Source organism: Amycolatopsis sp. NPDC028719 (assembly GCF_055565395.1).
In genome coordinates this window covers 108,270-163,684 of record NZ_JBVHUL010000010.1, presented here as the reverse complement: position 1 = coordinate 163,684, position 55,415 = coordinate 108,270, and the positions used below count along the sequence as shown (strand labels likewise).

Here is a 55,415-nt window from a genome sequence, read left to right as displayed (position 1 = left end):
ATCGGCCTCGACCTGGGTGTCCCGATCTCGGGCATCGCCGAAGCCGTCTTCGCGCGTTCGCTGTCCGGCTCGACTTCGCTGCGCTCGGCCGCTCGCGGGCTGGGCGGCCCGGCGCGGTCGCCGCTGACGGGTTCGTCGCTGGAGCGCTTCGCGGACGACGTCGAGCAGGCGCTGTACGCGTCGAAGGTCGTCGCGTACGCGCAGGGCTTCAACCAGATCCAGGCCGGCGCGACGGAGTACGGCTGGGACATCGACCTCGGCAAGGTCGCCTCGATCTGGCGCGGCGGCTGCATCATCCGCGCGAAGTTCCTCAACGACATCACCTCGGCCTACGCCGACGAGCCTTCGCTGCCGACGTTGCTCACGTCCGGTGGCTTCCGCAAGGCCGTGGAGGACGCGCAGGACTCGTGGCGGTCGGTGATCTCGACGGCGGTCAAGCTGGGCATCCCGACGCCGGGCTTCTCGACGGCGCTGGCGTACTACGACGGCCTCCGCGCGGACCGGCTGCCGGCGGCGCTGGTCCAGGGTCAGCGTGACTTCTTCGGGGCGCACACGTACCGCCGCGTCGACCGCGACGGCTCGTTCCACACGGCCTGGGCCGCCGATGGCCGCCCGGAGTCCGACGCCTGAGTGCAAGTCCGTGAATGTCGCATTGAGGGACTTGAAGTCCCTCAATGCGACATTCACGGCTTTCGGCCTGCCTGACCGGGAAGACCCCCTGGTCCTGCCCGGTCAGAGCAGCGTCACCAAGGCCAGCGCCAGGAGCGCGGCCAGCCAAAGCGGTCTCATCCCCGCGCGGCGAGGATCTCTTCCAGCACCGCCAGGATCTTCCTTTCGGCCTCCTCCTTGGTGATCCCGAGGCCGTCGAGCACCTCGAAGCCGGCACCTTCACGCTGCTCCAGCAGCGCCAAGAGGATGTGCTCGGTACCGATGTAGTTGTGCCCCAGCCGCAGGCCCTCGCGCAGGGTCAGCTCGAGGGTCTTCTTGGCGGCCCCGGAGAACGGCGTCGGGCTCGGCACGGGCACGACCGCCTCGGGCAGCCGCGCCTCGGCCGCTTCACGGACGTCGCCCAGTTGCACACCTTGCGCGACGATCGCCCCGGCCGCGAGGGCCGCGGGCTCGGTGAGCAGGCCCAGCAGGATGTGCACGGTGTCGATGTGCGGGCTGCCGTGTTCGATGGCGGCCTTCTGGGCCTCGACGATGACGTGCCGCGCCCGGTCGGTGTAGCGGCCGTAAACCCGTTCGATCGCCCCGGAGGTGTCACCGCCCGGGTCGACCTTGGGCACGAACCGCTTCTGCGCGGCCTGCTTGGTGACGCCCATGCTCTGGCCGATCTCGGTCCAGGAGGCGCCCGAACGGCGGGCCTGGTCGACGAAGTGGCCGATCAGGTGGTCGGCGAGCTCGCCCAGGTGCTCACCCATGTAGACGGCGTCGGACAGCTGGGCCAGTGCGTCCTTGTCGTTGTTGCTCTTGATGGCGGAGATGAGGTCGTCGAGCTTGATGGGGTATTCAGGAGGGGTCATGCCGTCAACTGTAGGTTGACGACCTCGGGTCGTCAACCGCGCGTTGACGCGACCTTCAGGTGCTCCTTGAGGTTGAACTCGCTCGCCGCCAGGTCCGCGTAGCGCGGGTGCGGGTCGGCCGTGAACAGGCGGCGCGCGGCGATGTGGTCCGCCGGCCGGTTCACCGACTCGACCGCGATGAGGACGTCGTCGCGGAAGGACAGCACCGAGAACTTGCCCGCCTCGCGGTCGCCCGCCACCACCGTCCGGTCCGTGTCGGCCAGGATCCCGGCGATCTGCAGCTTCGCGCCCGACTGGTCGGTCCAGAACCACGGCAAGCTCGCGTACGGCTCTTCCGTGCCGGTCAGCGCCGCGGCCACGCACCGGGCCTGGTCGACGGCGTTCTGCACCGACTCCAGCCGGGTCGCCGCGCCCGCCTGCACGCACGGGAAGTTCGCGCAGTCGCCGATGGCGAAGATCCGCGGGTCGGACGTGCGCAGGTGCTCGTCGACGACGACGCCGTTCGCGACGTCCAGCCCGGCGGCCTCGGCGAGCGTCGTCTCCGGCACGACGCCGACGGCGATCACGACCAGGTCGGCGGGCAGCCGCCGGCCGTCGGACAGCTCGACTTCGCGCACCCGCGAGTCACCGTGCAACGCCGAAACTCCTTGACCGAGCAGCACCGTGTGCCCGGCTTCGCGGTGCAGCGCGGCGAAGTAGCCGGAGATCTCCGGCGTCGCGACGCGGTTGAGGAGCCGGTCCTGCGCCTCGACGATCGTCACGGGGCGGCCGGCGTGCGAGGCGAACTCCAGCCCGATGAAGCCACCGCCGACCACGACGACGTTCTCGGCGTCTTCGAGGGACGCACGCAGCCGGTCGGCGTCGTCGCGGGTGCGCAGGGTCAGCACGCCCGGCAGGTCCGCGCCGGGGACGGGCAGCGTCCGGTTGCGCGCGCCGGTGGCCAGGACCAGGTGGTCGTACGCCAGTCCGGTGCCGTCTTCGAGGCGTACTTCCGACGCGGACCGGTCGACCGAAGCGACCCGGCCGGCGACCAGCTCGATGTTCTTCTCGGCGAAGAAGTCCGCACCGCGCAGGTGCAGCTGCTCGAGCCCGGCTGTCCCGGCCAGGTAGGCCTTCGACAGCGGCGGCCGCTGGTACGGCACGCCCGGCTCGTCCCCGATCAGCACGACCCGGCCGGCGAAGCCGCGGTCCCGCAGCGACGCCACGGCCTGGAACCCGCTCTGCCCGGCCCCGACGACGAGAACGGTGCTCACTCCCTGCTCACCCATGTTTTCATCTGAGCACACCCCGCCCGGCTCGTCGAGGAACGAAGTCGATCAGTGGGGTTCCCCGCTGGTCCGCAACGCCCGCGGCGCCCTCAGCACCCGCGAAATCCCGCGCGCGGCCGCCCGCACCGCCGGGACCAGCGTCCGCGGATCCGTCCCCTCGGCCGGGACGACCACCGAGATCGCCGCGACCACCTCGTCCGTCGAGTCGTAGACCGGGGCCGCGACCGACAGGGAGATCAGCTCGATCTGGCCGTCGCTGATCGCGTAGCCGTCACGGCGGACGTCGGCCAGCACCCGCCGCAGCCGCGAAGACGAGCTGATCGTCTTCGCGGTGAACGTCTTCAGCGGCGCGGACAGGACTTCCTCCTGGGCCTCGGCCGGGGCGTGCGCGAGCAGCACCTGGCCGACGCCGGTCGCGTGCGCGGGCAGCCGGCCGCCGACGCGCGTCAGGACGTTGACCGCGCCGCGGCCCGAGATGCGCTCGACGTAGACGACTTCCGCGCCGTCGAGCACGGCGAGCTGCACGTTCTGGTGGGTGGCCTCGTAAAGGTCCTCCAGGAACGGCATCGCGCTCTCGCGGAGTTCGGCCCCGTGCGGAGCGAGCGAAGCGACTTCCCACAGCCAGAGCCCGACGCGGTACACGCCCGCTTCGTCACGGACGAGCGCGCCGCGCCGGGTCAGCTCGCCGGCCAGCCGGTGCGTGGTCGACAGCGGAAGCCCGACGCGGCGGCTGAGTTCGGACAGCGTGAGCTGAGGCCGCTCGGCCGTGAAGGCGCCCAGCAGATCCAGGACGCGATCGACGACCGACGGCGGCCGCCGCGCGCTGTGTCGCATGGGGATCAGTCTTCGCATCGACGGGAGGACCCGCAACCGCGGCTAAACCGCCCGAGGCCGCGGAGCGTGTGGGCGGTGCGTCTCACCCGAGGCATGAAACGAGGGAAACCCGATGAAGCTCTGGGCAAAACTGGGTGTCACCGCGGCGGCGGCGCTGAGCGCGACCGCGATCGCCGCGCCGGTGGCTTCGGCCGCGGCCAACCCGTACTCCCCCGAAGGGGCCTGCGCCCACGACTTCGGCGGCACGTGGTCCCGGGCGAGCGACGGCCACCGCGACGTGACGTTCGGCTCGGCCAAGTGGGGCGACGTCTGGCTGATGTACAACTCCTCGCACGACAACTGCGTCACGACCATCAAGTCGGTCGACGTCGGCGCGAGAACCTTCGTCAACGCCGGAATTCTGGTGAAGGGCGGGTTCTGGCAGGACGACCACGGCGATTTCCAGTACTACGCGGCCGTCAAGGTCTCGTCGAACAACCAGTGCGTCCAGTACGACGGCTACGTCGGGCGCGCCGCGGGCATCGGCTCCGGCAGCCGCTACACCTGGGGAAACTGCACCTGACCGCACGCGCCGCCCCGGGACACACCCGGGGCGGCGCGCGCTGTGCCGCACGTCAGAGGTCGTCGTCCGGCAGGAGCGGGCGCATGAACGACCGCCGGTACCGCACCACGCACCCGCTTTCCTCGCGGATCTTGTCGGCCTCAATGAAGTCCGGGTCGACGCCGAACAACGTCCGGTACCGCTCGTACGCGGCGAAGCTCTCGAAGCTGAACAACGCCCGGGCTTCGTCGCTCGCCCCCTCCGACGGCAGGAAGTAGCCGTGGTGGACGCCGCCTTCGCGCTGCACCAGCCGCATCCACGCGGCGGCGAAGCGTTCGAAGTCGGCGAGCTTGGCGGGGTCGATGACGTAGTCGACGACGCACGTGATCATCAGTGACTGCCCCACACGCGGTCGGCCGTCGCCACGATCAGCTCCAGCTTCCGCAGCTGGTCGTCCGTGGTGAGGTCGTTGCCCTCCTCGGTCGAGGAGAACCCGCACTGCGGCGAAAGGCAGAGCTGGTCGATGTCGACGTACCGCGAAGCTTCCTCGATCCGCCGCACCAGGACGTCGGCGTCCTCCAGCTCCGGCCGTTTCGTCGTGACCAGGCCGAGGACGACCTTCTTGTCCTTCGGCACGAACCGCAGCGGCTCGAAACCGCCGGAACGTTCGTCGTCGAACTCCAGGAAGAACCCGTCGACGGCCAGCTCGCCGAACAGCGCCTCGGCGACGAACTCGTAGCTGCCCGAAGCGACCCAGGACGACCGGAAGTTGCCGCGGCAGAGGTGGGTCGTCACCCTGAGATCGTCAGGCCGGCCGGCCAGCGCCGCGTTCATGGTCGCGATGTTGCGCACGTGCTGCGTGTCGGGGTCGCCGCCCATCCGCGCGACGAGCTCCCGCTGCGCCGGGTCGTTGAGGTAGGCCAGGCTCGTGTCGTCCAGCTGCAGGTACCGGCAGCCGAGCTCGTGCACGGCGGCGACCTGAGCCGCGTAGGCCGCGCTCAGGTCGGCGAAGAACTCCTCGAGGTCCGGGTAAACGCTTTCGCTCACCGCCGCCCGGCCGCCGCGGTAGTAGACCATGCTCGGCGACGGGATGGTCAGCTTCGGCGTCACGCCGGGGTCCACATGGGACTTCAAGAACCGGAAGTGGTCGGCGAAGATCGGCTCCTCGAGCCGCACCTTGCCGTCGACCTGCAGGCCCGGCGGGCTGAACTCGAGGTCGCCCGCCAGGTTGTGGAACTTGACGTGCAGCCGTTCGTCGCTCTTGGAGATCCCGCCGAGCGCGTAGATGAAGTCCATGTGCCACGAAGCACGCCGGAACTCGCCGTCGGTGGCCGAGCTCAGCCCGGCCGCCTTCTGCATCTTGATGACGTCGCGGATCGCGTCGTCCTCGACCGCGCGGAGCTGCTCCACGCCGATCTCACCGCTTTCGCGCCGCCGTCGCGCGTCCCGCAGCACCGGGGGCCGCAGGAGGCTCCCGACGTGATCGGCGCGAAACGGCGGGCCCACCTGGGAAATACCACCCGAAGTCATGCACCGATGGTCACACATCCGCGGCCGTCGCGCCGCCCCCCGAAACAAGATCATGACGTCCGGGTCTTGCCACGGTCACGCGCGCGGCGTTGGCTGTGGGCCGGGAAAGGGGCTTGATCATGACGAAACCCGCGGTGCACCCCGTCGACCAGGGCCTGCCCGCCGGCCGGCTGGCGCTGCTCGGCCTGCAGCACATGTCGATCATGTACGCCGGCGCGGTCGCCGTGCCGCTGATCGTCGGCAGCGCGCTGAAGCTGGACCCGGCGACGATCGGGCTGCTGGTCAACGCCGATCTCCTCGTCGCGGGCGTCGCGACGATGATCCAGGCGATCGGCATCGGGAAGATCCTCGGCATCCGGCTGCCGGTGGTCGCGGGCGCGACGTTCAGCGTCGTCAACCCGATGATCCTGATCGCGTCGCAGTACGGCCTGCCCGCGGTCTACGGCGCGATGCTGGCATCCGGCGTTTTCGGGTTGCTCATCGCGAAGCCGTTCGCAAAGCTGATCCGGTTCTTCCCGCCGCTGGTCACCGGGACGCTGCTGCTCGTCATCGGCGTCTCGCTGCTGGGCCCGGGCGCAGGGCTGATCGCGGGCAACGACCCCAGCGCGCCGGACTACGCGGCCCTGTCGCACATCCTGCTCGCGTTCGGCGTGCTCGCGCTGCTGGTGCTGTTCACGCGGATGCTGCGCGGGTTCGCCAACCAGATCGGCCCGCTGCTGGCCTTGGCGATCGGGCTGGTGGTCGCGATCCCGATGGGGCTCGTGCACTGGGACGGGCTCGGCGCGGCGAGCTGGTTCGGGCTCGCGTCGCCGTTCCACTTCGGCGCGCCAACGTTCCCGGTCGCCGCGATCCTGTCCATGTGCGTGGTCATGCTGGTGACGTTCACCGAGTCCACCGCCGACATGATCGCCGTCGGCGAGATCACCGGACGGCCGCCGACCGACTCCGACCTCGCGCGCGGCCTGGCCACCGACGGCTTCTCGGCCGTGCTCGGCGGCGTCATGAACTCCTTCCCGGACACGGCTTTCGCGCAGAACGTGGGCCTGGTGCGGATGACCGGCGTGCGCAGCCGCTGGGTGGTCGCGGTCACCGGCGGGATCCTGGTGCTGATGGGCCTGGTGCCGAAGATCGGCGCGTTCATCGCGGCGATCCCGCAGCCGGTGGTCGGCGGGGTGGCCGTGGTGATGTTCGCGATGGTCGCCGCGGTCGGTGCGCAGAACCTCAAGAAGGTGGAGTTTTCCGGCAACCACAACACGTTCATCGTCGCGGTGGCCCTCGGCGTCGGCCTGCTGCCGGCGTTCGCGCCGAAGATCTTCCAGCACTTCCCCGCGTGGCTGCAGACCATCTGCGGCAGCTCGATCACGGTGGCGGCGGTGCTGGCGTTCACGCTGAACCTGCTGTTCAACCACCTCGGCCGGCGCTCGGAGCCGGACCTGCTGGAAGCGCCGTGAGCAACCGTCCGACGAGCCGGGCCGCGGTGCCCGGCTCGACCGGACGCCGGAACAGCACCCGCAGGTAGAGCGGGGCGAGGACGAAGTCCAGCACCTCGTCGACCGTCGGCACCCGCTCGCCGCGCGCCGCGGCCTTGTCGAGCGCGGCCTGCAGGTCCTCCCCGCGGGCCTTGAGGTACCCCACCGGCTCCGCGTCCGGCGCCATGGTCGCGACGAGCGCGCGGAGCATGATCTGGCCGCGACGGTCGCGCATCGCGCGTTCGACGCCTTCGGCCCAGCCGAGCAAGTCGCCCCGTAGCGAGCCCGTGTCCGGGATCGGCGACGTCGTGCGCAGGCGTGTCACGGCGGCGTCCAGCAGCAGGTGGTCGCGGCTGCCCCAGCGCCGGTAGATGCTCGTCGGGTTCACGCCCGCGCGTTCGGCGATCTTCGGGATCGTGGCGTCGATCTCCCCGGCGGCGAGCAGTTCGACGACGGCTTCGTGCACGGCGTCGCGAACGCGCGCACTGCGGCCACCGGGTCGGGTCATGACCGCAGCCTAAAGCAAACGTGCTTGCTTTTGTCATCGAGGTGTGGCTAGCTTTAAAGCAAATGAGATGGCTTTAGGGAGACTTCGATGGCCCGCAAGATGTCCCGCGAAGAGCGTGAGCAGTTCCTCGCCCAGCCGCAGGTCGGCGTGCTCAGCGTCGCCGCGGAGCGCGGCCGGGCTCCACTCACCACGCCGATCTGGTACCGCTACGAGCCGGGCGGCGACGTCGTCGTGATGACCTCGCCCGGCTCGCGCAAGACGCGGCTGATCGAGGCGGCCGGCCGGTTCGCGCTGTGCGTCCAGCAGCAGGACGGCGTCTACAAGTACGTTTCGGTCGAGGGTCCGGTGGTGGAGTCGTGGCCGATGACGAAGGCGCAGCGGCACGAGATGGCCGCCCGCTACTTGCCCTCGGGCATCAGCGAGGCCTACACGGACGCGACCGACGACGCCCACGGGAACAACATCGCGATCGTGATGCGCCCGGAGCGCTGGAACACCTCGGACTTCAGCGACCTCGCGGAGAAACTGGCCTGATCACCAGCAGATGACCAGCACGCACGTCGTCCTCCTGGTCGTCGTCGGCGTGGGTGCCGGCGGCTGCCCCTGGGGCGGAGTCGAGGTCGGGGTCGTGGTCAGCGAGCTGGTCGGGTCGCCGCCGCTGCTGGACGTGGTGGTCGGCGTGGCGGAACCGGTGCTGCTCTCGGTGGTCGGATCGGTGCCCGGGACCTCGGTGACGGTCTCGCGGGGCACGCCGGCGCCGGGGACGACGTCGCCGCCGCCGGTGCCGCCCTCCGGGGGCGAGTCCGTCGCCTGGTCAGCACCACCGAGCCCGGTGGTGCGCCCCGGGAACGGGATCACCTGGATCTGGTCGACCGGGGACGCGTTCTCGGTGCCCTTGCCGCTGAGCCCGACCAGCACCGCGGCGGCTCCGCAGCCGATGACGACGGCGAGCATCACCGCGAGCACGCGCCAGCGCGACTGCCCCGGTCCCGAACGGTCGCCCCAGCCCTCGCGCACGAGCAGCTCGGCGACCGATACCTCGTCGTTCACCCCGACAGACCTTCCCGAGAGGGCCTTCCGGCCGACGTCGTGATCGTATTTTTACCGCACAAAGCACCCGAACGGGTGAGGTGTTGGCAAAAATTCGTCACGTAACGTTCGTTTTGACGGTGAGTGACATTCCACAGCGGATTCACAGCTGCGGTTCGGGAGACTCCCAGCATGACCGTCGAAGCTCGAACCATGCTGCTGAAAGCCGATCGGCCGGTGCCCCGCATCGCCGTTCCGCGTCGCGGCTTGCGGGTGTTCGCCCGGGTCGTCCCGAATCCGAGGGAGACCCCCTTCACGTTCGGTTACCTGGTTCTCCTGCTCGGCACGACGCTGCTGCTCAAGTTCGCCGACCCGGAGCTGACCGCCCGGCTGCTCCAGCTGTCCAGCACCGACGCCCACAACCTCTGGCGACGGCCGCTGACCTCGCTGCTGACCAGCGCGATCTGGCTGTCCGACGAAGGCTGGCTCGCCTACGTCGTGATCTTCACGATCGCCGTCGCACCACTGGAACGCCGGTTCGGCGCCCGCCGCGCGGCGACCGTGTTCTTCTCCGGCCACGTGCTGGCCACGCTCGTCACCGAGCTGCCGGTGATGGCGCTGATCAGCGCCCACGTCCTGCCGAACTCGGCCGGGCACTGGCTCGACATCGGCGTCAGCTACGGCTTCTTCACCACCGCCGGCGCCCTCGTCTTCCTGTTGCGCGGCCGCGCGCGGCTCGCCGCGCTGGCCGCCGTGGAGGCGTTCATCGCGGTGATCTGGCTCGGCGACGACCCGGCGAGCCTCGACTCGGTCGTCACGCTGCTCGGCCACGCGGTCGCCGCGCACTTCGGGCTGCTGTTCTGGGGACCGCGGCTGCGCGGCCCAGCCGCAGGCCGGACCGGGATTCCGGCGGGTAGGCAGGAACCGGAGTCGGTGGTGTAATCGACCGAGCCACACGCCGACTGCCAGGGGGACGACGCTCATGGAGGCAGGCTCCCTCGCCGAACTGGTCGAGCTGAGTCCCGACGCGATCTGCGTCCACGAGCACGGCGTCCTGATCTACGCCAACCGCGCGGCCCTCGAGACGTTCGCGGCGCGGTCCGCGGCCGAGGTCGTCGGCCGCCGGTTCACCGACTTCGTCGCCGAGGACTCGCGCGCCGCCCTGGTGGAGAAGCTCGCGCTGCTGACCGAGCCGGGGCAGGCGAGCGAGCCGGTCGAAGCGCTGATGTCCCGGCTGGACGGGAGCAAGTTCGCCGTCGAGACGGTGTCGGTGCGCCTCGGCGGCCGGCTCGCCTACCAGGTCGTCATGCGCGACATCACCGCGAAAAAGGCGGCCGCGGACGCCCTGCGCTACCAGGCCGCGCTCGTGTCGCACGTCAGCGACGCGCTGATCGCAACCACCGGCGAAGGCGTCGTGACCAGCTGGAACCCAGCGGCCGAAGCGGTGTACGGCTGGACCGCGGCCGAAGCCGTCGGACGGCGGGCGAGCGAGCTGGTCGGCGCGCCGCTCGACCTGCGCGGCGGCGGGGTCACCGAAGCGGTGCATCGGCGGCGGGACGGCGCTCCCTTGGCGGTCCGCGTTTCGGCAGCTGAGATGAACGACGGGTACGTGCTCGTCTGCGCCGACGAAACCGCGCGCCGCCGGGCCGAGCAGAACTACCGCACGGTCGTCGCGTCCCTCGACGAAGGCGTGCTGGTGATGGGCCCGGGCGGGCTCATCGAAGCGGCGAACCCGGCGGCCTGCCGGATCATCGGCGTCACCGAAGCCGAGCTGATCGGCGTCCCGTGCCACACGCTCGTGCTGTTCACCGAGTCCGGGCAGTGGATCCCGCCGGACGAGACGCCGTCGGTGCGGACGCGCCGCACCGGCGTCACGCACAACGGCCTCGTCGTACGCCTGCGCCGGCCCGACGGCCGCGACGTCTGGGTGTCGCTGACCTCGCGGCTGCTCAACCCCGACGACCCGGCGGCGCTGGCCGTGGTCACGTCGTTCACCGACATCACCGAGACCCGCGCGATCAGCGCGCGGCTCGCGCACGACGCCACCCACGACCCGCTCACCCGCCTGGCCAACCGGACCCTGGTGCTCGGCAGGCTCGACGTCCGCGAACGCGGCGCGGTCACCGTGCTGTTCCTCGACCTGGACAAGTTCAAGGTCATCAACGACTCGCTCGGGCACTCGGTCGGCGACCAGGTGCTGCGGATCGTCGGCGAGCGCCTGCGCCGCTGCTCCGGCCGCGACGACCTGGTCGGGCGGCTCGGCGGCGACGAGTTCGTCGTCGTCACCGGCGAGGTCACCGAACCCGGCGAGGTCCGGGCACTGGCCGAGCACCTGCGGGCCGCGCTGGCCGAGCCGATCGGCGTGCTCGGCAGGCAGCTGCACCTCGACGCCAGCATCGGCGTCGTGCTCGTCGGCAGCGCCGACCGCCGCAGCGCCGAGGACCTGCTGCGCGACGCCGACGTCGCGATGTACCAGGCCAAGACGCTCGGCCGGGGCCGGCACCACTTCTTCGACGTCGGCCTGCGCGAGCGGATGCAGCGGCGGCTGCGGATGGAGCAGGACCTGCGCGACGCGGTGCACGACGGCCAGCTCTGGCCGGCCTACCAGCCGGTCGTCGACCTGCGGACCGGCGAGATGGTCGCGGTCGAGGCGCTGCTGCGCTGGACGCACCCCCGGCACGGCGCGATCTCGCCCGTGGAGTTCATCCCGCTCGCCGAGGAAAGCGACCTGATCAACGTGATCGGCAAGGAGATGCTCCGCGCGACGACGCGCGAGCTCGCCACGCGACGCCGTGACCAGGGTCTGGACCTCACGCTGAAGGTCAACCTCTCCACCCGCCAGCTCGACGACCCGCACCTGGTGCCCGCGGTGCAGGACGCGCTGGCCAACACCGGACTGCCGGCCGGCGCGCTCTGCCTGGAGGTCACCGAAAGCGCGTTGATGCGCGACCAGGAAGCGGCCGGCGAAGTGCTGGCGTCCCTGCGTTCCCTGGGCGTGCTGCTGGCGATCGACGACTTCGGCACCGGGTATTCGTCGCTCGCGCAGCTGCGCCGGCTGACGCTGGACACGCTCAAGATCGACCGCTCGTTCATCACCGGCATCGCCGAATCCCGCGACGCGGCGGCGATCGTCACGAGCATCATCGCGATGGCCCACGCCGTCGACCTGACGGTGATCGCCGAGGGCGTCGAGTCCGCGGAGCAGCTGGACCTGCTGCGTTCGCTGGGGTGCGACCAGGCCCAGGGCTACCACCTGGGCCGCCCGGTACCGGCGGCCGAGCTGTTCGGTCAGTAGATCTCTTTGAGCCTTCTCAGTTCGTCCGGCGTCAGTTCGATGCCGAAGTCCTTGAGAGTGGCATCGAGTTCTTCCGGCGCGACGGTGGTGGTTTCGCTGCTGCCACCGGGCTTTTCGACGGTCAGCTCACGGCCCAGCAGCTTCCGGCTGACGCCCGGTTCGAGCGTCATGATCACCAGCCGTCCGGTGAACGGCGACTTCGGGTGGGTCGACGTGTAGTGGTGGTAGACCTCGTAGTCGATGGGGTGCATGCCGTCGAGCCGGAAGTCGAGCAGGTCCTCGTCGCCCTTCTTCAGCGTCCACCAGCCGTCCTTTTCGGTCAGCCGGTGCGGCCAGCCGGCCTGGTCGGTTTCCTGGCCGTCGACGAGCGGCATCGGGGCGAGGATCCCGGCACCGAACCCGACGTCGGCGTGGAAGCGTTTTCCGTCGGCCTCCGCGACCAGCGTCATGTGGGTGTACGGCCCCGGCCGCCGCGGCTGGACGCGCGCGGCGAGCCGGTGGACGGGGTAGCCGAGCTGCTCGAGGACGGCGGCGAAGAGGCCACTCTGTTCGTAGCAGTAGCCGCCCCGCCGCCGTCCGACGAGTTTCGCGCTCACGACGTCGAGCGAAATCCCTTGGTGCTGCCGGAGAACGACGTCGACGTTCTCGAACGGAATGGCCTGGACGTGAGCGCGCATGAGGTCCGCGAGCGCGCTCTCGGACGGCGGCCGCGGTTTTTGCCCGATCCTCGCCAGGTAGGCGTCCAGGTCGACGGCGTCGATTCCCCACTCGCTGGTCATGGGATCCAGGGTGCACCCTCGACCTGACTGGAGGTCAACCTTCGTGGACGATCTTCCGCACCTCGACGGCGGTGTACTGCGCATCGGGAATCATCGCGGCGAGTTCGACGGCGCGTTCTTCGCTTGCGACATCGACGACGTAGTAGCCGCAGAGGAAGGCGTCCGACTCGACGAAGGCGCCTTTCTGGACCCGGGTCGCGCTGTTCCGGACGCGGACGGTCTTGGTTCCGGCGGGCTCGGCGAGCGCCTTGGTCTCGACCATCTCGCCGGTGTCGGTGACGGTCTTGATGAAGGCGCCGTGGCCTTCGTAGACGCCGTTCTTCTGGTCGTCGGTGAGGGTGTCCCAGAGGGTCGGGTTCATGTGGAGGGCAAGGAGGTATCGCACGTCGGCTCCCCGGTGTGGGTGGCGGCCCGGGGTGGGCTGCCTTTCGCCGGGTGGTCGGAGCCGGCGGGGTGGACCGGACACGGGCGTTTGCGGTTCACTCGTTCGGCCTAGTTCTCGCCGAATCCGCTAGGACTTCTCCATGGCGTACGTCCGATTCCAGAGCACCGAGCCCAACGACGAAGGCCGGCACCCCGGCTTCTTCGGCCTGATCAACAACCTCAGCCGGTCCGGCAGGCTGACTCCCGAGCAGGAGGAGTTCCGCCGGACCAACCACGCGTGGTACGAGGCGCACTACACGAATCCCGCCACGGTCGATCCGGCCGTCTACGACCACGCCGTCAACCCGGGCGCGACCGCCTGGTTCAAGGAGTCCGCCGAGGCGCTCGTCGCCCGGGCCGCCGGGTACCTGGAAATCCTCGGCGCCCACGGCATCCGCTGCGACAGGCTGGTGGCGCCCGAACCCCCGGGGCGAGTCATCTACGAGGACGAGGACCAGATCGTCGTGGTCCCGCACCCGAACTGAACCCGCACACGAAAAAACCGCCCCGAACATTCGGGGCGGTTTTCGGAGCGGTGGCCAGGGCCGGGGTCGAACCGGCGACCTTCCGCTTTTCAGGCGGACGCTCGTACCAACTGAGCTACCTGGCCGGGAACGCCGGCCTGGAGCCGAACGATCTTGCGACCCTGACGGGACTCGAACCCGCGACCTTCGCCGTGACAGGGCGACGCGCTAACCAACTGCGCCACAGGGCCTTGCGTACTGCGATCTTGCTTCTACTACTGTACTGCGTACTCCCAACGGGATTCGAACCCGCGTTGCCGCCTTGAAAGGGCGGAGTCCTAGGCCGCTGGACGATGGGAGCCCGGCCGGTTTCGGGTGACCGACCGACCGCGCTCTCAGGTCCCCCCGGGAGCGATTACAAGCATAGGGCACGCCGCCACCGCTTTGCAGGGGGGTTCCCTTAAGCCCCCGGGGAAGCCGCGACCTGCGCAAACAGCTCGGTCAGCCGACTTTCGAGGTCAGCCTGCTCCGGCGACGTCAGCGCCGATGCCAGGAGCTCGTCGATCCGATCGTCCGTCAAGGACTCCGCGCGCTGCCAGCGGGCGCACAGATCCGGCTTCCGCGAAGCCGCCGCCACCAGTTCGTCGGCCGCCTCCGCCGGCCACGCCGTGCGCAGCAGCCGCTCACGGCCGCCCTCCGGGTCCGCGATCACCGCCTCGGGCACCGTCAGCCCCATCGCCCGCAGGGCCGCGAAGTGCAGGCCGCCGCGCAGCTCGCGGAAGACCATCAGCGCGAACCCGAGCCGTTCGACGTCCCCGGACGGGCGCGCCGCGTTCTTCCAGCCCGCGAACAGCGCCAGCCCGCTCGCGTCCGCGGCGTCGACGACGCGGAACAGCAGATCCACCAGACGGCCGGGCTCCGATACGGCCGAAAGGTTGACGCGCGACCACCGAGCCGATGACTCCGTGTAGGCGCGGACGGCCGCGGGTGCGTCCAGGGCCGACGTCGCCGGCGGCAGGACGAAGTCGAACAGCCAGTGCGGAAAGATCCCGAACAGCTCCGCGGCCACCTTCGGCGGGACGTCCCCGAGCACCGCCGAGCGCCCCCGCACGTACAGCGACCGCGGTGGCAATCCCACCTCCGCCTCGACCGCCGCCAGTTCCGGCGAGGTCATGAACCTGCCGCCCAGCACCTGCACCACCGGCCGGATCCGGTTCGCCGTCATGGTCGTCCCCTTTCGACCCGGCAAACGTAACAGTGTTACGAAACCTGCGTCAAGAAACCCGGACAACCTTGAGAATCATTCACCGAAAACGGCGACAACCAGCAGGAACATCACCGGACGGGCCCGGCGGCACCCACACCGCCCACCGGACCCACCGGCCCACCACTCAACGCTGAACCGGCGCCTGCCCGTCCTCATCCAGATTCAGACCCAGCATCTCCAGCAACTGCACGCAGTCTTCGACCCCCAGCGCACCGTTCGCCACCGCCAGCCGAGCCCGCCGAACCTGATCATCCGACACCCGCTGCGCATCCGCGGCCCCACTCCGCTGCGCCGGCAACCCCCCGGCGAACGGAGCACTCCCCCCATCGGCACCTTCGTACCGAAGGAGGAACTGCCGCACTTCAACAGACCCGCTCATAGCCCCTCCAAACGGCTCACAACAGCTTGGCCGCGAGGCTAACCAGCACCGGCCGCCACACACAGCCCCCCGGAGAGTGAACCTGAGGCCACGCTCCGCTCAACGCAGCGCAATCAGCACGGAGAGAGAACGGGACCACCCGAACGACGGTCACCTGCCTCGGAAGTGACAGAGGGCGCGGAAATTTCCCGCGCCCACTCGCCGAAGCGAGGAACTCGTGCAACAATCGAAGTGCTGACACACCCCCGGTCAGCGCCTGTGGAGATCCCCTCCGACCCCCGCGTTCCTCCCCCTGGCGCGGGGGTCCTCCATTTCTTCGGGTTGCTCGGGCTTCGCCCTTCGCCACCCGCTTCATTTCGGCGTATTACCCGGGGGGCCGAGCCCCCCGGACCCCCCACGGTGCCTCTGGTGCGGCTTCCAGCGTGGCCGGGTTTTCGCCTCGGGCGCTGGGCGCCCTGGCGGCTTTCCCCGGGCTTGGGCGCTGGCGCGCCCTCCCCTCAGTTGTGTGGATGTCCGCCCGCTGGCGCGTGCTCGCTTCGCCTCCTCCGCGGTCCCGTTGCCGCCCGCCCGCTAGCGCGTGCTCGCTTCGCCTTCCTCCTCAGTCCTGCTGAATCGCTCATCCTTCATCCGTCCTGCCGGCCGCCGGTCGCTCGCTGGCGCGCGCTCGCTCCGCTGTGCCCCCTGCAGTCCTGCTGACCGCCCGGCCTTCCTCCACTTCTCAGCCGACCGCCGGTCCCTGGTGCTCCCTGCGGCTGGTTGCTGGGCGCTGGCGGACCCTTCTCTGCCCCGTGCTGCCTTCTCTTCCCGTTTCCTTCGCGGCCGATTCCACCCTTCGCGCGCCTCTTCCTCTCGCCGCGAGCTCACACCCCTTGCCCCTTGCTCTGCCGCCAACGGCCGGGCCGCCTCCTTCATCCGTTTCTGCGGCCAGGCGCCACCCCCTAGTCGCACCTCCCCGTGCAGCCCTTTCTCGACGGCAAATCGCCCCACACCTGGCGCGTTCTCCCTCGCCTGCCGCCGGCTGACGCCCTGTCCTCCGCTCTGCCTCCAGCGGCCGGGCCCTTGCCTTGCCCATCCGTTCTGCAGCCAGCCGCCACCCCTAGCCGCGCCTTTCCGTGCAGCCCCTCTTTTCTGCGGCCGATCGCTCCGCCACTGGCGCCCACCTCTGTGATCGACTCGTTGCGTTAGAGGGTGATTGCGCTGGGTTTGCGGCCGGTTGGGCTGAATGGGTGGCGGTTGGGCTGAATGGGGAATGCGGTTGGCGTGTCGTGGCTCACAGTGTTTTGCGGGGTGAGACCTAACCGTTATCGTGACTGGCGTGCCTCTCCCCTCCCTTGGCCGCTTGAGCAGCCGGACGAACCTCAAAGCCGCGTCCTCCGGACGCCATCGTGGTGCCGCGAAGCCTGCGGACGATGGCGTTGTCGAGGACAAGGAACTCACCTCCTACCTCGCCGCCCTGGCGCCCGATGCCGACAACGAGAGCACCGGGACCGGTAAGCGGTTCGGGGAAGCTCAGGTCATCCAGCTGCGGATGAGCCTCATCGCCAACCAGCAGCTGAAGGACATCGCCGCCGATCGGGACATCTCGCCCCAGGCGCTCGCCCAGGAATGGATCCTCGAGCGGCTCAACTGGGAAGGTCAGGCCGCCTCGCTGCAGGACCAGCGGCAGCACACCGGCGACCTCACCGACCTCACCGACGAGTTCCACTTCCCCGCCGACGCCTTCGACGCGCCGGCCGTCGGGCACCGCTGAACTCGAACACGCATGAGAAAGGGCCCCCGGCAGCAACCGGGGGCCCTTCGCTCAGGCCTTAAGACAACGCTAAAGGGCCTGTCTCTCAGATCGCGCGGACCTTCTGGGCCTGCGGGCCCTTCTGGCCCTGGCCGACCTCGAACTCCACTCGCTGGTTCTCCTCGAGGGTGCGGAAACCGCGACCCTCGATCTCCGAGTAGTGAACGAACACGTCGCCTTCGCCGCCGTCCTGCGCGATGAAGCCGAAGCCCTTCTCCGCGTTGAACCACTTCACAGTGCCTTGCGCCACCGCTGTTCTCCTCGTTACACAGATCCGCTTCGAATGCCACCGAAGCGGCACCCCGGCCGTCCCGGGCGGTTCCAACGAGTCGAGTCAAGAGCGTGTCGGCTCCATGGCTCGCGTCAGAAGTTCCGCGAGTGTGAAGCCACGAACACGCAAAACGACGGCCTGCAAGCAGACTACCGGGATCTGGCCAAAGTTGAACCCCGTGATCGAGGCGAAAAACGCCGGTCCGGGCCAAGGTCACCGGAACGTCGTAGGGCACCGGCCCCGTTCTGTCGGACCCACCGGTTAGTCTTGCGCAGCACAGCGACACCGTGATCACCGGATACGGCTCGCAGTCGCTCGTGCCCCCTCCGTGAAGCAGCGTCAGCAAGCGGTTGTGACCTTCGTCACGCCGATCTCGCTCAACGTCGCAGGTCCACGAGACGTCTCGTTGAGGGGTAGTACCAAAGGGGCAAAGGGGAATGGGTTGACGGTGAGAACATCCACGCGGCGCCGGGGCGCTGCTGTGGCATTGGGCTTGGTAGCCGTGCTCACGCTGGGGGCGTGCAGCAGTGAACCGACGGTGTCGGCGAGCGGGACGTCGGGCGGGGGCCCGACTTCCGCACCCGCGCCCACGGCGCAGCCGGCGAAACTGACGGTGACGCCGGCCGGCGGCGCGCAGGACGTGCCGCCCGGCGAACCCGTCGAGGTCAAGGTCGACAGCGGCACGATCGTCTCGGTCACGCTGACCAACCCGGAGGGCAAGCAGGTCCAGGGTCAGACGTCGGCGGACAAGAAGAGCTGGAACACCACCGAGCAGCTCGGCTACGGCAAGACCTACACGTGGTCCGGCCAGGCGCAGGGCGCCGACGGCAAGAACGTGCCGATCGGCGGCGCGTTCACCACGGTGAAGCCGAAGCGCCAGATGTCGGCCAGCCTGAACGTCGGCGACGGGCAGACGTACGGCATCGCGATGCCGATCGCGCTGACCTTCCCGAGCCGCGTCACCGACAAGGCTTCCGTCGAGAAGGCGCTTTCGGTCGAGACCACGCCGAAGACCGAAGGCTCGTGGGGCTGGATGAACGGCGACACCTCGGTGCACTGGCGGCCCAAGGAGTACTACAAGCCGGGCACCACGGTGAAGGTCAACGCCAAGATCTACGGCGTCAAGATCGGCGAAGGCGTGTACGGCAAGCAGGACGTGTCGGCCAGCTTCGCCATCGGCCGCTCGCAGATCGTCAAGGGCAACACCACGCAGCACACGATGCAGGTGATCCGCGACGGTCAGCAGATCGCCGACTACCCGGTGAGCTACGGCCTCGACTCCGACCCGGGCCGCGTCACCCACAGCGGCGTGCACGTGGTGATGGGCAAGCAGTCGACGTACGCGATGAGCAACCCGAAGTACCACTACGAGAACGTCGTGGTGCCGTGGGCGGTCCGGATCTCCAACAACGGCGAGTTCATCCACGGCCTGGCGGCCTCGGTGTGGGCGCAGGGCAAGAAGAACGTCTCGCACGGCTGCCTGAACCTCTCGCCGGCGCGGGCCAAGGAGTACTACGACGGCGTGCTCACGGGCGACCCCGTCGAGATCACCGGAAGCACGCAGACGCTGACCGCCAAGGACGGCGACTACAGCGACTGGACGTACGACTGGGCGAGCTGGCAGAAGCTGTCGGCGCTGGCCGGCTGAGACCTTTCACGAACACCGGGCGGCCGGGAAGTCCTCGCGGACTTCCCGGCCGTTCGCGGTTTCTGGGGTTCACCCCACGCCGACCGGCTCGTCGCGTGGCCCCCAGGAACGCAGTGAATGACTCATTCCTGGCGTCCGGCGCCAGGAATGAGTCATTCACTGCACCGGAGGCGGCCCCATCGCGGGCCACCGAACTCGCCGCCGAACGTCTTGAAGATCAGCGCAAACTCGATGCAACCCTGGTGATCACCCGGCGCATGACTAAGGGCAGAGGCGCGGCGATCGACGGCCGCGCCCGCGAGAAGAGGAGCTGTCTTGCGTATCCGTATCGCCCTTTCCCTCGGCGCTCTCGTGCTCGCCGGTGGCGCCCTGACCGGTGGCATCGCGCTGGCTTCGGAGGCGCAGCCGCCGGCACCGTCCGCGACCACCCGGCCCACCCAGCCGCCGTCCGCGATGCCGACCGACACCCGCAAGCCCGCCGAGGCGCCGACCGCCGTGCCCGCGCCGCCGCGCGAAGCCACGAAGGCTCCCAGCACTCGCCCGCAGCGCGTTCCGCGGGCCGTGCCCGCGGGTCCGACCGGTGACCTGCACCTGCCGGCCGTGTGGGAGACCCGGTAACCAGGTGATCTCCCGCTCCCGTCCGTCGACCGGGCCGGGCTCGCCGTGGGACGGCGAGTTCGCCCGGTACTTCGGCGAGCGCGCGCACAGCCTGCGGTCCACGGCCTTCCTGCTCTGCGGCGACTGGCACCAGGCCGAGGACCTCACACAGGCCGCGCTGCTCAAGCTCTACCTCGCCTGGCCGAGGCTGTCGCGCCACGACGCCTTGGACGCCTACGCCCGCAAGGTCGTGCTGCGCACGTTCCTCGCCGAGCACCGGCGCAGCAGGTGGAAACGGGAGCGGCTCACCGACACACCACCGGAACTCCCGGCGGAACACGCCGGAAGCGACCAGGACATGCTGGTCCGGCAGGCGCTGGCCGTACTGGCCCCCAAGCAGCGCGCCGTGCTGGTGCTGCGGTACTTCGAGGACCTGAGCGTCGAAGAGACGGCGCGGGCACTCGGCTGCAGCACCGGCACGGTGAAGAGCCAGGCGTCCCGGGGCCTGGCGACGCTGCGCAACCGGCTCGGCCCGCACTACGGCGCGCTGAGCTTCAGCGCGACCACGGAGGGGAGGTGACGAACATGGACCCCGAAGACGACGTCCGCGCGTTCCTGACCGGCGCGGCCGGTGGCTCGCAACCGCCGATGCGCCTCGACGCCACCGACGTGATCGAGCGCGGCGGCCGGGTCCGGCGACGACGCAAGCGCTGGGCGGTCGCCGGCACCTCGACGGCAACGGCGGTGATCCTCGCGGTGGCCGGTTTCCTGGCCGGTCACCGCGCCGGGCCGCCCGATCCGGTGCAACCCGCCGGCCCGGTGCTGTCCACGATCGGCACCACCGCCCCCAGCCCGCTGCCGCCCAGCGAGGTCCCGGCGACCTCGATCGCGCCGCCGCCGGAGGCCCAGCCGGGCCGGACGCCGGCGCGCACGTCGAAGGCGACGCTGCCGACTCCGTCCACCCGGAAGGTGGAGCGGCCGACGTCGCCGCCCTCGGCGAGTCCGACCGATACGGGCCGGGAAGCGCCCGTCGCCACCACCTCGCGCTAGACGTTCCCCCAGGTCGGCGGCGTGGCGCAGATCACCGCGCCGAAGTGGGTTTCCGACGAAATACCGGGCCGGGTCGTGGCGATATGCCGGGTGGTGTTCCGATCGGACACCGGACAACTGCTCAGCCGGACGCTCAGCCGCCGGCCCGAGAACCCGAGGAGGAAGCACATGGTGTTCGCCGCACTCATCGTCGAAACCGGAATCGCTGTTGTAGTGGCGGGCGCGCTCGCCGCTTGGTCCCGCAAGCGCTTCGCTCCTCGGAACGACGCCGGCTGACCCGCGAAACACGGGTGCCCCGCCCGGTGATCCGGGCGGGGCACCCGTGTTTCCGGCGGCCGCTCAGCGCTGAGCGGTCGCGGAGGTCACTTTGCCGCCGCTGCCTTCGGTTTCGATCTGGTCCATCGGCACCTGCGACGTCTCCGGGATCTTGATGATCGGGATGATCGCGATCAGCGCCGCGGCCATCAGGTAGTACGCCGGCCAGTCTTCGTTGCCGGTGCTCTTGATCAACGCCGTGACGACGACACCGGCCGTGCCGCCGAACAGCGACGTCGAGATGTTGTAGCCGATCGCGAACGAGCCGTAGCGCACCCGTGTCGGGAACATCGCCGGGAACGTCGAGCCGATCACCGCGAGGATGAGCACGAGCAGGATCGCCACGATCAGGAACCCGACGAACAGCCACAGGATGCTGCCGGACTGCATCAGCTTGAGGCAGGGCCAGCTCAGCACCAGGAACCCGATGGCCGCGGTGAGCAGCAGCGGCTTCCGGCCGATCCGGTCGGACAGCGCGCCGAGCGGGATGATGATCGCCATCTGGATGACCTCGACGGCGATGATGATCAACGTCGCGGTGTTGTCATTGATCTTCAGCGTGTCCGTGAAGTACGTCGGCATGGTGGTCAGCAGCAGGTAGTCCGCGACGTTCAGCAGCAGCACGATGCCGATCAGGTTGAGGATCATCCGCCAGTTGCGGACGAAGATCTCCTTGAGCGGCGCCTTCTGCGGCTTCTCGCCCGCGGCCTCCATGCGGCGGAATTCGGGGGTGTCCTCGAGCTTGTTCCGCAGGTAGAGCCCGATCAGGCCGAGCGGCAGCGCGACGAAGAACGGGATCCGCCAGCCCCAGGCGTCGACCTGGTCGGCCGAGAGGGACAGCGTCACGGAAAGCACCACGAGGTTGCCGAGCACGTAGCCGCCCAGCGTGCCGAGCTCCAGGAAGCTGCCGAAGAAGCCACGGCGCTTCGTCGGCGAGTACTCGGCGATGAACGTCGCCGCTCCGCCGTACTCACCACCGGTCGAGAAGCCCTGGATGATCCGGAGCAGCAGGATCGCGATCGGCGCCGCGATGCCCATGCTGTAGCCACCGGAATACGTCGGCAGGACACCGACCAGGAACGTGCACCCGGACATCAGCAGGATCGTGACGGCGAGGACCCTCTTGCGGCCGATCTTGTCGCCGAGGGGACCGAAGAAAGCTCCGCCGAACGGCCGCACGATGAACCCGACCGCGAGCAGCGCCAGCGACTTCAGCACCGCGTTGCCTTCGCCGGGGAAGAACTGCGTGCCGATGCTGACGGCGATCGCACCCGAGGTGAAGACACCGTAGTCGTACCACTCGGTGGCGTTGCCCATCGCGGACGCCCACACGGCGCGCTTGACGGTTCTTTCGTCCACTGACGGTTTGCCCGTCGTTGCTGCTTCTTCGCTCATGCCGGCGACGACCTCCTCCGTGCAGTGCCCTTAGGGCCGTTCGAGCTCATCCCCTCAGTCTTGCCGGATCGACGCAGGTCGGCAGGCTGAGCCGGGAAATCTCTACGGTGGGGAACTTTCCGGCTACTGAGAGGTGTACGTTGCCCGATTACGCCGTGGGCCGCGCGCGGCGGGCGGCTACCGGCGAGTTAACGTCAGCGCATGAGTCGTGTTTCTCAACCCTGGCCGCCGGTGGCGGTGGAGCCCGCGGTCCCGCACCCGAAGGCGCCGGCGCCGGGTACCGAGCTCGGCGTCCACTTCAGCGAGTGCTTCGGCTGCGGTGACGAGGCCGACGCCGGGCTGCACCTGCGCTCGACGGTCGGCGAGGGCCAGGTCATCCACTCGCGGTTCACCGTGACGGCGGCGCACCAGGGCGCCCCCGGGCTCGCCCACGGCGGCCTGCTGGCCTGCGCGTTCGACGAGGCCCTCGGTTCGACGGTCGGCAACCTGATGCGCCGGCCGGCGGTGACGGGCAAGCTCGAGACGGACTTCCGCCGCCCCGTCCCGGTCGGCTCGACGCTGTTCATCGAGGCCCGGCTGGACGGCATCGCGGGCCGCAAGATCTACGTCAGCGCCGACGGCCGGCTCGACGCGGCGGACGGCCCGATCGCGGTGAGCGCGCGGGCGCTGTTCATCGTCGTGGGCTTCGAGCACTTCAGCACGCACGGCGACCCCGAGGCGCTGGAGAAGCTGGCGGCGCAGCACGAGAAGAACCAGCAGCGGCAGCGCGAAGACTCCGACTGGGAGATCAACCCCTGACCGCACTTTCCCGTGAAAGGTCCGACCTGGGAGCCGCACTTTCACGTGAAAGTGCGGTCAGGTCAGGGTGCGGGGGCGGATGGCGTTCGCCCGGTCCACGAGCTTCACGCGCTCCTCGACCGTGCTCGCCAGCCGCGCCAGCGCGCGGTAGCAGCGTTCCAGCCCGAACCGCAGCTCCCGCTCGTCCAGCGAACATCCCAGCACCCGCACGCCCGGCGACGGTTTGCCCTGCTTGATCCAGTCGTGCGCGGCCTCGAGCACCCCCGCCGACAACCGCGTCTGGCGTTCGAGGTCCAGCCGCAGCCGCTCCAGCCGGGACGACGCGTCCACCAGGTCGTGCTCGGTCACCGGCGTCTCACGGCCGTTCGCCTTGGTCGCCGTGGTCTTGATCCTGATCGCGGCGACCTGCGCGTCGACGTAGTGCGTCGAGGACGGCGGGACCGTCTCCAGCACCTCGACCGCACTGTTGCGCGCGCCCTGCGCGAGGTAGACCCGCGCGAGGCCGAACGCCGCGCTGACGTACGTGCGGTCGGTCCGCCAGACCAGCTCGTAGAACCGGGCCGCGGCGAAGTAGTCGCCGACGCCCTCGGCGCTGATCCCCAGCGCGAGCTTCGGCGCGATCTCGCCCGGCAGGTCGTCGTACACGGATTCGAACGCGACCTGCGCGACCCGCGACCGGCCGCCCGCCAGCTCGATCAGGCCGCGGTACCAGTCGATCCGCCAGTCGTGCGGGAAGCCGTTCTTGATCGCCAGGTACTGCCCGGCCTGCAGCTGCCGCTGCGCCTCGGCCAGCTCGCCCAGCTCGATCCGGGCCCGCACGATCCGCAGCCGCACCTCGATCGACTCACGTGGCGCGCCGGCCAGCGCCTCGATGGCGCCGCGCGGGTCGAGCGCGGTCGTCGTGGCGAGCACGCCCGCCGCCGGGTCGTCCGTGTCGACCTGCGGGATCGGCAGGCCGGCGACGACCTCGTCCGCGCCGGGCAGCGGCACGCTCCGGCCGGCCTCCGGCACCACCAGCTGCACGCCGAACGTGCGGCTCTCCGGGCCGAACACGGTCGACGCGCCGGGCCGCGGCTTGCCGGTGCCGAGCGCCATGATCTCGCGCAGCACCCCGGTCAGCTGGTCGCCCATCTCCTCGGCGGAGAGGAACCGCCGGTCCGGGTCGGCGTGCGTCGCGCGCCGCAGGAACCGGTAGTACGAACCGAAGAGCGCGAACAGCGGCACCGCGTCCGGGCCGGGCAGCGTCGTCTTGAACTTGGTGGTGTAGCCGGTGAACTCGAAGCTCAGCACCGCGAGCGTGCGCCCGACGGTGAACAGGTCCGACGCCACCGAAGCGCCCTGCTTCGCCAGCTCCGGCGCGCTGTAGCCGGTGGTGAAGAACAGCGGGCTCTCGTAGTCGTCCATCCGCCGGACCGCGCCCAGGTCGATCAGCTTCAGCTGCTCGTTGGTCTGGATCACGTTGTCCGGCTTGAGGTCGCAGTAGAGCAGGCCCTGGCTGTGCAGGTAGCCGAGGGCGGGCAGGATCTCCAGCCCGTACGCGATGACCTGGCCGATCGGCAGCGGCTCCGGACGGCGGCTCTCCCGGTGGTGCGCCAGCGCGAGCTGCCGCAGCGACTGGCCGCCGACGTACTCCATGACGATGTAGCCGACGGTCGTCCCGCTGTGGGCGTCCGGGTGCTGCACGAAGTTGTGGATCTTGACGATGTTCGGGTGCTCGACCTCGGCGAGGAACCGCTGCTCGTTGGCCGCGGCCGCCATCGCCGTCGCGTCGCCGGTGTCGATCAGTCCTTTGAGGACGACCCAGCGGTCGCTGACGTTGTGGTCCTGCGCCAGGTAGATCCAGCCCAGGCCGCCGTACGCGAGCGCGCCCAGCACCTCGTACTGGCCACCGACGAGCTCGTGCGGCCGCAGCTTCGGCACGAACGAGAACGGCGTTCCGCAGTTGTCGCACTTTCCTTCCGCCGCACCGGGTTTCCCGTCCTTGCCCCGGCCGACCTTCGCGCTGCACTTGCTGCAGAAGCGCTTTTCCTCCGACACCATCGCGTTCGTCAGCACCGCCGACGCCGGATCACGAGCGGGGACCGCCGGCACCTCGACGAGCCCGGCGCCGAGCCGGCCGCGGCGGGAGCGGGACGTCCGGGACGACGTCCGCCGGCCCGTACCCGGGAACGCACCGGAGCCGGAGCCCGAGCCGCTGCCGGTTCCCGAGCCGGTCCCGGTGCCGGTGTGCCGGCCTTCGCTGGTGCGCTCGGGCAGGACGCTTTCGGTGCCCGGGTCGGGCAGCGGCGTGTCCGGGCCGGCGTCCGGCCGCGGCGCCGGCGGCATGATGCTCTGGGTCTCCGGCGCCGGCGCGGCGAGCACGCTCGTCGGCTGCGGCGCGTTCGGGTCGGGGCGGATCGCCTGCGTCGGCTGGACCGGCGGCACGACGGGGTTGATGCTGCCCGGCGGGCGGGTCGGATCCTCGGCACCCGGGATCGTCCCGCGCACGGCCGTCGGCTGGCCGCGCGGCGGCGTCGGCGGACGGCGGACGGGCGCGTGGATGACGGTCTCCTCGCCGCGGGGCGGCTCACCGTCGTCGAGGCGGCCCGAGATCGACGGCTCCGGCGTCTCCCACCGCACCGGTGGCGGCGGCTGCCAGCTCGGCGGCGCCGCCGGTCGCTGCTCGTCGTCCGGTGCGGCGTGCCGAGGACGGCGCGGCTCCTCCGACACTTGCTACCTCCCAGATCCCCGGCGACGTGCGGAGATCGATCCTAGTCGCGACCGGCTCACTTGTACTTCGGCGACGGCGGCGACGCCGGGCCCAGCGAGGGCTCCACCCAGCGCCGGTAGCTGTTCTGCCACGCGTCGCTGCCGCGGATCTTGTCCAGCACGGCGTTGACGTACCGGACCATGTCCTCGTTGTCCTTCGGCACGCCGATGCCGTAGTTCTCCTCGGTGAACTGGTCGCCGACCACCTTCAGCGTCGGGTCCTGCGCGGCCATCCCGGCGAGGATCGTGTCGTCGGTCGAGACGGCGTCGACCTGACCCTGCTGGAGCATCACCAGGCAGTCCGACCAGTTGTCCACCGAGACCGGCACCGGCTTCGACGGGTCCGTCGCGATCTTCGCCGCGGACGTCGACTTCTTGGCCGCGCACACCCGCTTGCCGGTGAGGTCGGCCAGCTTGGTCACCTTCGACTCCTTGGTGACCAGGATCCGCTGCCCCGCCTTGTAGTAGACGGACGAAAACTGGACGCTCTTCTTGCGCGAGCAGGTGATGCTGTAGGTCCGGACCACGATGTCGACCTGGTGCTCTTTCAGGACGTCCTCACGCTGCCCTGACGTGATCGCGCGGAACTGCACGCGTCCTTCCGGCGAGCCGAAGATCGACCGGGCGATCTCGTTGACCATGTCGATGTCGAAGCCCTCGAGGTTGCCCGTCGTGGGGTTGCGGAAGCCGAACAGGTAGGTCGTCTGGTCGACGCCGGCGATCAGCTTGCCGCGTTCCTTGATCTTCGCCATGGTCGAGCCGTCGGGGATACCGGTCCCGCTCGGCGCGAGGCTGACCAGGGGGTCGCAGCTGGTGTCGGTGGCGCCGCCGGCCGTCGAGTCGGGGCCACCGACGTGCGCGGGCTGCGGCCAGGCCGCGTTGCTCACCGGGGCCGGGTCGACCGGCTTCCCGGGGCTGCCGCAGGCCGCCAGCACCAGCGCGGCGAACGCCAGCGCACCCGCCCGGACCGTGTTCCCCCGCCTGCTCACCGGTACTCCCTCAGTCGCTCCCGGATCCCCATGGTGACACCCGCCGCGGCGACCACGGCGAGCACGGCCAGGCCGGGCGCGAGCAGCGTCAGCGCGGCCTCGCCGCCGTGGGTGTCGTCGAGGAACTCCTGCCGGCCGACGTCGATCGCCGCCTGGAGGCTGTCGTCGAGCCGCCGGAACGCCGGGGCCGAGCCGTCGGTCTTGTCCTCGAGGACCGCGGCGTCGACGGCTTCCTGGTACGCCCCCGCGTTGTCCTGGTCGCGGACCTGCTTGTGCGCCTTCATCCAGTCGTTCGCGGCCTTCGTCGCGTCGGCGACCTTGGCGGCGCCGTCACCGTCCGTGATCAGGCCACGGGCTTCACCGAGCAGGCCGCCCTGACCGTCCGGGCCGACCAGCTGGGCCGCGTTGGTGCCGAAGTCCTTCTCGTACGCCGCGCCGTCGCCGCGGGCGACCAGCGTCAGCGTTTCGTCGGCACGGGCCTGCAGCGCGGCGATCCGCGCGCGGACGAGGACGTCGACGCGGTGCGAACCGTCGTCCTGGCCGCTGCCGACCAGGCTGCCCTGCACGACCAGCGCGACCGCGCCCCACAGCAGCGACACCACGACGGCGGCCGTCGCGACGACGAGCCCGACGTTGAGCAGCCGGTTCGTGCGCCGGGTCAGGTAGATCTGGGCCGCGATCAGCGCGGCGAGCAACGCGACCACGAGGATCGTGGCGAGCCACGGGAACCCGGTGGCGCTGTCCTGCTCCTCGATCAGCCGCTCGGTGTCGACGCGGTAGAGGTCCTGCGCGGCGGGCAGGATCTTCGCGCGCATCAGCTCGGACGCCTCGCGCAGGTAGGACGCGCCGACCGGGTAGCCGAGGCGGTTGTTCGCGCGGGCCGTTTCGACGAGCCCGGTGTAGACCGGCAGCGACTGGTTGAGGACGTCGACCGGGCCGGCCGCGTCGGCGACGTCGGAGGAGTCGGAAGCGGCCTTCGCGAGCGCGGCGCCGGCCTCGGCGATGTCACGCTCGTAGCGCGAGCGGAGCTCGGGCGGCTCGGTGCCGATCGACAGGAACGCGCTCGCCGCGGTCGCGTCGGCGTCCGAGAGCGACCTGTAGACCTGCTGAGCCGCGGCGGCGAGCGGCTCGCGGTGGTCGATGACGCCGCTGATCGTGTCGTCGCGGTCCTGCACCGACAGCGTCGCGACCAGCCCGGCGACGAGGGCCAGCAGCACCAGCCCGACGGCGATCACGGTGAGCCGGCCCGGCGTGGTCGCGGCGGACCGGATGATCGCGCGCACCGCCTGGCCCGGCAGGTCCAGCAGGCCGAGGAGGCCACTGCGGCCCCCGGGGCGGTCGCGGCCCTCCGGTGGCGGCGGCGGTGGGGTCCCCGGCGCGGGCGCCGTGGGACCCGGGGCCGTCGCAGTGCTGGTCATCCCCGATTCCTCCCCTGTCTTCCGGGGCTTCGCCCCAGCCGGGGGCTTCGCCACCCGGAACCCCCCGAAAAGACGCTGAGCCGTACCCGCAGAAGGTAGCCGAGTCGCGGTACCAGCGGGCACGGGCATCGCCCGCTGTCACCAGCACGTGATCTCGGAGCGAACCGCTCAGCTCCGGATTTCGGCGTGTACGCGCCAGTAACCGTCTTCCGGGCCCGATTCCAGCGTGCCCTCGACGAGGGCCAGGCGCTCGCGCATGCCGGCCAACCCGAAACCTTCACTCGTCCGAGTGAATTCGCCGAGCTGGTTGCGGACGTCGAGCCGGACGGTCCCGGGCTCGTAGTCCAGCCGCATCCGGACGTCCTCGCCGGGCGCGTGCTTGCCCGCGTTCGTCAAGGCTTCCCGCGCGACGCCCACCAGCGCGACGACCGCCGCGGACGGCAGTGGCCGGGCCTCACCGCAGGTCTCGAAGCCGACGCCGACGCCGTGGTCGCCGGCGTGCCCGGCGGCCACCTCGGCGAGTGCTTCGGCCAGCGGCGGAACGTCCCGGCGGAGTGCGGCGACGGCGTTGCGCGCTTCGGCGAGGCCGTCGGCGGCCAGGCGCCGGGACCGCCGGACCGAGCGAAGTGCACCGTCCACATCGGATCGTTCGGTGAGCAGCGCCTCGGCCAGTTCGAGCTGGACCCCCAGCGCGCCCAGGGAATGCGCCAGGACGTCGTGGACCTCGCGGGCGATGCGCGTGCGTTCGTCGAGGGCGGCGGCCCGTGCGTGTTCGGCCTGCGCGAGCCGGGTCTGCTCGAGCAGGGCGCCGGCCTGGATGGCCTGGACCTCGTACTGGCGGCGGTTGAGCCCGACCAGGACGAGCAGCAGCATCACGGCGGCGTCGGCGAGCGCCGCGCCGAAGGAGTGCCCGGCGAGCAGGTGCGCGGTCACCGCGAGCGCCATGTCGAGGAGGCCGATCCCGACGATCACGCCGACGCTCACGGTGGTCAGCGCCGCGAGCCGGCCGAGCGAGATGACGGACAGCAGGAGCGCCGACGAGTCCCCGGCCCGGCCGACGAGGACCGCCGGCACCACGCTGGCCACGGCGAGCAGCGCGGCCGCCGTCCTGGGCCGCCGGGACGCGAGCACGACGAACCCGAGCCAGCACGCACTCGCGACGCCGTAGGCGGTCCAGATCCGCGGGTCCGGCTCGCGCGCGGTCACCAGCGTCGCCGCGACGAAGAGGGTGCCGAGGACCTGCACCACGAGCCAGCTCGGCGCGATGGTGTCGGGCAGCAGGGGACGTTTCGGCACGTCCCCATCTTCCCCGGCGGGATCAGCCCCGGATGGCGGGGGCGAGCGAGTGCGGGAGCACCTCTTCGGGGCTCGGCGGGCGCCGGACCAGCACTTCGACATCGTCGGCGAAGCGGTACGGCTTCGCGCCGAGGATGCCGCCGAAGTGACGGCGCAGCCGGGACATCTCGGCGCGGACGGTGACCGTGCGGCCCGCGTCGCCGAACAGGTCGGACGACAGCTCGGACGCCGAGCGGCCGCCGCGGTGGCTGGCCAGCACGTACAGCATCTCGGCGTGACGCGGGCTGAGCCGGTGCGTCCAGGTCCCGGCCGCGCCGGCCACGGTCAGCTCGGGTTCGCGCGCCGACCGGACGTCGAGGACGACGCGGGTCGGCGGCGCGGCGTCGTTCTCGGTGGGGCGGATCAGCCAGCCGCCGGGCACGGGCTCGACCGCGCAGTGGCCGTACGCCGGCAGCCAGACCCCGCCGGGCGCGAGGTTCGCCGGCAGCGCGATGCGGTCGACCGGCGCGAGCCCGGCGGCCGCGGCGACCCAGCCGTGCCCGTCGGCGACGACGGCCTGCCCGCCGACCTTCGCGAGCACCGGGACGGCGAAGCCGCGCAGCCGTTCCAGTTCGGTGAGGTGGGTGGTGCGCAGCTGGGACTCCGCGAGCCGCGTCACGGCGTCGACCAGCGCCAACGTCGTCGCGTGGACGGTCGAGGCCGCGCCGGAGAGGTCGACGACGCCGAGCAGCCTGCCGTCGCGCGGGTCGTGCAGCGGCGCGGCGGCGCACGTCCAGGAGTGGTGTGAGCGGACGTAGTGCTCGGCGGCGTACATCTGGACCGGGCGGCGCGCGACGAGCGCGGTGCCGATCGCGTTGGTGCCGACGGATTCCTCCTGCCAGTCGACGCCTTCGACGAACCCGAGCCGGTCGGCGCGGCGGCGGACCGCGGCGCTGCCGTCACGCCAGAGGATGTGGCCGCCCGCGTCGACGAGCACCATGATGTGCGCGGCCTGTTCGGCGAGGCTGATCAAGCCGCCGCGCAACGTCGGCAGCGCCTCGGCCATCCGGCTCGTGCGGCGGCGTGTTTCCAGCTCTTCGACGGTCAGGACGGGCGCGGCGGCGCGGCTGTCGGGGTCGATGCCGAGACGGCGCATCCGCTGCCAGGACGCGTCGATCACCGGCCGGGGCCGGCTGGGGAGTGCCTGGCCGGTCAGAGCCGCTTCGTGCACCTGCGCGAGGACACGAGCGTGCCGCCGGGGGTCCGCCCCGGCAGGCAACGCTGCCTCGAGGTCTCGCTGCCCCAACCGCCGCTCCTTGCGCTCCGCCTCAGTCTGCCTTTTCGGTCCGCTGATCGGAAGGTGGCGACAATCTCGCCGAAGGGCTCTTCGCCGGCCAGGGAGGTGCCGGCGAAGAGTCCTTCGGCGGCCTCCGGCAGGGCCAAGAGCCACCGGAGGCGGGATGGGTCGATCAGCGCCGGTACTCCACGACCGCCTTCGCCGCGTTGAGGACCTTCTGCGCGTCCGGGAGGTAGAGGTCCTCGAGCGCGTCGGAAAACGGGACGGGCGTGTGCGGCGGCGTCACCATTTCGATCGGGGCGCGCAGCGAGCCGAACGCCTCCTTCGCGACGAGCGCGGAGATGTCCGTGGCGAGGTTGCAGCGCGGCGAGGCCTCGTCGACGACGACCAGTCGCCCGGTGTTTTCGACGCTTTCGAGAATCGTGCCTGTGTCGAGCGGGCTGGCGGTGCGGGGGTCGATGACCTCGGCTTCCACCCCGTTGGCGGCCAGCACTTTCGCTGCTTCTTCGGCGACGGCGACCATGCGGCCGATGGCCACGATGGTTACGTCACGGCCGTCGCGCACGACGTTCGCTTCGCCGAAGGGGATCGTGTAGCTGTCCTCCGGGACGTCGCCGCTGGTGTCGTAAAGGGCCTTGTGCTCGCAGAAGATCACCGGGTCGTCGTCGCGGATGGCCTGGACGAGCAGGCCTTTCGCCTCGTACGGGTTCGACGGCACGACGACCTTCAGGCCCGGGATGTGCGTGAAGATCGGGTACAGGCACTGCGAATGCTGCGCGGCGGCCCGCAGCCCGGCGCCGTACATCATGCGGATCACCACGGGCGTCCGCGCGTGGCCACCGAACATGTAGCGGAACTTGGCCGCGTGGTTGAAGATCTGGTCGAAGCAGACGCCCATGAAGTCGACGAACGCCAGTTCCGCGACCGGCCGCTGCCCGCGCGTGGCGGCGCCGATCGCCGCGCCGATGAAGGCGGACTCGGAGATCGGCGTGTCGAGCACGCGGCCGGGGAATTGGGGAAACAGGGCGTTCGTGACGCCGGGACCCTCGTCCCCGGCGTCGGTGCCGCCCATGACGATGACCGACTCGTCGCGGGTCATTTCCTGCGTCAGCGCCTCGGAGATCGCCTCGCGGTAGCTGATCGTGCGGGTCATGGGCGTGCGCTCCCCTCAATACGAGACGTAGACGTCGGTTTCGAGGTCCTCCGCTGTGGGTTTCGGCGCGGCCTTCGCTTCGGAGACGGACTCCTCGATGAGCTTCGCGACTTCGGCGTCGATGTCGTCGAGAACCTGCTCGCGCAGTTCCCCGCTCTCGGTGACGCGGGTGCGGAACAGCTCGAGGCAGTCGAGAGCGCCGTCTCCCGGGAAGCGGGTGAACTTGATCTCGATGAGCGTCGGGCCACCGCCGTCCCGGGCGCGTTCTACGGCCTCCCCCGCGGCTTCGTGGATGGCGAAGAAGTCGAACCCGTCGACGATCACGCCCGGCACGCCGAACCCGGCGGCGCGGTCGGCGATGTTGTCGGAGGCGACGGACCAGGTGCTGGACGTGACTTCGGCGTAGCCGTTGTTCTCGGCAATGAAGAGGGCGGGCAGGTCCCAGACCGACGCGAGGTTCAGCGCCTCCAGCGTCGTCCCCTGGTTGCCGGCGCCCTCTCCGAAGAAGGCGACGCCGACGCCGCCGGTGTTCTGCTGTTTCGCGGCGAGGGCGGTGCCGCAGATGAGCGGCGGACCGCCGCCGGCGATGCCGTGGGCGCCGAGCATGCCCTTCGAGAGGTCGGCGATGTGCAGCGAGCCACCCTTGCCGTGACAGGAACCTGTCTTGCGGCCGTAGATCTCGGCCATCATGGCCTTGACGTCGACGCCCTTGGCGATGCAGTGGCCGTGGCCGCGATGAGCGCCGGCGATGGTGTCGCGGTCGTCGAGGTGGGCGCAGACCCCCGCGGCGGAGGCCTCCTCGCCGGCGTAGAGGGGCACGAACCCGGGGATCTCGCCGGTAGCGAACTCGTCGTGCACCCGCTCTTCGAACGCTCGGATGGTGCGCATCACGCGATACGCCTCCCGCAGGGTGTCCGTCATCTTCGGCGCTCCTTCCCCAGCTCGGTCTCCGTGCGCAAGAGCCCTTTCCGGGCCGCTTCCGCCATCGTCGCCCGGACGTCCACGACCCACGGCCCGTCCGGCTTGAGCTCGACGAACGCGCTTTCGCCGGTCTTGAGTTCGAGTTCGCGCTCGCCGTCCAGCGCGATGACACCGCCCGAGGCGGCGAGCTCGACCCGCATCCCGGGTTTGAGCACACCCCACCCGCGGACGCCGACGGGCCGCACGAGCCCGGGCGCGATGGGCGCGTGCACGACGTACGGCGTCTCGTCGACGGGCCCGAGCTGCAGCGCGACGCCGTCCGGGCTCGACCGCGGGCTGGGACAGAGCTGCCCTGGCACGCTCGACAGGCCGATGCCGTCGGGTTCGGCGAAGGTGCAGTAGAGCTCGGTGAGCGTGGCGGGATCCCACAGCGCCTTGGCGCCGATGTGCCGGCTCGTCGAGACGCAGACGTCCACGAGCGCGATCTCCCGGCGAGCCTTCGTGACGACTTCGAGGACGCTGACGCGGTGCGTGACGAGATCGGGATCGACCTGCCCGGAGGCGATCAGCCCGGCGGCCAGCCCGGCGACGGTCGCCTCCCGCATCTGCGGGAAGGCGTTGTTGGTCCCGGTGGAGAGGGCGAGGATCGGAACGTCTTCGCAGGCCGCGGCGGCAACGCGAGCCGTGCCGTCCCCACCGAGCACGACGATGACCCCGGCCCCGGCCGCGACCATCCGGCGCACGGCGTTGGTCGTGTCGGCGGCGGTGCCGGTGATGGGATCGTCCGCGCAGAAGTCGACGGTGGGCCAGGTCCCACCCCGCCCGAGCGCCTTGAGAACCGCGGCGGAGATGCCTCCGAGATCGGTGGACACGAGGGCCCGGTCGAGTCCGGTCACCGCGAAGGCGGCCAGCAGGCGCTGGACCATGTTCGCCTTTTCCGCGGTGGGGAACACCGAGGCCTGCGCAACCAGCCGGCGGATGTCCCGTCCCGAAGCCGGATTCGCGACGATCCCCGCCACCGTCTCGCCCAACCTGACCTCCTGTCACAGCACCGGAGAACAGGAGACTCCGTCGCTGGGCGAAAGGGAAGGGTTGCAGGGCGTTGCAGTGTTCGCCGGACTGTCACGCGGAGCGCGCAGGCGCCGCCGTGCGACGGGCGCGCCGGCGCTGCCGCGCTCTGGTCAGGCTAAATCGGGCGGGCGTACCCGCCGCGCTGACGCATGCCTCGCCGGCGGCAACTACCGGACTGAGCCGAAGGTCACACCGGCACTGATCTCCAGTGGACTGTCCACCCGGGAGATCGTCGCGGCAGAGAAGAACGAACCGGTCATCCCCCGGGCGGAGAGCTACGGGAGCAGGCTCGCCGTGCCCTCGTAGGAGAAGCCGGCCTCGTCGACCGCCGCCCGCACGGCGTCCTCGGCCAGCGGGCCGTCAGCGCGAACGATCACCCGGCCGGCCGCGACATCGACGTCCACTTCGGTCACTCCCGGCAGGCCGGTGAGTTCTTCGGTGACCGACTGGGCGCAGTGTCCGCAGCTCATCCCGGAGACGGTGTAGCCGTGCTCGATCATGGTGCGGAGCATACGAAAAGGGCCGCCACCTCGAACGGGTGACGACCCTTTCCCAAGATCAAAGTCAGATCACGGTGACCGACGTGGCCTGCGGGCCCTTCTGGCCCTGGCCGATCTCGAACTCGACGCGAGCGTTCTCTTCCAGGCTCTTGAAGCCGTTACCCTGGATCTCGCTGTAGTGAACGAAGACGTCGCCGCCACCGTTGTCGGGGGTGATGAAGCCGAACCCCTTCTCGGAGTTGAACCACTTCACAGTGCCCTGAGTCATAAAAAAATCTCCATGTGTAACACCAAAAAACAGGAAGCCGCTTCGGCGCCCCGGGTCAACACGGGGACGGTTTGCTTCCTCGGCGAGGAGACACTACGCCCGCTGAATTCTGCGAGCGTGACTCAACACGAACACAAAAATCGAGACCATGGTCAGTAAAGCACACCACAAGCAGGCCGACAAGTCGTCGTCACCCGGACAGGGTGAGCTATTCGCCACTCGCCGGGCGCAACCCCTCCGCACTGAACGGCGAACGCCAGGTGGTGTCGCGCTCGGCGGCGACCACGGCGTCATCGTGGGCCTCCGCGCTGGCGCTGAACAGCACCGGTACGACGCCGGAGGACTTCCGCGCTGGTTCGGATGCGTGCTGGTGATCGGTCACGTCGAAACTCCCCTCGTTCCCTGCCCGCTGCGGCGCGGGTCATGACCGTGATGGTGCCATGCGGCACCGACAGAAACCGGTTGTTCCCGCCGGGACCCGGCCGGGAAGGTTCAGCGGCGAACCACCACCGGAACAACGCCAGATTACCCGAGCCGCCGCCGTGCTACCACACAACTTGCCCGCGTTTTCCGAAGCGAAACCGAGCAAACCCTTACTGGGCGGGCGGTTGCGGGCGCGCTTGCCCGAGCAACGCCGAAATCCGCACGTCCGGGGTCACGACGTCCGGGTCGGTGCGCACGTCGATGACGCACGGCCGCTGCCGCACCAGCGCGCTGGCGATGATCGGCTCGAGTTCCTCGCGATCGTCCACCGTGTACCCGGCCGCGCCGAGTCCACGCGCCCAGGACGCGAAATCCGTCAACGGGATGGACACCCCGGACAGCCTGCCGTGCGTGCGGGCCTGGTGCATGGCGAGCGCGCCGTGGACGCCGTTCTGGAAGACGACGACCATCACCGGCGCCCGGTACCGCACGGCCGTTTCGATCTCCTGGCCGGTCATCAGCGTCCCGGCGTCGCCGACCATGGCCACGACGGTCCGCCGCGGCTCGGCCAGCTTCGCTGCCACCGCGGCCGGCACGGCGTAGCCCATCGCGGCGTTGCTCGGGCCGAGCTGGCTGCGCGGCGCGGTGAAGCACCAGTACCGGTGCATGAACTGCGCGAAGTTGCCGGCGTCGCTGGTCACGATGGTGTCCTCGGGCGCCAGCTTCCGCAGCGCCCGGACGACGTCGACCGGGTGCACCCGGGTGTTGCCGCTCGTGTCGGGCGGGGTCATGAAGGTGTGGACGGCCGCGTTCGCCGCCGAAGCCCGCCGCGTCCGCGGCGACGCCACCTCACGCAGCTCCCGCAGGAACGGCTCGACCTCGGAGTCGACGCGGAAGGTCAGCCCGCGCCGCCGGGAGCTGACGTCGATGCCGGTGCCGACCAGGATCAGCGTCTGCTGGGCCGTCGGATAGCGGTAGGCCTGGGTGGTGACCTCGTCGAGCTGGGTGCCGAGCGCGAGGACCAGATCGGCCCGCTCAAGGGCGTCCAGCTGCCGCGCGGGGATGCCGAGCCCGAGGTGGCCGGCGTAGCGCGCGTGGTTTTCCGGGAAGGCGTCCTGCCGCCGGAAGGCGTTGTAGACGGGCAGCGCGAGCTCGTCGGCGACCGCGATCAGCTCGTCGCGCGCCGACCGCGCCCGTCCGCCGACGATGACCACGGGGTACTTCGCCTCGTCCACCAGTTGCGCCACGGCATCCGCCGAACGGCCCAGCGTGCCGGACGCCGGCGGCCGGACCCGCGCCATCGGCTTCGCCGCGTCGTAGGGCATCCCCCAGACGTCGCAGGGCACACCGAGCACGACCGGCCCCGGCCGGCCTTCCTGCGACGTCGTCAGCGCATGGGCGAGCAGGCTGGGCAGGCTGTCCGGGTCGGTCACCCGCAGCGTCGACTTGGCGATCGACTCGAACATCGCCGTCAGGTCCGACGTCGGCAGCTCCCCGGACGACGACGGCACCGGTTCGGTCGCCGGCGTCTCCAGCAGGACGACCATCGGAGTCTCGTCCTGGTACGCCGTCTGGACGCCGATCGCCAGGCTCGCCGCGCTCGGCCCCCGGCTGGCCAGCAGCACGGCGGGCCGTTCGGTGAGCTTGCCTTCCGCCTCCGCCATGAACGCCGCGCCCGCGTCGTGGCGCGCCGAGACCAGCGTGATCTCCCGCTCGCGCTGCATCGCGTCGAGCAGTTCCAGGAAGGACTCGCCGACCACCGCGTACACGCGGCGGACCCGCGCCTCGGTCAGGATCCGCACGGCCGTCTGGGCGACGGTCGCTCCCAGTTGGTATCTAATGAGGAGAGCTTAGGCGGGCACCGTTCAGTGCAGTCAAGTGATCTTGGCCGAAACCCGGCAAGGATGGACTGAATGTCCGCTTTGACCGTCTGTCAGCCGATCATGGGAGCGAGGACCGCAGCTTTGACCGCGATCGAACATGAAACCGTTTTTACTTATGGCGCACCGGCGTTGAAGTACGGCACCGGCGCCAGCGACGAGATCGGGTACGACCTGACCCAGTACGGCGTGCACCGGGTGCTCGTCGTGACGGATCCGCAGGTCGCCGCCACCGGCTGGCCGCGCCGCATCGCCGACGGGATCGCCGGCTACGGCATCGAAGCCGAGATCTTCGACGGCGTACACGTCGAACCCACCGATGTCAGCATGCAGAAGGCGGTTGACTTCGCCCGCGGAACCGGTCCGTACGACGCCTTCGTCGCCGTCGGCGGCGGCTCGGCCATCGACACCGCCAAGGCGGCGAACCTGCTCACCAGCAACGACGGCGAGCTGATGGACTACGTCAACGCCCCCGTCGGCGGCGGCCGCACGCCGGACCGCCCCCTGAAGCCGTTGGTCGCCGTTCCCACGACCACCGGCACCGGCTCGGAAAGCACCACGGTCTGCGTGCTCGACGTGCTGTCCCTGCGCGTCAAGAGCGGGATCAGCCACCTGCGGCTGCGCCCCACCCTCGCCGTCGTCGACCCCCGGCTCACCGTCAGCCAGCCGGCCGGGGTGACCGCTGCCAGCGGCATGGACATCCTCTGCCACGCCGCCGAGAGCTACACCGCGAAGCCGTACACCGAGTTCGAACGCAAGCGCCCGGAGCAGCGCGTGCCGTACTGCGGCTCGAACCCGCTGGCCGACATGTTCGCCGAGCAGTCGCTGCGGATGCTGTCGTGGGCCCTCCCCGCCGCCGTGCGTGACGGCGAGGACCTCAAGGCGCGCGAAGCCATGGCCTTGGCCGCGACGTTCGCCGGGCTCGGCTTCGGCAACGCCGGCGTGCACATCCCGCACGCCAACGCGTACCCGATCGCCGGTCAGGTCCGGGATTTCCACCCGGACGGCTATCCGGGCGAAGAACCCATGGTGCCGCACGGCATGGCCGTGTCACTGACCGCGCCCGCCGCGTTCCGCTTCACTTTCGACGCGGCACCGGACCGCCATCTGCGTGTCGCGCGCCTGCTGGCGCCCGACTTCGAGTGGCCCGGCGACTTCGCCGACCACCTGCCCGCGGTGCTGATCGACCTGATGCGGCAGATCGGCATCCCGGACGGCATCGGCGCCGTGGGGTACACGGAGTCCGATGTGGACTCCTTGGTCGAGGGAACGCTGAAGCAGCAGCGGTTGCTGGCGACCGCACCTCGCGATGCGTCCGAGGAGGACCTTGCCGGCATCCTGCGCGAGTCGGTGTCCCTGTGGTGAACGGGTACCCGCACTGGCAGACGGTTCCGTTGCGCTGGAAGGACAACGACGTCTACGGGCACGTCAACAACGTGGTGCACTACTCGCTGATGGACACCGTGATCAACACGTGGCTGATCGAGCAGGGCGGCCTCGACATCGAAGCCGGGGAGGTGATCGGGCTGTGCGTCGAGTCGCACTGCGGGTATCACTCATCGGTTTCCTTTCCTGGAGCGCTGCGGGTCGGTTTGCGCGTGGCACACCTCGGGAAGTCCAGCGTGCGCTACGAGATCGGGATGTACGCCGCCGACGAGTCCCTGGTCGCGGAAGGGCACTTCGTGCACGTCTTCGTGGACCGCGAGTCCCGCCGGCCGACACCGCTCGCCGGCAAACTGCGTGAGGCGCTGGAAGCATTGCGACCCGGATGACGTCGACCGCCGGCGGTTCACCTCCTCTCTGACGGTGCCGGTTCCGGGCCGGGTTCTTCCCGCGCTCCCGATCATGCACCACGGCACCGACAGAAACGGCTCGACGGCGCGAGTTGTCCACAGGCGGGGAAAAGATCGGCGAGTTGTCCACAGATTCGCGACGAGGGGTTCCCGGACCGCTCGGTGGCGATAATCTGGAAGCACCCAGGAGATACGTCCACAGTGGACGGGCAGTCAGCTCACTCGAGCGGCTCGCGACACGGATGGCGGCCTAGGCGTCGATCCGGTGGCACCGTTGTGAGAAGGCGTCCCGCTCGTGGCTCCGTTGTCGGCAGGCATGTCGGCGGCGGTCCCCACGTCCCCTGAAGGACCAGCAGTAGCTGCGGCTCCGTCGCCGGCAGGCGCCCCGGAGGCGACCGCAGATCCTGGGCCCACTGGCGGATTCGCAGTGGTCGCACACCCGTGGCCGGCAGGCGCCCCGCCCACGGTCGCGCCACTGCGCGCAGGCGGCGAGCCCCTGGTACCGGGCGGTTGGCTGCCTGCACCCGCGGTCGGCTCGGCACCGGTGGCTGGTTCCCCAGCCACCGGTGTCGCCCACGCCTGCATGAGTTCGGCGTACCGCGCCGACCTGGCCAGCAGGTCGGCGTGGTGACCCAGCGCGGTCTCACGGCCGTCCATGACGAGGACGCGATCCGCGCGCAACGCCGAAGAAAGCCGGTGCGCGATCACCACCAGAACACCACCCCGCGCGGCGAAGGCCCGCTCCGCGCGGGCTTCCGCCACCGGGTCGAGATGGGAGGTGGCTTCATCGAGGATCACGAACTCCGCCGGACTGGCGTAGACCCTGGCGAGCGCGAGCAACTGCGCTTCGCCCGCGGAGATGCCTTCGCCGCCGTGACCGATCTCGGCGTCGAGACCGCCAAGGCGCCTAAGCAACGCGCCCGCGCCCACCGCGTCGACGGCGGCCGACAACGCCTCGTCCGAAGCTGACGACGCGAAGAGGCCGACGTTGTCCCGGACGCTTCCCGCGAAGACGTACGCCTCCTGCGGAATCAACGCCACGAGCTCGTGGCGGAGCGCCGCGGGCACGTCCCGGACCGGGACGCCGCCCAGCAGTACGCGGCCTTCCTGTGGCGTCAGCATCCCGGTCAGCAAGCCGGCCAAGGTCGACTTGCCGATGCCACTCGGCCCGACGACGGCGAGGTGCTCCCCCGGCCGCACGCCTAGGTCCAGACCACGGACCACGGGCTCGGCCGTCGCGCCCCAGCCGAACGTGAGGCCGCGGACCTGGACGTCGGTGCCGCGCGGGATCGCCGTGCCGTCGGACACGGCCGGCAGTTCGGCCGTCTCCGCCAGCCTGCGGAGCGCGACCAGCAGACGCAGGACGACGGTGCCGGCCGTGGCCGCCAGGCCGCGGAGGGCCGGTTGCATCGTCGTGGCCAGGTAGACCAGCGCGCCGAGTGCCGCGCCCGCGGTCAGTTCGCCGCGGACCACCAGACCCGGCGCCAGCGCCAGTGCGAGCAACAACGGGACAAACCCGCCAAGCGAGATCACCAGGGCCCGGAGGGCGCTCGAGCGCGCCACGCGGATCGCGGCCGTCGCCTGCTCGTCGACCGCGTCGTACATCGCCAGCGCGGCGATCGGCTCGGCACCGCAGGCCACGATGTCGCGCATCCCGGCCAGGGATTGACCCGCCGTCGCGGCCGTGTGCTCGTCCGCCAGCGCCAGCGCACGCTGGCGGCGGGCGAGAGAAGGAAGGAGGCAGACGAAGGCGACCAACGAGACGACCACCGGCACCGCGACCGGGACCACCAGCGCGCCGGCGACCGTCACGAGGCCGGCGAGCGCGGACGCCGTCGTCACCAGCATGCCGCGGGCCTGCACCAGCAGTCCGGCGGTCGCGTCGCGGACCACTTCGACGTGCTGGGTGATCCGGGCGACGCCGCTGGAGTCCGGCTGGTTGCGCGGCGGGGACTCGTCGTGCAGCACGCCTCGGACGACCGCGGTCACCAGAGCGTCGCGCAGCGGCTCGACCACCTTGCCGAGCTGGTGCCAGACCATCCGCGAACCGAAGGCGCCGAGCACGGCGGCGAGTCCGAACAACATCAGCCAGCCGAGGCCGGCCGCCGGGTCGCCGATCGAGAAACCCCGGTCCACGGACAGCTCGACGAGCCGTCCCGAAAAGAACGCAGGTACGCCTTCGAGCAGCGAACACACGAGCAGCACCACACCGCCACGCCACTGCCCGGCGAGAGCGGACCAGTACAACCGGCGCAGGCTCACTCGTCGTCCTCCGTGAAGACTCCCCGGTAGCCCGGCTCCTGCCACAGAGCGGCGTGCGGGGCCACCGCGCGGATCCGGCCCTCTTCGAGCCATACCACCAGGTCGGCGCGGGCGGCGGTGCCCGCGCGGTGGGTCACGACGACGCGCGTGCGGCCGGGCAGCGCACCGGCGAGCGCACGCTCGACCGCGGCCTCGGTGACCGTGTCGAGGCTGGCCGTGGCGTCGTCGAAGATCAGGACGCGCGGGTTGTGCACGATCGCCCGGGCCAGGCCGAGCCGTTGGGCTTCGCCGCCCGAAAGCGGCGTCTCGGCCAAGGGTGTGCGGTAGCCGTCGGGCAGGCGGACGACGACCTCCTCGACCTGTGCGGTCCGGCACGCGCTGCGGACGGCGGACTCACCCGCCCAGGTGCCGTAGCCGACCGCGTCGGCGACCGTGGCGCCGAGCAGCGCGGGCCGTTCGAAGGCGTAGCCGATGACCGCGCGCAGCTCCTCGCGGCGAAGGCGCTCGAGCGGACGGCCGTCGAGCAGCACTTGGCCTTCGTCGGGCGTGATCAGTCCGCCGAGCACGCCGGCCAGCGCGGACTTGCCCGCGCCCGACCGGCCGACGACCGCGAGGAAGGTGCCGCCGTCGATGCGCAGGTCGATCTCCGCCAGCGCGCCCGTCACGCCGATGTGGCGGAGGTCGATAGTGCCGTCGCCGGGCAGGATCGGCAGCTTGCCGGGCACGGGTTCGGGCTCGTCGAGGACCTCGACGAGCCGCTCGGCGCAGCCGCGCGCCCGGGACAGCATGGTGAGCAACGGGATCTGGGTGACCAGCCCGAGGCCGAGGGCGACGTAGCCGAGCGTGGCCACGACGTCGCCGACGCTGAGCCGGCCCGTGAGGACGCCGAAGCCGGCCGCGGCGAGCACGGAAATCTCGACCGCCGGCGTCAGCAGGCCGGCGCGCCAGACCATCCGGGCTTGCGTGCGCCAGAGGCCCTGACCCGCGAGCGACAGCTTCGGCAGAGGGCGCAGGACTCGTTCGGCTTCGCGGTCGGCGGTGCCGGACGCGGCGATGGTGCGGAGGCCGGTGACCGCGTCGACCATCCGTGCCGCCAGCTCGCCGGAAACCCGCTGGTAGGTGAGGACGTCGTCGGCGGTGCGGCGGAGGTGACTGCGCGCGAGCAGCAGGGCGAACGGGATGCTGCCCAGGAAGACGAGCGCCAGGCGCCAGTCCAGGAGGGCGAGCAGGACGACGGCACCGGTCGAGATGACCAGCATCGAGCCGCACTGGACGACGATCGTGACGATCCCGCCGGCGCCGACGCAGTCGCCGGTGAGACGGCTGATCGCGTCGCCCTCGGCGAAGCGCGAACGCGTGCCGAGCGAGAAGAGCTTGTCGGAGACCGTGCGGCGCAGCCAGGCGGACGCCGTCGCGGTGACGCGGGTGGTCAGGATGCCGCCCACGACGTCGGCCGCGATCTCCGCGCCGCCGACGAGCAGCAGCCAGGAGACCTCGGGCCAGCTCCGGCGGCCCGCGACAACGCTGTCGACCGCTGCCGCGAGCGCGCCGGGAAGGAGCAGGCCGGCCGCGGTGGCGACCAGCGCGGTACCCACGATGGCGGCCAGCCGGGGGCGATCGAGACCGGCCACCCTGGCCAGCAACCGATCGGCGGGGCCGCGCATCTCACTCCTTCGGACGAGGTACCGCCGAGGCGGTACCGGGGCCACAATGAAGGTGCGGGAGCGGCGCACTTGGCCTGTGCCGCTCCCGCACCGTTCACCTAGGCACTACTGCCGGCGATCCGCCAGGTCAGTGGCAGGTCAGCAGGCTGACGGTGCTGTTGGCGCAGGAGGCCAGCAGGCTGAGGTTCGACGTGCCGCCGCCGCCGCCACCGTGGCCGCCGTCGAGCACCTCGGGGGTCTCCATGGCCTGCAGCTCCAGAACGAGTTCCATTGGTGTTCCTTCCTTCGTTTTCACTTCGGGTCCGCCGGTCAACGACCGGTGGTTTGAGGGGACGGCGTGCTGCCCAGGAAGGGCAGCACCTCCTTGCCGTCCAGGAGGGCGGCGAGCGCGAGGAGGATCCCCGCACTGCCGGTCTTGAGGTCCATCGACAGGCGCAGCAGCTGGTTGCCGGGGAAGGCGAGGCCGCCCTTGAACGGCACCGCGTACCAGGCCAGCCGCGCCAGGTGCAGGTCGATCGCCGCGCGGATCGGCTGCGTCGGGTCCGGGTCCATGCCCAGCGCCACCGCGAGCCCGCACCGGCCGTAGAGCAGGCCGGGGTGGATGACGAACTCACCGCGGCACGATTCGCGCAGGCCGGGGAGGCTCTCGCAGGCTTCGGCGTCCGGGCGGTGCCGCGCCAGCTGCTCGGCGACCACGAGGATTCCGCTGCTGCCGATGCCCATGTAGGGCAACGTGCGGGCCGCGCCGTCGCGGACCTGCAGCGAGCCGTCGTCGGACTCGACGCATTCTTCGAGGTCACGGCACAGGGCTTGGTCGGCGAAGGACAGCCACGCGGGCTCGCCGGTGCGCTCGAAGAGCCGCACGAACAACAGCGCGGGGCCGGACCAGCCGGACAGCAGGCCGGCACGGGCAAAGTTGCCCGGCGGCGCCGCCGTCTCCAGCGCTTCCGCCAGCCGGACGGCCGTGGTCAGCGCCTGGCGGCCGAACTCGTTGTCTTGGCGGACCGTCGCGAAGTGCAGCATCGTCAGCCCGATGCCGGCCAGACCACCTTCCAGGGCGTGGTCGGTCGTCTGCTCGACGAGCCGCGCGGACGACGCCAGCAGCCTGGTCGCCTCGTCGTGGTGACCGAAGTTCTCCAGCACGTAGGCGATGCCGTAGCTGCCGTCGAAGAACCCGGGCCGGGCCGGCGGCTCACGGCGGACCGCATCGATCAGCCAGCGCTCGTGTTCGGGGAACCGGCCGGCGCCGATGACGTCGAGGGCGTGCAGCACGCCCGCGGCGCCGACGCCGAAACAGGCGCCGCCGACCCGGAACTGCTCGATGTCGCCGGGGAACAGCCGGTCCTGGCGCTCGGGCGTCGCGCTGGCCAGGATCGCTTCGGCGATCTGCTTGCGGACCAGCGGCCAGTCGGGTTTCTCCTGGTCGAGCTCCGTGTGGATCGGTGCCGGCTCCGCGGGGACATCACGCGGGGCCAGCACCGCGACTGCGGCGTCCGCGTACCCCTCGGGCAGCGCGAACCGGCGTTCGACGAAGTCGGCGATGCCGCGCAGCTTCGCCGGTGCGAGCTCTGTCAGCTGCGAGAGCGGCAGGAACAGCCACAGCCGCAACGCCGCGATCGCGTGCTCGTCGATTTCGAACCCGGTGCGGTCGGCCGGGGCACGGAACCCGGGCGCGCCCAGGGCCGGGCGGTCGCCGGACTCGACGTCGAAGGCCATCTCGAAGTCGATCAGGGAGATCCGGCCGTCGTCGTCCTCGTCGATGAGGATGTTCAGCGGGTGCAGGTCGCCGAAGACGACGCCGCGGGCGTGGATCTCCTCGACCGTCCTCTCGACCCGGGAGACGACGTCGAGCGCGCGCCGGGCATAGGCGGCGAGGTCGTCGTCGGTCGTGCCGCGCTTGGTCAGCGGATAGTTTCGGGCCAGCCAGTTGCCCAGCGAGTTGCCCGGCATGTACTCCATGGCCAGGTAGTGGTGCTCCCAGACCGTGAAGCGCTCGAAGACCCGCGGCACGCCGGTGACGTCGGCCAGCCTGTCGAGCACCTCGTGCTCGCGGCGCAGCCGTTCGACGGCGTCGATCCGCGCCCTGTCCAGGCCGGCGTGCGGACGGGCTTCCTTGAGGACGACCTCGTCACCGCCCGCCTTGGGGTCGGCGAGGTAGACACCGCCGCCGTTCGAGAAGTGCAGGGAGCGCGTCACCCGGTAGGGGAACTGGGCCGGGTCGCCGCTCTTGCGCGCGGCGACGCTGCTCTGCAGGCAGGCCGGAATCTTCACCCAGTCGGGGACGGAGAACGTCGGTTCCCGCTTGTCGGGCACGAGCCGGCCATCCGGCTTGCGGATCGCCAGGACGCGGTTGCCGTCGTGTTCGACCCACTGTTCGGCGAATCCGCCGTAGCGGACGTAGAGTGGTCCGTCGCCGTATCTGAGGTCGCTCAGGATATAGGCACCGTGCTCGCCTTCGAGCCGAACCGCCAGATCTTCGAGAACACGCGCCAGCTCGTCTTCGTCAGCAGGGTAAATGGTGATGAGCTTTGCGCTGCCGTCACGGGGGGCGTATTTCGAATTCCGGGCGAGCAGGATCATCAGCGAGCGGAGGTGCTTGTAGGAGATCCGGTGCTCGATACAGTACTCGTGCACCTGCACGAGCACGCGCCGCGCATTGTCCAGGCCAGCGGAAACGTGGATTTTCCACCCTTGGCCGGGAAGGTGACGGCCCTCGGGGCTCAGCGCCCGCCAGACCCCGCGATCGGCGGTGACCCAGCCGGTGGCCGGCAGCGGCAGCGCCTGGGCAAAATCGTCGACCGGCGCGCCGATTTCCTGTTGTTCGTCGTAGAACAACGGGTCGGCGAAGCAAAATGCTTCGTAGCGCAGGTCCATCGAAGATACCCCTCCGTGTGTCCCCCCGGGCACCTCGGCTCCGGGGACGAGGAATATTCCCCCATGCCGGACGGTCCCGCGCCTATCCGCCAACCCGGGGGTTCAACTGGTCTATCCGAGGTAGGCAAAAAGGGCACTTACCAGTCAGTAGACGGACCCAGGGTAATTCTTGGCAGATGGCCAACCACCCTGTCGGGGTGTAACACGAAGCTTTTTACAACATTCCCGCAGGTCCACACCAAGATAACACGGAATAAACCACCGAATTGGCAGAATGCCATCAAGGCCTTCTGGTGATCAATTGACTCGGTGCCGGCACACCTGGTCGACGCGGCCGGGTCCACTGTGGAGCGGCCGGGTGGTGCACGCCACGCCCGCAGGACCTCGGCGGACGGACCCACCGGTACCACGGAGTAAGTTGACGTCCGGCGGACCGGAAGGAGGAACGGGTGATCTTCGGATTCGCCGTGACGGTCGCCGTGGCGGCCACGCTCGTCGCGCTGTGGAGCTTCGTCCAGTCGGCCCGCAACCGGCTGCCGGACAACCCCCTCCTGATCGCGATCGCGGTCGTCGAGGTCCTGCTGGTCGTCCAGCTGGTGATCGGGATCGTGCTGCTCGCCGGCGGTGACCGCCCGGGCAGCCTGGCGACCTACCTGGCCTACCTGATCGGCAGCCTGGTCGTACTGCCCGTCGGCACTGCCTGGGCCCTGGCCGAGCGGAGCCGGTCGAGCACCGCGGTGCTCGGCATCGCCTGCATAGCCATCCCGGTGATGGTGCTGCGACTGAACGAGGTGTGGAGTGGAGCGACAGCGTAGGACGGCCACCGGCCCCGGACGGGTGCTCGTCGCCGTGTACGCGATCTTCGCGCTGGCCGCGACGTCGCGGGCCGGCGTCCAGATCGGCACGAAGTTCCACGAAGCACCGCTGGCCTACCTGCTCTCGGCGTTCGCCGCGGTCGTGTACATCGTCGCGACGATCGCGCTGGCCCGCCGCGGCGACGGCTGGTGGCGCGTGGCGCTGACGGCCTGCTCGATCGAACTGCTGGGCGTGCTGACCATCGGCACGCTGAGCCTGGTCGACGCGGCCGCGTTCCGGCACCCGACCGTCTGGTCGGTCTACGGCGAGGGCTACCTCTTCATCCCGCTGGTGCTGCCGGTCATCGGCCTGTACTGGCTCCGCCGCACCGCCCCGGCGAAGGTCACCGCCTGACGTAGGCAGTCCAACAGTGCCCCGGCGGTGGCGGCCTCCCGGGCCGCTCCAGGCGAGACGCCGCGACACCCAGCGCGACCCGCTCCTCTTCGTGCGCGGAACAGTACGGGAACTGCACGTAGTCCATTCGGCGCAATAAATACGGATGTGACCCGGACTTTCGTCGGTTCCGGACATTCCCCGAGAACTCGGACACTCTTCTCGTTCGGTCCCCACCGGCTTTCCCGTGCGGGTTCTCCGCACGAAAAGGAGTGAGCGTGAAATTCGGCAAGTTCGTGCTGCTGGCCGCGAGTACCGCGCTGGCCGTCGTCGGCCTCGGCGGCCCGGCGTCCGCCCAGACCACCCCGCAGGCCCAGCCGTCGATCATCGGCGGCAGCACCGCCTCGAGCGGCCCCTGGGCGGCCCGGCTGTTCGTGAACGGCCAGCAGAACTGCACCGCGACGATCATCGCGCCGCAGTACATCCTGACCGCGAAGCACTGCGTCAGCAGCTCCGGGACATACACGTTCCGGATCGGCAGCCTCGACCAGTCCAGCGGCGGGACGATGGCCACCGGCTCCGCCATCACGAGGTACCCGGGCTCCGCCGACCTGGCGATCGTCCGGCTGACGACCTCGGTGAGCGCCAGCTACTCGCCGCTCGGCAGCGTCGGCGACGTCTCGGTCGGCCAGAACGTCTCGGTCTACGGCTGGGGCGCGACCAGTCAGTGCGGCTCCGAGATCAACTGCCAGTCGCGGTATCTGAAGGTCGCGACGGTGCGGGTGAACTCGATCGGCTGCAGCGACTACACCGGCGGCGTCGCCGTGTGCGCGAACCGCGTCAACGGCATCACCGCCGGCGGCGACTCGGGCGGCCCGATGTTCGCGTCCGGCCGCCAGGTCGGCGTCGCGTCGACCAGCGACCGGTCGAACAACACGGCGTACACGAACATCACGCGTTACCGCAGCTGGATTTCCCAGGTGGCCGGAGTCTGATTCCCGGCAAGGGGCCCGGCCGTTTCCCGGCCGGGCCCCTTTCCCGGTCAGGACGTCGAAATGTCGTCGAGCTGTTCCGCGGCGGGCCGGACCGGGTAGAGGTCGCCACCCGGTTCGACCGGCACGCGCGGCAACGCCGTCCGCGCCGCCTTGTCTCCCGCGTCGGCCGCCGCGTGCAGCACGTCCAGCGCGGCGTACGGCCGGAAGTCCAGCTCCGGGTACGGCCACCGTCCCTGCCCCTGCGTGGCGCCCGGAATCAAGAAGTCGACGGCCTTGAAGAGCGTCGCACCACTGGGCGCGGTGTAGTGCCACAGGTCGACGCCGACGTGCTTGCCGATCTGCGCGAGCCGCGTCAGCGCGACGAGGTTGAAGTTGGAGTAGTGCCAGCTGCGCGTCCGGCTCGCTTCCGCCGGCTGGTAGCCGTCGGCCTGGATCTGCGGCGCGATGCGGTTCGGCCCGGCGTCCTGGACGATCGTCTTCGCCAGGTCCCGCTGCCCGGTGCCGAGGGCGAGCGCCGCGGCCAGCATGTCGTAGAAGCTGCCGTGGTTGTTCTGCGCCCTGGCCTCGTCGATGCCGTTCTTGCTGGTGCGCAACCAGTCCAGGAACTGCGTGTACCAGCCGGTCATACCGGCTTGGTCAGTTTTCGTCCAGCCGGGGGCGCCGGTGGCGAGGATCGCGGTGGCGTCGACGACCTGGGTGAGCGTGTAGGAGAACTCGATGATGCCGATGCCGCGGCCGTCCACCTTGCACGGGATGCCCTGGGCGTAGTTCATGTTCGGGTTCATCTTCGTGGCCGCGTCGAGGAACCAGGTGCGCAGATCGAGGGCCGCGCGCTGGGCGTATCGAGCGTCACCGGTGTAGTACCAGGCGAGGGCGAGCCGGTAGATCGCGGCGAAGGCGTCGCCGCGGTAGGCGTGGTCGGTGATCTCGTCGACGATCGGGTTGCGCTGGCCGTCCTTCTGGACGAACGGGCAGCCCCAAGGGTTCTCGGCCGTCGGTTCCGTGGTGGGCCACCAGTAGGGCGCGAGGCTGAGGTAGTCGTGCTTGTCCCCGCTGCGTGGGACCTGCTTCTTGGCCGTGACGCTCCAGGGGCCGGTCGTGAGGTCGGTCTTCGCGGCGGCGAGCAGGTTGTTCAGGGCGGTTTTGGACGTCCGTTCACCGACGAGCGCGGCGAACTTCGTCCGTAGCAGCTGGTTGCCGTCGAGGACGGCGGTGTTCGGCGCACAGACCGGCCCGATGACGGGGATGCTGCAGCCGTTCGTCGCGGGGGCCGCTTCAGCCGGCGCGGCTACGGAAGTGGCGAGAAGCCCGACCGCGGCGAGCGCCACGACGGTGTGGCGGAAGATCATGTCCGCTCCATTCACAAATATGAACAGCAACTCTGTGAGTGAATGGAGAGTACGCACGTGAACGTGACTGGGGCAATGCCCGCGGGCTCAGTCGCGAGGATGGAAGAAGGCCTCGAGTCGCGCGGCGGCGAGATCCGCCCAGGTGTCGGCGGTGACGAGCACGGCCGCGGCGCCGGTCGGGAACTTGGCCTGGATCAGCCGGGTGTCCTCCCCGTCGCCGGCGAGGTGGAGGGTCAGTTCGCTGACACCGGGCTCGTGCCCGACCAGAGCGAGGGTGCCGACGTCGCCGGGGACCCGGCGCACCGCGTTGAGAAACTCCTCGGGACCGGCGCCGTAGAGATCTTCGGCGTACTCGACGGACGGCTTGCTCGGAAGCGCCTCACTGACTCGCGCCCAGGTTTCCCTGGTGCGGCGGGCGGTCGAGCAGACCACGTGGTCGGGAACGTAGCCGTGGTCGCCGAGCCAGCGGCCGAGGTTGGGGGCGTCCCGGATCCCGCGCGGCGCAAGCGGTCGTTCGTGGTCGGGGAGGTCGTCCGACCAGTCCGACTTGGCGTGCCGGAGAACGATGAGCCGCCTGGTCGCGTCCATGTTCACCGCCTGTCGCCTCGGTCGACTGCGCCGAGGAATGGTGGGCCGCCTGGGGCTCGAACCCAGAACCTACGGATTAAAAGTCCGCAGCTCTACCAATTGAGCTAACGGCCCGCGCTCCAAGTCTAGCCAGGGCCCCGTCACCCACCTGCACGCCGGGTCCGGCTGAGGACGCCGTGAAGGTCAAGACTGGTTCTCGCCCGGCCGGGCCCGCATGATGCCTGCATGCCGGGTTCGCTGCTGATCCTCACCGGGCCGCCCGGTGCCGGGAAGTCCACCGTCGCCCGCATGGTCACCGACGACGCGCCTCGGGCGACCGTGCACCTGCACACCGACAGCTTCTACGTCTGGATCCGGACCGGGTTCGTGGCGCCGTACCTGCCCGAGGCCGCCCGGCAGAACGATGTCGTGCTCGGGGTGATCGCCGAGGCCGCTTGCGGGTACGCCCGGGGTGGCTACGACGTCGTCCTCGATGGCGTCGTCGGGCCCTGGGCGCTGGAGCCCTTCCGCGACGCCGCCAAGCGGGACAGTCTGGACCTCTTCTACGTCGTGCTGCGGCCGAGTCTCGAGGTCACCCTCGCCCGCGGGACCGCGCGTGCAGGCCGGGAACTCACCGAGGTCGAGCCCATCACCGGCATGCACGGCGCGTTCGCCGACCTGGGCGAGCTCGAGAAGAACGTCATCGACACCACGGACCACACCGTCGATGACACCGCGGACGCAGTACGGCGCCGAGCACGCTCGGCGCCGTACTTGCTCTGATGTGGACAGACAGCCGTCAGCAGGTCACGAGCAGGCCGGTGTAGGCCGTGCACTTCTTCGACGCCGTGTCGTTCGCCGCGACCGGGTCGGCCGGGGTGCTGGCCGCCCGCTGGGCCGTCGCCGTGAACGCGCCCCACGCGAAGACGCCGCCCTCCGACGTGAACTTCGCCGTGGCTGAAGCGCCCGGTGCCAGGGTGCCGATCGCGCAGTTCACGTTCGCGCCCGAGCGGGTGCAGCCGGTCGCCGACGTGACCGAGCGGCCCGAGCCTGCGTTGGCCGTCACGCGGACGCCGGCCGCGGTGGCCGGGCCGCTGTTCGACACCGTGATCACGTAGTCGACCCGGGCGACCAGGCCGACGCGCGGAGTGGCGGTCAGCGAGACCTTGACGTCGGCCTTCGCGGCCGGGGTGATCGTGATGGCGGGACCGTCTTCGACGCCGAACGCGTAGTTGTCGCCGGCGAACTGGTGCTGCAGCGTGAACTGGCCGCCGGTGACGCCCTCCTTCACGCGGAGGGTGAGCGTCACGGTGCGGCTCTCGCCAGCGCCGAGGTCGCCGACGCCGCCGCGATAGCTGCTGAGGTACTGGTCGCAGCCGATCGTGCCGGTGCACGAGACCAGGTCCACCAGCTCGGTGATCGGCTTCTCCTTGGTGTAGACCGCGGCCTTCGCGCCGGTGACGGTGAAGTCCGTCGGGTTGTACAGCTGCTCGGTGACCGTGAACGTGTCGCCGGCGCGGACCGACGTGTCGCTGACGTCGATCGTGCTGGGGGCGGGCGCCGCGGACGCGACGGCGGGGGCCGCGAAGAGAGCCGCAGCGGTCAGCGCGGCCAGCACGGCGGTTCTTCGACCGGTTCGCTCCATGGTCGTGATCTCCTGATTCCGGACGAGGGGGTGCCGCTCCGACGGGGTGGGGACGGGTGATCGCAGCAGCTGACGAAGATCAGATCGCCGCACCCCGGCATTCGTTACCGGGTTCGTGAAACCGTGTCTGAACTGGGGTTTCCCGCCGTTGCCCGATCACTGGCCACCCTCGCGAACCGAAATTGTCAGACCCCTGTGGCACGCTCCGCACATGACCGAACACAGCACCCCGGTGGCCACCCCGAGCCGCCTGACCGGCGCCCGGATCGACCCGACGCCGGTTGCCGGCGAGCGCCAGGCTCTGACCGAGAGCCTCGACTACTACCGGCGCACCTTCGAGCTGAAGTGCTCCGGCCTGGATCCCGGCCGGCTGTCCGAACGCTCGGTACCGCCCTCGACCCTGACCCTGCACGGCTTGCTACGGCACCTCACCGGCGTCGAACGGTGGTGGTTCCGGATCCAGTTCGCGAGTGAGGACCTCCCGAACCTGTACTACTCCGACGACGACCCGGAGCAGGACTTCACGGCGCTGGACGGTGACGTCGACGAGGCCTTTTCCCTGTGGCACGCCGAGTGTGCGCGTTCCCGGGAGATCGTGACGGCGAGTTCGCTGGAGCAGACGGGGACGCGAATCAGCACCGGCGAACCGTTCACGCTGCGCTGGTTGATGCTTCGCATGATCGGCGAGTACGCGCGCCACATCGGGCAGGCCGACCTGGTTCGCGAGCGGATCGACGGCGCGACCGGCGAATGACGACTCAGGCGTCCGTCGCCGCGCGGCGACGGAACCGGGAGAGGAGGTGCCCTACGAAGGAAACGATGATCCGGCAGGCGTAGGCCAGACCCGGCTGAGGGAACGCAGCCGAGACCGGCCGCATGCGATGCTGGCGCCATGACCGTCGACCCCGATTCCGGACTCCTGTCCCCGGTCCGGGCCGGTACGCCGGCCGAAGCTTCGACCGGCGACGAGGCCTGGTTGCGCGCCATGCTCGACGCCGAGGCGGCACTCGCCAGAGCGCAGGCGCGGCTCGGGACGGTACCGGCCTGGGCAGCGGACGCGATCACGGCCGCCGCGAGCGGTGCCCGGATCGACGTCGTCGAGCTGGCGCGTGGCTCACGGGCGACCGCGAACCCCGTCGTCGGGTTGGTCAAGGCGCTGACGTCGGCCGTCGATGCGAGCGCTGCCGAGTACGTCCACCGCGGCTCGACCAGCCAGGACATCCTCGACACGGCGATGATGCTGGTCGCGGACCGGACGCTGCGGCCGCTCGCCGACGACCTCGACGCGACGGCCGAGGCGCTGGCCGAGCTGGCACGCGAGCACCGGGACACGACGATGCCCGGTCGGACGCTGACGGCACACGCGGTGCCGACGACGTTCGGGCTCAAGGCCGCGGGCTGGCGGCAGCTGGTGCTGGACGCGGCCGTCCGGGTCCGGCGCGTGCTGGACGGCGGGCTGCCGGTATCGCTGGGCGGCGCGGCCGGGACGCTGGCGGCGTACCTCGAGTACGCGCGCCTGGCCGACGACGCCCAGGCGGCGGGGCACGCGGGGCAGGCCGGCGCGGGCGAGCAGGAGCGCGCGAGCGGGCAGCAGGGCGCGAGCGAGCCGCTGGATGCGAGCGGGCAGGAGGGCGCCGGCGAGCGGGAGGGCGGGGGCGGGGGCGGGGGCCTCGTCGACGCTGCCGCCGTGGCCGGACGCCCCGGTACTGATCGCGGTGTCCTCGCCGACTACGCGGAACGTCTGACCGCCGCGTTCGCCGAGGAGACCGGGCTGGCCGCGCCGGTGCTGCCGTGGCATTCGCTGCGGACGCCCGTCGTGGACCTCGCGAGCGCGCTCGCGTTCACCGCCGGGGCGCTGGGGAAGCTGGCCGTCGACGTCGCGACGCTCAGCCGGACCGAGCTCGGCGAGGTCGTCGAGCCGGCCGCCGAAGGGCGCGGCGGCTCGACCGCGATGCCGCACAAGCGGAACCCGGTGCTCGCGACGCTGATCCGTTCGGCCGCGCTGCAGGTGCCGGTGCTGGCCGCGGGCGTCACGCAGTCGATGCTGACCGAGGACGAACGCTCGGCCGGGGTCTGGCACGCCGAGTGGCAGCTGATCCGCGAGTGCCTCCGGCTGACCGGCGGCGCCGCGCACACGGCCGCCGAGCTGGCGCGCGGGCTCACCGCGCAGCCTGGGCAGATGCGGGCGAACGTGGCGTCGACGCATGGGCTGATCGTGTCCGAGCGGCTCTCCGCCGTGCTCGCGCCGCTGCTCGGCAAGGCAAAGGCCAAGGAGCTGCTCGGTGAGGCGTCGCGGCGGGCGGTGGGGGAAGACCGGCCGTTGCGGGACGTGCTGGACGAGCTGCCCGCGATCACCGAGGTCCTCACCCCGGCGGCGCTGGACGCTCTCCTCGACCCGTCCGCGTACACCGGCGCGGCGGCGACGCTGGTCGACCGGGCCCTCGGCGAGCCACAGCCGGGCGGCGCCTTGGAATAGCCGCCAGAGGGCGGTCCGGCGGGCTGCTGCAGGACGGCCGGGCGGCGCGGACACCCGACGGGGGTCGGCACCTTGGCACCGGTTGGCAGCAATCGGCACTGGTTGGCAGCAGCCGGCACCGGTTGGCGGCAGTCGGCCGACGTGTGCGGGCCGGTGTGCGTCCGGCCGGCCCAGCCTTGCAGCAGCCGACGTGCGGCATCCCCAGCCCTGCGACGGCGATAGGAAGGGCTTGCAGACCCCGGCGACCAGCGGCAGCCCACCCACCGGGCCACCTGGTACCGAAGCAGCCACCCCGGCCACCGCACCCTTCTGACCAGGCGTGAGCACCCGCGGAAAATTCTTTGAACCGCCTTCGCCAAGTGTCCGTGTAGTGGGTATCAGGCAGCCGCACCGAGCGGCGGGAAACCCAACGGACACAAGGAGAACTTCCATGCTTCGCACGCGCATCGCCGTCTCCGTCGCCGCTGCGGCAGCCGGGCTGGCAGTGCTCACCGCTTGCTCGGGCGCCGAAACAGCTCAGCCGGTCATCGCCCCCGCGGCGGCAGGCGGCACTGGTGGCGGCCAGATCGCCAACGGACAGGTCGGCAACGCCGCCCCCGCGTCGAACGAGTCGAAACTGGTCGTCGCGGACGTCGCCAGTGTCGGGCAGGTGCTCACCGACCAGAACGGCATGACCCTCTACCGCTTCGACAAGGACACGGCCAAGCCGCCGAAGTCCAATTGCGACGGTGACTGCGCCAAGGCCTGGCCGCCGATGCTGGCCACCGGGGACGTGCAGGTCCAGGGCGTCGACAAGAACCTCGTCGGGAAGGTGACGCGCTCCGACGGCACCGAGCAGATCACCGTCGGCGGGTGGGCGCTCTACCGCTACGCCAAGGACGCCAAGGCCGGCGACGCGACCGGCCAGGGTGTCGGTGGCGCCTGGTACGCCGCCAACGCCAAGGGCGGCAAGGCCGGGCAGGCCGCGAGTGAAGCCGGCGCCGTGAAGCTGAGCGCCAGCAACATCGACGGTCTCGGTGCGGCGGTCGTCGACCAGAACGGCATGACCCTCTACCTGTTCCAGAAGGACACCAAGAAGGCCAAGACGTCCGCCTGCAACGGCGACTGCGCCAAGACCTGGCCGCCGGTCCTCTCGAACGGCAAGGTCGAGCTGCAGGGCATCGACTCGAAGCTCCTCGGCAGCATCAAGCGTTCCGACGGCACCGAGCAGGTCACCATCGGCGGCTGGCCGGTCTACACCTTCTCGAAGGACACGAAGCCCGGTGACGCGAACGGCAACGGCGTGAACGGCACGTGGTTCGTCATCGAGCCCGCCGGGTGCAAGATCGGCACCGGCCCCGGCGCCACCGCCAACCAGGCTCCGGCTCCGGCTGACAGTGGCGCCGGGAGCAGCAACTCCGGCGCTGGTGGCACCACTTACTGAGCCACCCGGAACTTCCTAGTGGGCGAGGCCCGGCGGACGCTCTTCACGAGCGACCTCCGGGCCT

Annotated in this window: 56 protein-coding genes and 4 tRNA genes (2 of these 60 cut by a window edge); 23 read left to right on the top strand and 37 right to left on the bottom strand. The window is 70.6% G+C overall.

Annotation, left to right across the window (positions count from 1 at the left end):
- Positions 1-630 carry the 3' end of an NADP-dependent phosphogluconate dehydrogenase gene (gndA, locus tag ACZ4TR_RS37255; RefSeq protein ID WP_465292784.1) on the top strand. Its footprint begins 810 nt before the window's first position, so 630 of the gene's 1,440 nt are visible here — the last part of the coding sequence; its start codon lies off the left edge, out of view; its stop codon occupies positions 628-630.
- Between the two features lie 155 nt (positions 631-785).
- Here the strand turns inward: gndA and ACZ4TR_RS37250 are convergent, their stop codons facing one another.
- The 3 genes from ACZ4TR_RS37250 to ACZ4TR_RS37240 form a co-directional block, all read right to left on the bottom strand.
- Entirely contained in the window at positions 786-1,523 is a 738-nt protein-coding gene (locus ACZ4TR_RS37250; RefSeq protein ID WP_465292782.1) for a Clp protease N-terminal domain-containing protein, read from the bottom strand.
- 32 nt (positions 1,524-1,555) lie between these two features.
- A complete protein-coding gene (locus ACZ4TR_RS37245) occupies positions 1,556-2,776 on the bottom strand; it encodes an NAD(P)/FAD-dependent oxidoreductase (protein ID WP_465293107.1) in 1,221 nt (406 codons plus the stop codon).
- 63 nt (positions 2,777-2,839) lie between these two features.
- Positions 2,840-3,625 carry an IclR family transcriptional regulator gene (locus tag ACZ4TR_RS37240; protein ID WP_465292780.1) on the bottom strand — a complete coding sequence of 262 codons (786 nt, stop codon included), beginning with the start codon at positions 3,623-3,625 and terminating at the stop codon, positions 2,840-2,842.
- A gap of 112 nt (positions 3,626-3,737) precedes the next feature.
- On the opposite strand from ACZ4TR_RS37240, the gene ACZ4TR_RS37235 reads away from it, so the two are divergent.
- A complete protein-coding gene (locus ACZ4TR_RS37235; RefSeq protein WP_465292779.1) occupies positions 3,738-4,187 on the top strand; it encodes a hypothetical protein in 450 nt (149 codons plus the stop codon).
- Positions 4,188-4,239: 52 nt separating this feature from the next.
- On the opposite strand, the gene ACZ4TR_RS37230 is transcribed toward ACZ4TR_RS37235, so the two are convergent.
- Positions 4,240-4,557 carry an NIPSNAP family protein gene (locus ACZ4TR_RS37230; RefSeq protein WP_086675711.1) on the bottom strand — a complete coding sequence of 106 codons (318 nt, stop codon included), beginning with the start codon at positions 4,555-4,557 and terminating at the stop codon, positions 4,240-4,242.
- Entirely contained in the window at positions 4,557-5,696 is a 1,140-nt protein-coding gene (locus ACZ4TR_RS37225) for a 5-methyltetrahydropteroyltriglutamate--homocysteine S-methyltransferase (RefSeq protein WP_465292778.1), read from the bottom strand. Before ACZ4TR_RS37225 ends, ACZ4TR_RS37230 begins: the two co-directional genes overlap by 1 nt.
- 119 nt (positions 5,697-5,815) lie before the next feature.
- On the opposite strand from ACZ4TR_RS37225, the gene ACZ4TR_RS37220 reads away from it, so the two are divergent.
- Positions 5,816-7,147 (top strand): nucleobase:cation symporter-2 family protein, encoded by a 1,332-nt coding sequence (locus tag ACZ4TR_RS37220; RefSeq protein ID WP_465292777.1) that lies wholly within the window; start codon positions 5,816-5,818, stop codon positions 7,145-7,147.
- Here the strand turns inward: ACZ4TR_RS37220 and ACZ4TR_RS37215 are convergent.
- Positions 7,098-7,673: a TetR/AcrR family transcriptional regulator gene (locus tag ACZ4TR_RS37215; RefSeq protein WP_465292776.1), complete on the bottom strand. Its 576-nt coding sequence runs from the start codon at positions 7,671-7,673 to the stop codon at positions 7,098-7,100. The two genes, ACZ4TR_RS37220 and ACZ4TR_RS37215, sit on opposite strands and share 50 nt — an antisense overlap.
- Positions 7,674-7,760: 87 nt before the next feature.
- Here ACZ4TR_RS37215 and ACZ4TR_RS37210 point away from each other — a divergent pair, with 87 nt between their 5' ends.
- Complete coding sequence (locus ACZ4TR_RS37210) at positions 7,761-8,207, top strand: pyridoxamine 5'-phosphate oxidase family protein (RefSeq protein ID WP_465292775.1); 447 nt, start codon at positions 7,761-7,763, stop codon at positions 8,205-8,207.
- Here ACZ4TR_RS37210 and ACZ4TR_RS37205 read toward each other — a convergent pair whose 3' ends face one another.
- Positions 8,208-8,723 carry a hypothetical protein gene (locus tag ACZ4TR_RS37205; RefSeq protein ID WP_465292773.1) on the bottom strand — a complete coding sequence of 172 codons (516 nt, stop codon included), beginning with the start codon at positions 8,721-8,723 and terminating at the stop codon, positions 8,208-8,210. It abuts the gene before it with no gap.
- 171 nt (positions 8,724-8,894) lie between these two features.
- Between ACZ4TR_RS37205 and ACZ4TR_RS37200 the strand changes: the two genes are divergently transcribed.
- Positions 8,895-9,644 (top strand): rhomboid-like protein, encoded by a 750-nt coding sequence (locus tag ACZ4TR_RS37200; protein WP_465292772.1) that lies wholly within the window; start codon positions 8,895-8,897, stop codon positions 9,642-9,644.
- Between the two features lie 40 nt (positions 9,645-9,684).
- A complete protein-coding gene (locus tag ACZ4TR_RS37195) occupies positions 9,685-11,997 on the top strand; it encodes a sensor domain-containing protein (RefSeq protein ID WP_465292770.1) in 2,313 nt (770 codons plus the stop codon).
- On the opposite strand, the gene ACZ4TR_RS37190 is transcribed toward ACZ4TR_RS37195, so the two are convergent.
- Positions 11,991-12,776 carry an arylamine N-acetyltransferase family protein gene (locus tag ACZ4TR_RS37190; RefSeq protein WP_465292769.1) on the bottom strand — a complete coding sequence of 262 codons (786 nt, stop codon included), beginning with the start codon at positions 12,774-12,776 and terminating at the stop codon, positions 11,991-11,993. The two genes, ACZ4TR_RS37195 and ACZ4TR_RS37190, sit on opposite strands and share 7 nt — an antisense overlap.
- A 34-nt stretch (positions 12,777-12,810) precedes the next feature.
- A complete protein-coding gene (locus tag ACZ4TR_RS37185) occupies positions 12,811-13,161 on the bottom strand; it encodes a YciI family protein (RefSeq protein ID WP_465292768.1) in 351 nt (116 codons plus the stop codon).
- 139 nt (positions 13,162-13,300) lie between these two features.
- Between ACZ4TR_RS37185 and ACZ4TR_RS37180 the strand changes: the two genes are divergently transcribed.
- A complete protein-coding gene (locus ACZ4TR_RS37180; RefSeq protein WP_465292767.1) occupies positions 13,301-13,684 on the top strand; it encodes a hypothetical protein in 384 nt (127 codons plus the stop codon).
- 51 nt (positions 13,685-13,735) lie between these two features.
- Here the strand turns inward: ACZ4TR_RS37180 and ACZ4TR_RS37175 are convergent.
- The 5 genes from ACZ4TR_RS37175 to ACZ4TR_RS37155 form a co-directional block, all read right to left on the bottom strand.
- A tRNA-Phe gene (locus tag ACZ4TR_RS37175) sits at positions 13,736-13,809 on the bottom strand.
- Positions 13,810-13,840: 31 nt separating this feature from the next.
- Positions 13,841-13,914 (bottom strand) — tRNA-Asp (locus tag ACZ4TR_RS37170).
- A gap of 37 nt (positions 13,915-13,951) precedes the next feature.
- Positions 13,952-14,024: transfer RNA gene (locus ACZ4TR_RS37165), tRNA-Glu, on the bottom strand.
- 99 nt (positions 14,025-14,123) lie between these two features.
- On the bottom strand, positions 14,124-14,888 hold the full coding sequence (locus ACZ4TR_RS37160) for an SCO6745 family protein (protein ID WP_465292766.1): 765 nt from the start codon (positions 14,886-14,888) through the stop codon (positions 14,124-14,126).
- Positions 14,889-15,054: 166 nt separating this feature from the next.
- A complete protein-coding gene (locus tag ACZ4TR_RS37155; protein ID WP_086683067.1) occupies positions 15,055-15,309 on the bottom strand; it encodes a hypothetical protein in 255 nt (84 codons plus the stop codon).
- Positions 15,310-16,624: 1,315 nt separating this feature from the next.
- Here ACZ4TR_RS37155 and ACZ4TR_RS37150 point away from each other — a divergent pair.
- Positions 16,625-17,059 carry a hypothetical protein gene (locus ACZ4TR_RS37150; protein WP_364522478.1) on the top strand — a complete coding sequence of 145 codons (435 nt, stop codon included), beginning with the start codon at positions 16,625-16,627 and terminating at the stop codon, positions 17,057-17,059.
- 85 nt (positions 17,060-17,144) lie between these two features.
- Here the strand turns inward: ACZ4TR_RS37150 and ACZ4TR_RS37145 are convergent, their stop codons facing one another.
- Entirely contained in the window at positions 17,145-17,348 is a 204-nt protein-coding gene (locus ACZ4TR_RS37145; RefSeq protein WP_003097368.1) for a cold-shock protein, read from the bottom strand.
- A 469-nt stretch (positions 17,349-17,817) separates the two neighbouring features.
- On the opposite strand from ACZ4TR_RS37145, the gene ACZ4TR_RS37140 reads away from it, so the two are divergent.
- The 5 genes from ACZ4TR_RS37140 (at position 17,818) to ACZ4TR_RS37120 (ending at position 20,940) form a co-directional block, all read left to right on the top strand.
- Complete coding sequence (locus ACZ4TR_RS37140; protein ID WP_364522477.1) at positions 17,818-19,017, top strand: L,D-transpeptidase; 1,200 nt, start codon at positions 17,818-17,820, stop codon at positions 19,015-19,017.
- A 315-nt stretch (positions 19,018-19,332) separates the two neighbouring features.
- Entirely contained in the window at positions 19,333-19,635 is a 303-nt protein-coding gene (locus ACZ4TR_RS37135) for a hypothetical protein (RefSeq protein ID WP_364522475.1), read from the top strand.
- Positions 19,636-19,639: 4 nt separating this feature from the next.
- Entirely contained in the window at positions 19,640-20,194 is a 555-nt protein-coding gene (locus ACZ4TR_RS37130; protein WP_465292764.1) for a SigE family RNA polymerase sigma factor, read from the top strand.
- 5 nt (positions 20,195-20,199) lie between these two features.
- Complete coding sequence (locus ACZ4TR_RS37125; protein WP_465292762.1) at positions 20,200-20,664, top strand: hypothetical protein; 465 nt, start codon at positions 20,200-20,202, stop codon at positions 20,662-20,664.
- A 21-nt stretch (positions 20,665-20,685) separates the two neighbouring features.
- The gene (locus tag ACZ4TR_RS37120; protein ID WP_465292760.1) at positions 20,686-20,940 is read left to right on the top strand and encodes a hypothetical protein; all 255 of its coding nucleotides are present in this window, start codon (positions 20,686-20,688) and stop codon (positions 20,938-20,940) included.
- Between the two features lie 63 nt (positions 20,941-21,003).
- Here the strand turns inward: ACZ4TR_RS37120 and ACZ4TR_RS37115 are convergent, their stop codons facing one another.
- Positions 21,004-22,338 (bottom strand): MFS transporter, encoded by a 1,335-nt coding sequence (locus ACZ4TR_RS37115; protein ID WP_465293106.1) that lies wholly within the window; start codon positions 22,336-22,338, stop codon positions 21,004-21,006.
- Between the two features lie 237 nt (positions 22,339-22,575).
- Between ACZ4TR_RS37115 and ACZ4TR_RS37110 the strand changes: the two genes are divergently transcribed.
- Positions 22,576-23,172, top strand: coding sequence for a PaaI family thioesterase (locus tag ACZ4TR_RS37110; protein ID WP_465292758.1), 597 nt, complete (start codon positions 22,576-22,578; stop codon positions 23,170-23,172).
- A gap of 57 nt (positions 23,173-23,229) precedes the next feature.
- On the opposite strand, the gene ACZ4TR_RS37105 is transcribed toward ACZ4TR_RS37110, so the two are convergent.
- The 12 genes from ACZ4TR_RS37105 to ACZ4TR_RS37050 form a co-directional block, all read right to left on the bottom strand.
- Positions 23,230-25,881, bottom strand: a complete 2,652-nt coding sequence (locus ACZ4TR_RS37105) for a serine/threonine-protein kinase (RefSeq protein ID WP_465292756.1) — start codon at positions 25,879-25,881, stop codon at positions 23,230-23,232.
- Between the two features lie 56 nt (positions 25,882-25,937).
- Positions 25,938-26,909 (bottom strand): glutamate ABC transporter substrate-binding protein, encoded by a 972-nt coding sequence (locus tag ACZ4TR_RS37100; RefSeq protein WP_465292754.1) that lies wholly within the window; start codon positions 26,907-26,909, stop codon positions 25,938-25,940.
- Positions 26,906-28,327, bottom strand: a complete 1,422-nt coding sequence (locus ACZ4TR_RS37095; protein WP_465292752.1) for a hypothetical protein — start codon at positions 28,325-28,327, stop codon at positions 26,906-26,908. The genes ACZ4TR_RS37100 and ACZ4TR_RS37095 overlap by 4 nt, the downstream gene beginning before the upstream one ends.
- Positions 28,328-28,495: 168 nt before the next feature.
- Positions 28,496-29,623 carry a sensor histidine kinase gene (locus ACZ4TR_RS37090; RefSeq protein ID WP_465292750.1) on the bottom strand — a complete coding sequence of 376 codons (1,128 nt, stop codon included), beginning with the start codon at positions 29,621-29,623 and terminating at the stop codon, positions 28,496-28,498.
- Between the two features lie 22 nt (positions 29,624-29,645).
- A complete protein-coding gene (locus ACZ4TR_RS37085; protein WP_465292748.1) occupies positions 29,646-30,908 on the bottom strand; it encodes a helix-turn-helix domain-containing protein in 1,263 nt (420 codons plus the stop codon).
- Positions 30,909-31,071: 163 nt separating this feature from the next.
- A complete protein-coding gene (locus tag ACZ4TR_RS37080; protein ID WP_465292746.1) occupies positions 31,072-32,052 on the bottom strand; it encodes an alpha-ketoacid dehydrogenase subunit beta in 981 nt (326 codons plus the stop codon).
- 15 nt (positions 32,053-32,067) lie between these two features.
- Positions 32,068-32,973 (bottom strand): thiamine pyrophosphate-dependent dehydrogenase E1 component subunit alpha, encoded by a 906-nt coding sequence (locus ACZ4TR_RS37075; protein WP_465292744.1) that lies wholly within the window; start codon positions 32,971-32,973, stop codon positions 32,068-32,070.
- Positions 32,970-34,004 carry an ATP-NAD kinase family protein gene (locus ACZ4TR_RS37070; RefSeq protein WP_465292743.1) on the bottom strand — a complete coding sequence of 345 codons (1,035 nt, stop codon included), beginning with the start codon at positions 34,002-34,004 and terminating at the stop codon, positions 32,970-32,972. Before ACZ4TR_RS37070 ends, ACZ4TR_RS37075 begins: the two co-directional genes overlap by 4 nt.
- A gap of 315 nt (positions 34,005-34,319) precedes the next feature.
- A complete protein-coding gene (locus tag ACZ4TR_RS37065; RefSeq protein ID WP_364520717.1) occupies positions 34,320-34,544 on the bottom strand; it encodes a heavy-metal-associated domain-containing protein in 225 nt (74 codons plus the stop codon).
- Between the two features lie 64 nt (positions 34,545-34,608).
- Entirely contained in the window at positions 34,609-34,812 is a 204-nt protein-coding gene (locus tag ACZ4TR_RS37060) for a cold-shock protein (RefSeq protein WP_013222289.1), read from the bottom strand.
- Positions 34,813-35,020: 208 nt separating this feature from the next.
- On the bottom strand, positions 35,021-35,194 hold the full coding sequence (locus tag ACZ4TR_RS37055) for a hypothetical protein (protein WP_286000398.1): 174 nt from the start codon (positions 35,192-35,194) through the stop codon (positions 35,021-35,023).
- 211 nt (positions 35,195-35,405) lie between these two features.
- Positions 35,406-37,064: a thiamine pyrophosphate-binding protein gene (locus ACZ4TR_RS37050; RefSeq protein ID WP_465293105.1), complete on the bottom strand. Its 1,659-nt coding sequence runs from the start codon at positions 37,062-37,064 to the stop codon at positions 35,406-35,408.
- Between the two features lie 114 nt (positions 37,065-37,178).
- Between ACZ4TR_RS37050 and ACZ4TR_RS37045 the strand changes: the two genes are divergently transcribed.
- Both ACZ4TR_RS37045 and ACZ4TR_RS37040 read left to right on the top strand, forming a co-directional pair.
- Complete coding sequence (locus ACZ4TR_RS37045; protein ID WP_465293104.1) at positions 37,179-38,480, top strand: hydroxyacid-oxoacid transhydrogenase; 1,302 nt, start codon at positions 37,179-37,181, stop codon at positions 38,478-38,480.
- The gene (locus ACZ4TR_RS37040; protein WP_465292741.1) at positions 38,474-38,887 is read left to right on the top strand and encodes an acyl-CoA thioesterase; all 414 of its coding nucleotides are present in this window, start codon (positions 38,474-38,476) and stop codon (positions 38,885-38,887) included. The genes ACZ4TR_RS37045 and ACZ4TR_RS37040 overlap by 7 nt, the downstream gene beginning before the upstream one ends.
- A 234-nt stretch (positions 38,888-39,121) precedes the next feature.
- On the opposite strand, the gene ACZ4TR_RS37035 is transcribed toward ACZ4TR_RS37040, so the two are convergent.
- The 4 genes from ACZ4TR_RS37035 to lanKC form a co-directional block, all read right to left on the bottom strand.
- Entirely contained in the window at positions 39,122-41,170 is a 2,049-nt protein-coding gene (locus ACZ4TR_RS37035; protein WP_465292739.1) for an ATP-binding cassette domain-containing protein, read from the bottom strand.
- Positions 41,167-42,834, bottom strand: a complete 1,668-nt coding sequence (locus ACZ4TR_RS37030; protein ID WP_465292737.1) for an ABC transporter ATP-binding protein — start codon at positions 42,832-42,834, stop codon at positions 41,167-41,169. Before ACZ4TR_RS37030 ends, ACZ4TR_RS37035 begins: the two co-directional genes overlap by 4 nt.
- Positions 42,835-42,961: 127 nt before the next feature.
- Entirely contained in the window at positions 42,962-43,105 is a 144-nt protein-coding gene (locus tag ACZ4TR_RS37025; RefSeq protein WP_364520712.1) for a SapB/AmfS family lanthipeptide, read from the bottom strand.
- Between the two features lie 38 nt (positions 43,106-43,143).
- Positions 43,144-45,708, bottom strand: a complete 2,565-nt coding sequence (lanKC, locus tag ACZ4TR_RS37020; protein WP_465292735.1) for a class III lanthionine synthetase LanKC — start codon at positions 45,706-45,708, stop codon at positions 43,144-43,146.
- A 449-nt stretch (positions 45,709-46,157) separates the two neighbouring features.
- On the opposite strand from lanKC, the gene ACZ4TR_RS37015 reads away from it, so the two are divergent.
- From ACZ4TR_RS37015 to ACZ4TR_RS37005, 3 genes are all read left to right on the top strand, one after another.
- Positions 46,158-46,523, top strand: a complete 366-nt coding sequence (locus ACZ4TR_RS37015; RefSeq protein ID WP_465292733.1) for a hypothetical protein — start codon at positions 46,158-46,160, stop codon at positions 46,521-46,523.
- A 22-nt stretch (positions 46,524-46,545) separates the two neighbouring features.
- The gene (locus ACZ4TR_RS37010; protein WP_465293103.1) at positions 46,546-46,917 is read left to right on the top strand and encodes a hypothetical protein; all 372 of its coding nucleotides are present in this window, start codon (positions 46,546-46,548) and stop codon (positions 46,915-46,917) included.
- 299 nt (positions 46,918-47,216) lie between these two features.
- On the top strand, positions 47,217-47,891 hold the full coding sequence (locus ACZ4TR_RS37005) for a S1 family peptidase (RefSeq protein ID WP_465293102.1): 675 nt from the start codon (positions 47,217-47,219) through the stop codon (positions 47,889-47,891).
- A 47-nt stretch (positions 47,892-47,938) separates the two neighbouring features.
- Here ACZ4TR_RS37005 and ACZ4TR_RS37000 read toward each other — a convergent pair whose 3' ends face one another.
- The 3 genes from ACZ4TR_RS37000 to ACZ4TR_RS36990 form a co-directional block, all read right to left on the bottom strand.
- Positions 47,939-49,240, bottom strand: a complete 1,302-nt coding sequence (locus ACZ4TR_RS37000) for an alginate lyase family protein (protein ID WP_465292732.1) — start codon at positions 49,238-49,240, stop codon at positions 47,939-47,941.
- An 87-nt stretch (positions 49,241-49,327) separates the two neighbouring features.
- The gene (locus ACZ4TR_RS36995) at positions 49,328-49,828 is read right to left on the bottom strand and encodes a SixA phosphatase family protein (protein ID WP_465292731.1); all 501 of its coding nucleotides are present in this window, start codon (positions 49,826-49,828) and stop codon (positions 49,328-49,330) included.
- A 38-nt stretch (positions 49,829-49,866) separates the two neighbouring features.
- A tRNA-Lys gene (locus tag ACZ4TR_RS36990) sits at positions 49,867-49,942 on the bottom strand.
- A 111-nt stretch (positions 49,943-50,053) separates the two neighbouring features.
- Between ACZ4TR_RS36990 and ACZ4TR_RS36985 the strand changes: the two genes are divergently transcribed.
- Positions 50,054-50,590, top strand: coding sequence for an AAA family ATPase (locus tag ACZ4TR_RS36985; protein ID WP_465292730.1), 537 nt, complete (start codon positions 50,054-50,056; stop codon positions 50,588-50,590).
- 16 nt (positions 50,591-50,606) lie between these two features.
- On the opposite strand, the gene ACZ4TR_RS36980 is transcribed toward ACZ4TR_RS36985, so the two are convergent.
- Entirely contained in the window at positions 50,607-51,452 is an 846-nt protein-coding gene (locus tag ACZ4TR_RS36980) for a COG1361 family protein (RefSeq protein WP_465292728.1), read from the bottom strand.
- A gap of 211 nt (positions 51,453-51,663) precedes the next feature.
- On the opposite strand from ACZ4TR_RS36980, the gene ACZ4TR_RS36975 reads away from it, so the two are divergent.
- The 3 genes from ACZ4TR_RS36975 (at position 51,664) to ACZ4TR_RS36965 (ending at position 55,351) form a co-directional block, all read left to right on the top strand.
- A complete protein-coding gene (locus ACZ4TR_RS36975; RefSeq protein ID WP_465292727.1) occupies positions 51,664-52,206 on the top strand; it encodes a DinB family protein in 543 nt (180 codons plus the stop codon).
- Positions 52,207-52,344: 138 nt separating this feature from the next.
- The gene (locus tag ACZ4TR_RS36970) at positions 52,345-53,928 is read left to right on the top strand and encodes a lyase family protein (RefSeq protein ID WP_465292725.1); all 1,584 of its coding nucleotides are present in this window, start codon (positions 52,345-52,347) and stop codon (positions 53,926-53,928) included.
- Between the two features lie 430 nt (positions 53,929-54,358).
- Complete coding sequence (locus ACZ4TR_RS36965; RefSeq protein WP_465292724.1) at positions 54,359-55,351, top strand: SCO0930 family lipoprotein; 993 nt, start codon at positions 54,359-54,361, stop codon at positions 55,349-55,351.
- 15 nt (positions 55,352-55,366) lie between these two features.
- Here the strand turns inward: ACZ4TR_RS36965 and ACZ4TR_RS36960 are convergent, their stop codons facing one another.
- Positions 55,367-55,415, bottom strand: the 3' portion of a protein-coding gene (locus ACZ4TR_RS36960; protein ID WP_465292722.1) for a DUF4383 domain-containing protein. Its footprint extends 587 nt past the window's final position; only the last 49 of its 636 coding nucleotides appear in the window; its start codon lies beyond the right edge, outside the window — the gene reads right to left on this strand; its stop codon occupies positions 55,367-55,369.

What these genes read in the sequence shown, in the direction of transcription:
- ACZ4TR_RS37250 (WP_465292782.1), bottom strand. Translation starts at nt 1,523, where the DNA reads ATGACCCCTCCTGAATACCCCATCAAGCTCGACGACCTCATCTCCGCC.
- ACZ4TR_RS37240 (WP_465292780.1), bottom strand. Translation starts at nt 3,625, where the DNA reads ATGCGACACAGCGCGCGGCGGCCGCCGTCGGTCGTCGATCGCGTCCTG.
- ACZ4TR_RS37235 (WP_465292779.1), top strand. Translation starts at nt 3,738, where the DNA reads ATGAAGCTCTGGGCAAAACTGGGTGTCACCGCGGCGGCGGCGCTGAGC.
- ACZ4TR_RS37230 (WP_086675711.1), bottom strand. Translation starts at nt 4,557, where the DNA reads ATGATCACGTGCGTCGTCGACTACGTCATCGACCCCGCCAAGCTCGCC.
- ACZ4TR_RS37225 (WP_465292778.1), bottom strand. Translation starts at nt 5,696, where the DNA reads ATGACTTCGGGTGGTATTTCCCAGGTGGGCCCGCCGTTTCGCGCCGAT.
- ACZ4TR_RS37220 (WP_465292777.1), top strand. Translation starts at nt 5,816, where the DNA reads ATGACGAAACCCGCGGTGCACCCCGTCGACCAGGGCCTGCCCGCCGGC.
- ACZ4TR_RS37215 (WP_465292776.1), bottom strand. Translation starts at nt 7,673, where the DNA reads ATGACCCGACCCGGTGGCCGCAGTGCGCGCGTTCGCGACGCCGTGCAC.
- ACZ4TR_RS37210 (WP_465292775.1), top strand. Translation starts at nt 7,761, where the DNA reads ATGGCCCGCAAGATGTCCCGCGAAGAGCGTGAGCAGTTCCTCGCCCAG.
- ACZ4TR_RS37200 (WP_465292772.1), top strand. Translation starts at nt 8,895, where the DNA reads ATGACCGTCGAAGCTCGAACCATGCTGCTGAAAGCCGATCGGCCGGTG.
- ACZ4TR_RS37195 (WP_465292770.1), top strand. Translation starts at nt 9,685, where the DNA reads ATGGAGGCAGGCTCCCTCGCCGAACTGGTCGAGCTGAGTCCCGACGCG.
- ACZ4TR_RS37190 (WP_465292769.1), bottom strand. Translation starts at nt 12,776, where the DNA reads ATGACCAGCGAGTGGGGAATCGACGCCGTCGACCTGGACGCCTACCTG.
- ACZ4TR_RS37180 (WP_465292767.1), top strand. Translation starts at nt 13,301, where the DNA reads ATGGCGTACGTCCGATTCCAGAGCACCGAGCCCAACGACGAAGGCCGG.
- ACZ4TR_RS37160 (WP_465292766.1), bottom strand. Translation starts at nt 14,888, where the DNA reads ATGACGGCGAACCGGATCCGGCCGGTGGTGCAGGTGCTGGGCGGCAGG.
- ACZ4TR_RS37155 (WP_086683067.1), bottom strand. Translation starts at nt 15,309, where the DNA reads ATGAGCGGGTCTGTTGAAGTGCGGCAGTTCCTCCTTCGGTACGAAGGT.
- ACZ4TR_RS37125 (WP_465292762.1), top strand. Translation starts at nt 20,200, where the DNA reads ATGGACCCCGAAGACGACGTCCGCGCGTTCCTGACCGGCGCGGCCGGT.
- ACZ4TR_RS37110 (WP_465292758.1), top strand. Translation starts at nt 22,576, where the DNA reads ATGAGTCGTGTTTCTCAACCCTGGCCGCCGGTGGCGGTGGAGCCCGCG.
- ACZ4TR_RS37095 (WP_465292752.1), bottom strand. Translation starts at nt 28,327, where the DNA reads ATGACCAGCACTGCGACGGCCCCGGGTCCCACGGCGCCCGCGCCGGGG.
- ACZ4TR_RS37080 (WP_465292746.1), bottom strand. Translation starts at nt 32,052, where the DNA reads ATGACCCGCACGATCAGCTACCGCGAGGCGATCTCCGAGGCGCTGACG.
- ACZ4TR_RS37075 (WP_465292744.1), bottom strand. Translation starts at nt 32,973, where the DNA reads ATGACGGACACCCTGCGGGAGGCGTATCGCGTGATGCGCACCATCCGA.
- ACZ4TR_RS37065 (WP_364520717.1), bottom strand. Translation starts at nt 34,544, where the DNA reads ATGATCGAGCACGGCTACACCGTCTCCGGGATGAGCTGCGGACACTGC.
- ACZ4TR_RS37060 (WP_013222289.1), bottom strand. Translation starts at nt 34,812, where the DNA reads ATGACTCAGGGCACTGTGAAGTGGTTCAACTCCGAGAAGGGGTTCGGC.
- ACZ4TR_RS37045 (WP_465293104.1), top strand. Translation starts at nt 37,179, where the DNA reads ATGGGAGCGAGGACCGCAGCTTTGACCGCGATCGAACATGAAACCGTT.
- ACZ4TR_RS37030 (WP_465292737.1), bottom strand. Translation starts at nt 42,834, where the DNA reads ATGCGCGGCCCCGCCGATCGGTTGCTGGCCAGGGTGGCCGGTCTCGAT.
- ACZ4TR_RS37025 (WP_364520712.1), bottom strand. Translation starts at nt 43,105, where the DNA reads ATGGAACTCGTTCTGGAGCTGCAGGCCATGGAGACCCCCGAGGTGCTC.
- lanKC (WP_465292735.1), bottom strand. Translation starts at nt 45,708, where the DNA reads ATGGACCTGCGCTACGAAGCATTTTGCTTCGCCGACCCGTTGTTCTAC.
- ACZ4TR_RS37000 (WP_465292732.1), bottom strand. Translation starts at nt 49,240, where the DNA reads ATGATCTTCCGCCACACCGTCGTGGCGCTCGCCGCGGTCGGGCTTCTC.
- ACZ4TR_RS36995 (WP_465292731.1), bottom strand. Translation starts at nt 49,828, where the DNA reads ATGGACGCGACCAGGCGGCTCATCGTTCTCCGGCACGCCAAGTCGGAC.
- ACZ4TR_RS36985 (WP_465292730.1), top strand. Translation starts at nt 50,054, where the DNA reads ATGCCGGGTTCGCTGCTGATCCTCACCGGGCCGCCCGGTGCCGGGAAG.
- ACZ4TR_RS36980 (WP_465292728.1), bottom strand. Translation starts at nt 51,452, where the DNA reads ATGGAGCGAACCGGTCGAAGAACCGCCGTGCTGGCCGCGCTGACCGCT.
- ACZ4TR_RS36975 (WP_465292727.1), top strand. Translation starts at nt 51,664, where the DNA reads ATGACCGAACACAGCACCCCGGTGGCCACCCCGAGCCGCCTGACCGGC.
- ACZ4TR_RS36970 (WP_465292725.1), top strand. Translation starts at nt 52,345, where the DNA reads ATGACCGTCGACCCCGATTCCGGACTCCTGTCCCCGGTCCGGGCCGGT.
- ACZ4TR_RS36965 (WP_465292724.1), top strand. Translation starts at nt 54,359, where the DNA reads ATGCTTCGCACGCGCATCGCCGTCTCCGTCGCCGCTGCGGCAGCCGGG.